We start from the raw sequence: 57,671 nt of genomic DNA, 5'->3' as shown, positions 1-57,671 counted from the left end.
ACGATGTTCCCGAATGAGCAGGGGATTGTCTCCCTGTGGGATTACCGGCGGATCGTAGACCCGGCAATTTGGACGGAGCCGCTGAATGACGGAGAAGTCACTCTGCTAAACTGGGCTCTGAACGATTACTATGCCGGGCCAATTATCGGCGTATCGCCGGAGGAGCGGAAGCGGCATCTGGAGGGAGCACGGCAGCTCACCCTCGCACTTGTGTACTGGCTTCAGACCGAAGCGCCCCGCCTGGACGGAGGGAAGGGCTACCCGGGTGTACGGCTGCGCGGGGATGTGCTCGGCACGGAGGACGGGCTGGCCAAGGCCCCGTATATCCGGGAATCCCGGCGTATTCGCGGGCTGTACACGATAGCGGAGCAGGATGTAAGCAAGGAGCTGCGCGGACCGGCCGGGCCTAAGCGCTATGAGGACAGCGTCGGGGTAGGCAGCTATCATCTGGATCTTCATCCCACGACAGTGAGCCAGCGTACCTTTTATATCCCGAATCATCCTTATGAGATTCCTCTTGGAGCATTAATCCCGGTAAGGGTCAAGAACCTGCTCCCGGCCTGCAAGAACATATCCATGACCCAGATTGCGAATGGCTGCTACCGCCTGCACCCCACGGAATGGAACATCGGCGAAGCGGCGGGAGCCCTTGCGGCTTATGCCATCAGGCAACAGGTCGAACCATCGGCGGTCAGGGGAAATACGGAGCATCTGGAGGCTTATCAGCAGCAATTGATTGCACTCGGCGTCCAGCTGCACTGGACCACAGAGGAGTTGGAGGCCTAAGCGCATGCTCCTGCAATCCACCCTAACTTAACCGGCTATAATCACATATTCAAGATAAGGTGCCCCGTCAGCGGGGTGCCTTTTTGGTATGGTCTACCTAGTTGTCGAAGTTACTTGGCAGCAAGTAGGTGGATAAACGTATCTTCTTTTATTGATTTTAGCAGAAACGGAGGAAGCAAGTGGAAATTGTACAACTAAATAGCTTCAGTCTCGCTCCTTAGCAGCAAATATGCAAAATTAAGTGCCTTTTTTCCAACTCCTATCCTACTATGGCCTAATCGTCCATCTGCAAGTGTAGAAAATCCAACCATTTCCTCTTGCAAAAAATACTTTGCAGAGTACTCCCTTATGCTCCTTTAAAGGAAAAGGTAGATAAATGTCGAATCTAGTCACTATGACATTTCAAGGAGTGAATTTATTTTGTGTAAGACGATCAAACTTGCATCCACCGCTGTACTTGCTTTTCTGCTATGCTTCGTTTCTATTCCATCCGTATTTGCAGAAGCCGCTCTCATCTCAGACAAGAATCTGGAACAGGCAATTCGTATCGAGCTGAAGAAGCCGGCCGCGCCCCTTACCACAGAAGATCTGCAGAGCCTAACCTCCCTCTATCCTAAAGATCCTGAGCAGAAAATTAACAGTCTAAGCGGACTAGAGCTCGCTGTTAATATGAAAAGCTTAATGCTCCCTGGGCTGGGCATTACCAACATTGAGCCCCTTCAAAAGCTGCATAAAGTCACCTTCCTGGCTCTGAATGACAATCGGATCACTGCGCTTGAGCCTTTGCAGGAGTTGTCCCGGCTGGAGCAGCTTAATCTTGATTCGAACAACATAGAGAAGCTTGATGCACTAGCAGGATTAACGCAATTAACCGATCTGTTAATCGGCAATAATCAGCTTAAAGATCTGACGCCAATTCAACCATTAGTCAATCTGAACTGGTTAATCATCAGAGATAACCACATCCAGTCTCTTGAACCGCTAAGAAATCACCCGGAGCTGGAGCATGTCTACTTTGAGAATAATCTGGTCGAGGATATTAGCGTCTTAACTACTCTTCCGAAGCTTAAGGAGGTTGCCATCAGCCATAATCCTCTGAATGCAGGTGCACAGAAAATCCTGACCGCGCTCGCTGCCAAAGGCGTCGAAGTGCTTGATGAAGATACTACAGAACCTGCACCGCCTTCAAATCCCGACGAAATCATGGTGCATTTGAATGGTGAGCGTATGACATTCCAAGCTCCGCCCATCCGGCAAAATGGATCGGTCATGGTTCCGTTCCGTGCTATTTTTGAAGCATTGGGACTGAAGGTTGAGTGGGATTCCACAACGCAAACGATTAAAGGAAGCAAACCGGGTACGCTGATCAAGCTTAAACTGGGTTCAACAACTGCTGAGATTAATGGCAATCAGAAGAAACTGACAGTAGCCCCTGCTAACATCAAGGGAAGTACTTACGTGCCATTACGTTTCATCGGCGAGGCCGTGGACGCGAAGGTGAGCTGGCTCGCGGAGATTCAGACCGCCACAATATCTACGAAGCAGCCTTTTACAACCAAGGATAAAAAAATAAAGGTCACAGGCTACAGTGATTGGAGTGATGTAACTTCTTCTGTAGAGAATGCAGCAGATCGCCAGTTGTTCTTGATCTCACCCGAGAAGAGCATGCTGATTATTAGTCATTATAGTAAGACTGAATTAGGTATGAACCTTGAAGAATATATTAGCTTGGTCAAAAAAGATATAACGGACAAGAATGCCTCGAAAATCACAGAACAGTCCGTAAAAGCAGGGAAAATTAATGCGAAACAGTTGACCTATACTTTGAGCGATACAGATGAAAAGCTGACTTATCAAATGGTTTTATTCGAAAAAGATAATGAAATCTATACCCTGGTGTCAGCTTTTCCAGCGAAGATTAGCCAACAAGCCAAGGCAGAATTCAATGAAATTTTAAAAAGTATACAAGTGAACTAACTTAACCGAGATAACGGATAGGATATTGTGATGTTGTTCTTGAATTCTTTAATCAAACATACTGTTTGTAATGAGGGAAGAGGGATAACATGCAATTACTTATTGATTGGCTAAACCGCAATCGGATGTGTAAATGTGAAGCCTGTAAAACTGAGCTTAATGTTTATGCATACGTCTCTGATAAATCGCTGATTTTGTACTGTGTTGCATGTAATGAGTATTTTTTTAGAGCAGATCTTAACTCACCTGTAAATAAGTATGATGTTCCTGAAGGACTTTTAAAGCTCTGGGCAATGGACCCTTATAATATTTATTATAAAGGGCTTCCAATTAGCCAAGCATACGAGCCCAAGTGGATTAGATTTCTCCGGAAATTTTTAAAATAACGCTATACGTTAGTCAAATAACAGCGGCAGTCTGAGACTTTTTGTCAAGTCTTATTCTGCCGCTGTTTTATATTAAATTTTAAATATAAATTTATATATTAAATCTCATGTGTGTTATATACTCATTCTAGCCTTCCCGATGCATTTGACACCACTAGATGAGGAGAAATGAAATTATATGTCTATTCTGAACAAATTCAAAGGAATCACACCCGCAGGTGCGCCGCCCCAAACAGACCCTCAGCTGATCGGCCTATTACGAAACTATGTGGAGCGGGCTGAACGAAATGAAGAGCAAGCCGATACATATTCTGCCGCAGTTCCTGATGAACTGCAGGCAATGTTAACGCGACTAACGTCCGTGATACATAAACGCGAGGACTATTACAAGGTTCGGTTGGAGATGATCACTGAAGCGATTGAGATCTCCCTATGGGAAATGGATGTGTACGAGGGTGATCCGGTGAATCCGAATAATGAGTTCAGGTGGACCGATGAGCTGCGCCGGATGATCGGCTATACGGATGAGCATGACTTCCCCAATGTGCTGGAGAGCTGGTCCAACTGCCTTCATCCCGAGGATAAAGAGGGCGTACTGCAGCTGTTCGCGGATCATATGCTGGACCGGACGGGCACGATCAAGTACGATATCGGATACCGGCTCAAGACGAAAGCGGGTGAGTACAAATGGTTCCAGGCGACGGGCACAACCATACGTTCCGCTGACGGATCACCTATTATGGTAGCTGGAGCTTTGCTGGATATTCATGACAAAAAAATCAAGCAGGACGAGCTGAGTGCCCTGGTAGTCCGCTACGATCTGGTGAACCGCGCCTTGGTTGAAGCCCCTTGGGATATGGTGGTTATAGCAGGCGATCCGGTCAACCCGGATAATGAGTTCTGGTGGTCAGAGCAGTTCCGCAGAACAATTGGTTTTGAAGGCGAGCATGATTTCCCGAACCTGTTAAGCAGCTGGAGCAACCAGCTACACCCCGAGGATCTTCAGCCCACGCTGGATGCCTTCGCCAATCATCTGAATGATTACACCGGGCAAACGGATTATAAAGTGAACTACCGGCTGCGCTCCAAAAATGGCGAGTACCGCTGGTACCATGCAGGCGGCGAAACCGTTCGCGATGTGCAGGGCATCCCACTGAGAGTTGCCGGTACGATCCGGGATGTTACCCACGAAGTCACCAAAGAGGAAATTGTACGGCAGGTCAATGTACAGATGGAGGGCTTGCTGGCAGCGATTAATGAGATCGTCCGCGGCATTGTGTCGGTTACCGAGCAGGCTCAGGACATGGCCGAGGTCCAGGAACAATCGCACAAGGCAGCCATGGAAGTCAAGGTCAAGACAGGGGAGACCAAGGAGATCACCCAATTCATCAGCGAGATCTCGAACCAGACAGGCCTGCTAGGGCTGAATGCTGCGATTGAAGCTGCCCATGCGGGCGAATACGGCCGGGGATTCTCCATAGTGGCTGGTGAAGTGAGGAAGCTCGCGGAGCACAGCAAGACGGCATCGGGCAACATTGAAACCACCATGCAGCAGATGAATGATAAGGTTGACGACATCATTACACGGATTAACAGCATGTCCAGCCTCACCGAAGCCCAGGCCGCTCTGACTGAGGAGGTCAATGCGTCGATTGAAGATGTGAGCCGGATGTCGGAGGAATTGTTAAATATTCTGCGTACTTTATAATGGCTAACCGGAATGGAACACTATAGTTAAGATCAAAGAGCGAAACGAAGCTTCAAGCGTTTCGCTTTTTTGTGTTGCAAATTTCGGAACGCGATTGGACCTTCAGGGACATTACTATCAGATGTTTAAGATACAGGCGGATGCTTATTGACAAAGTGTTAGAATCCGGATATATTGAATTTTGGTAAATTATATTACGCACAATTAATAGGAGGAGCATACTGATGTCCGAATCCAATCATGCTTTTGGACAAGCACTGGTGAAATCTCTGGTAGGGGAACGCGGACATATTCCGATTGCCCGGGCCTTGCCGGATCTGACACTTGAGCTTGCAGGTTATACAATAGAAGGAATTCCCTACTCCATCTACCAGTTGGTGAAGCATATGGGCTACTGGCAGGACTTCATGCTGACCCATCTGGAGGGGGGCCGCCCACAGCCGCCTGCAAGTGTACAGGAGAGCTGGCCTGCGGAGAAGGCCCCGGCAGAAGAGTCCCAGCTTCAAGAGGCGATTATGCATCTGCTGGAAGGGGTCGATAAGGCAGTTGCCATTGCCCAGACCGTCCAGCTAGACGAGCCATTAGCCCATTTTCCAGGAGAAACCAAGGGCGGGCTTCTACGTAACATTGCCTCTCATAACTCCTATCATCTGGGGGAGATTGTTCTGCTCCGCCGTCTGCAGGGAGCGTGGCCGCCGCCGGGGGGCGGGTATCCTGCTTAAGGCTCAAAAGACGCAAATGCATTCGACATATTTTGCAAAATAAATGAAATATATGTTTTTCTATGGAAAAGTCTGCGATGTTAGGTTGCAGGCTTTTTAATTATTTCAATTCTGTGAAATTTAGCAGATTTAAGAATAAAACAGCAGGGATTTATTAAAAAAAAGTAACAAATTTAATAGTAACACTATATTATTGACTATATCCTATTAACAAGTATAAAGTCCTATAAATGTTAATTGCATGAATTAGTATTTTGGGGTGTATGAGGCCGCGCTTTTCTGTTAAATGAGATGGACGAGAGGACGATCTGATGAAAGCTCTAATGATGGGTAATGAGGCAATTGCCAGAGGCGCTTATGAAGCAAATTGTAAAATCATTTCATCGTACCCCGGAACACCGAGCACAGAGATTGTCGAGAGCATCAGTGTCTATGAAGGCGTATATGCCGAGTGGGCACCCAACGAGAAGGTGGCGCTGGAAGTGGCGGCAGGCGCATGTATCGCCGGTATCCGCAGTCTGACCACCATGAAGCATGTAGGGGTCAATGTGGCGGCTGATCCGCTATTCAATATGACCTATGAGGGTGTGAATGCGGGCCTTGTCATTGTCTCGGCAGATGATCCGGGCATCCATTCCTCCCAGAACGAGCAGGACAACCGTATTTACGCCAGTCATGCCAAGATGCCATTAATAGAACCCTCAAGCTCCCAGGAATGCAAAGATATGATGCTTGAAGCCTATGAGATCAGTGAGCGCTTCAATACACCGGTCCTGTTCAGGACGACTACCCGGGTCTCCCATTCCAAAGGAATAGTAGAATTCCAGGAAGGGCTGGCTGTGGAAGAGAGGTATAAGACCTATAAGAAGAACAAGCTGGACCGGCTGCTGCTTCCGGCCATCTCCAGGCGACGTCATCTCGAAATTGAAGCAAATCTCCTGGAAATTCAAGCCTATTCCAACTCCTCCCCTCTAAATGTACTGGAATTCAGCTCCCCGGATATCGGCATTGTCACCAGCGGAATATCCTATCAATATGTTAAGGAAGTATTCGGAAATACAGTATCTGTGCTGAAGCTGGGTATGAGCTACCCGTTCCCGGATGAGAAGGCCCGCGCATTCGCTGCACAGGTCAACAGGATCTATGTAGTCGAGGAAGGCGAACCGTTCATCGAGACCTCCCTGAAGGCCATGGGCATTGCCTGCACCGGCAAGGAGATCATTCCCGTCTGCGGTGAGCTGAATCCGGAGATTATCCGGAAAGCCATCACCCGCGAAGAAATGGACTGCTACGAAGCTGTCCAAGTACCGCCGCGACCGCCGCGGCTGTGTGCAGGCTGCGGATATCTGGGACTGTACAGCGCGGTCAAGCAGCACAGGGATATTCTGGCCGCCGGAGATATCGGCTGTTACACCTTAGGTGGAACGGAGCCGATCAAAGCCCTGGATACGGTGCTCTGTATGGGAGCATCCATCTCCATGGCCACAGGCATGCAGCGGACCCAGGATTTCAAGCCGCTGGGCAAGAAGGTATTTGCCTTCATTGGCGACTCCACCTTTTTTCACTCAGGCATGACCGGGCTGCTGAACGCCGTTTACAACAAGACCCCTATCGTCGTTTGCATTCTGGACAACCGCTCCACCTCCATGACCGGCAATCAAGAGAATCCGGGCACCGGACGCACGCTGCAAGGCAGTACTTCGGAGCCTATACGGATTGAAGATATTGTGCTCGCACTGGGCATCAAACCGGATAACCTCATCATACTCGACCCCACTAACCTCCAAGAAACGCAGCAGTGTGTGGAGACCGCCAAGCTCAGCACTGAACCATTCGTCATCATCTCCAGGCATCCTTGCGAACTTCTCAAAAACAAAACCGAAACCAAAAGAAAATATGTTAATGACAACGCCAGCTGTGTAAACTGCAAAAAATGTACCATGCTGGGCTGCTCGGCGATCAAAATTGTGGACCGCCAAATCATTATTGATCCGCTCGAATGCAAGGGCTGCAGCATCTGCCAGCAGGTATGTCCCTATGACAGCATTAAGGAGGCTTAAGCGACCGATGAACACAGCTACAAGCATTATTTTGGCCGGTGTAGGCGGAAAAGGTGTCATTACTGTAACCAATGTGTTGTCACAGGGACTGGTGGCACTCGGGTATGACGTTAAGGTCTCCGAGGTGCACGGCATGTCGCAAAGAGGCGGAAGCGTGCATGCACAGGTCAGGTTCGGCGACAAAATATATTCCCCGCTGATTGAGATGGGTACTGCGGACTATATCGTCGGCTTCGACCAGATTGAAGCCCTGCGCTGGGGAAGCTTTCTGAAGAAGGACGGGCGGATGCTCGTGAATCTTGCGGAGTTGAATGAGGATATTTACAAGGGGAAATACGATGACAGCTTCAGCCGCTACATGCATGTCTCTTTTGTTGAAGGACGGGCCATCGCCAAGGAAACGGGAAATGTGCGGAATGAGAATTTTGTCATGCTGGGCGCGCTCCTGCAGCTGCTCGGATTCGAATTCGCCGCCTGGAAGAGCACGATGGAGAAGTATATCAAGAAGCAATACCAAGAGGACAGCATTCTCGCCCTGCTGAGAGGGATGAGGGACCAGGCTGCTATGGAAGAAAAGGAGACTGTGTATGAGCTCTAAGGCTTCGGCAAGCAGGCTTAAGCCCCGCGGAGGGGCAGCGGGACCGGATGTGGCTATCGTCGGCATCGGCTGCAGGTTTCCGGATGCCGGTCACTACACCCGTTACTGGGATAACATGGTGAACCATGTGAATTCTATCCGCCCCATCAGTCTTGAACGCTGGGAGAACGGAAGATACGGGCTGAAGAAGGGTGCGGAGCTAGGCTGGGACAATGAGCAAATCGTGAAATTCAGTGCTCCGCTGCAGGGAATAGATAGATTCGATCATACCTTTTTTAACCTGTCGCCCAGAGAGGTAACCAGCATGGACCCACAGCAGCGCATTCTGCTGGAGGAGACCTGGCACTGCCTTGAAGATTCGGGCATTCCGCTGGAGTCGCTTCAGCAGGAAGGGACCTCGGTCTATGTCGGCGTAACCGGCAATGATTATGCGCTTCTCGCCCTGTCCGGCGGCGAACAGGTGGATCATTACGCAGGTCTGGGCAACTTCGAGTGCATTGCGGCGAACCGTATCTCCCATTATCTGGGTCTAACTGGAGAGAGCCTCTCCCTGGATACCGCCTGCTCCTCCTCACTGGTTGCGGTGCATAAGGCAAGACAGAACCTCCAGTCGGGCGAAGCGAAATACGCTATCGCAGCTGGAGTGTGCCTCGCTTACCATCCTTGGCGGTATGTGAGCTTCTCCAAGTCGAATATGATGAGCCGGGACGGGCAATGCAAGGCTTTTGACGAGAATGCAGACGGATTCGTGCAGGGGGAGGGCGTTGGTGTTCTGCTGCTGCAGAAGCTGGAGGATGCGATCCGGGACGGCAACCATATCTATGGTGTCATCCGGGGCAGTGCCGTGAACCACTGTGGTCCGTCGCAGACGATCGCCGCACCAAGCATGACCGCACAGAAGCAAGTGATTGAAGCAGCCCTGCGTCAATCCGGAGTCGATGCTTCAACAGTCAATTATATCGAAGCACATGGTACCGGTACCGCTCTTGGCGATCCAATTGAGGTTGAAGCGCTGACACAGGTATTCAGACAGTACACCGAACAGAATCAGTTCTGCACCATCGGCTCTGTCAAGACGAATATCGGCCATCTGGCAAGTGCCGCCGGGATGGCCGGAATCATCCGGGTGCTGCTGATGATGAAGCATAAGACGATTCCTAAGCTGCTTAATCTGACCCGGCTGAATCCGCTGCTGGACTGGGAGCATACTCCGTTCAAGGTGGCAACGGATAATACCGGCTGGGTGCAAGTAGATGCACAGACTCCACTGCGGGCAGGCATAAGCGGTTTTGGCTTCGGGGGAGTCAATGCCCATGTCATTCTGGAAGCCTATGAGCCGCCGAAGCCCGCCAGGGTAAGCAAGGAACCGGCTCCGGGGCCGCAGATCTTCGCCCTGTCTGCCTTGAATTCCGGCAGTCTGAACGAGGGGATCTCCGCCTGGAAGTCGTACTTGAACGCTGCGGAGATCAACGGGTCTGCCATCGGCGGTCTATGCAGAACGCTGCTGGCAGGCAGACGGCATTGCCGGGAATACAGAATCGGCGCGGTTGTAAGAAACAAGGAGGAGCTGGCAGAATTCCTTGAGGGGGCTGCAACCAGCGCTGAACGGTTAGAGCCGGGCTGCAAGGCATGGTCGGTTCAATTCACCAATGTGATTTATAAAGGGTACCCGGAGATTAAAAGCATCCTGCAAGAACCGTATATCCGCCGGACTTTTGAAGAGGTTATCGCTGAGATTGCGCTGACTGAAGGGCTGTCCTCTGTCCGCAGCGGCATCACAGTTGCCAAATGGAGCAAGGAGAAGCTGGCTGCACACTCCTTCATAGTGAATTATACACTCGCTAAGGTGCTGACCGGCCTCGGGGCCGAGATTGCTGCCGTGAGCGGCGAACAGCAAGGAACGCTGCTCGCTATGGCCGTCTGCGGCATGATAACACCCGCTCAGGCATACAGCATTCTTAGCGGCAGGACCACGTTTGAAGAGACTGTCCTGAGAAGCCCGGAACGGACGTTCATTGATCCGGTTCATCATGTGAAGCTTCAGCCCGTGAACATCAGCACTTCATATATTGCTGACCTGCGCAGTATGCGTATCGGCGAAGCTGATGCGGCAGCGTTCAGGCACTATGTGGAGAAGGCCCGGATTCTGAGCCGGACCCAGTTCACTTACAAGAAGTACTTACGGGACTGGGATCAGGTTCCGGCCCTACAAGAGGCGGGGCTGACTGTAGACTCCATACTCAATCAGGAAGAGCTGCTGGTTGCCGGAAATGATAGCCCGGAGGCGGGGTGGCAGTGCGTTCTGCTGCTGTTGATCACCTACGGCTCGCTGCTGAAGCTGAATCAGAAATGGGACTTGTCGGAGCGGATCACTCTAAGGGATGAACGTCTGAATGAATGGGTTCAGCTTGTCCTGGGAGAGGTGATTTCCAAGGAAATGGCAGTGCGGCTGTTAGCTTCTCCCGAAGCGGAAGCAGCCGGGGTTATTGAAGCGGTGCGGGAACAGCTGAATGCACGGCAGAGTCCATTAAGCTTGAACAGGGCTTACACACATCTGCATGAAGCGAACACTCTGCTGCCGGAAATCGCTGACATGGCGGGCTGGAAGCATCAGCTGCAGGAACACAGCGACGGACAGAGTATTCTGCAGACCGAGATGATCCGGCTGTCAGCGTCAGACAAGGACTCTGAAGTATATTCACTGTCGATCCAGAATGACGGAATCTCCGGGTTCCAAGAGATCCTGCTTCAGTTATGGCTGGCCGGGGCAGATCTGGACTGGAGCCGGTTGTATCCCGGGGGAAGCTTCAGGAAGCAGCCGTTGCCCGGATATGCTTTTAACCGTTCTAGACACTGGATGCCTGCTCCGCCGCCTGCTGCGGTTCCGGGCCATCCGATGCTTGATCTGGCGAAGTCCAGTCCAAGGCAGCTGCTGTTCGTGAAGACACTTCAGGCGAGCGATTTCTACGTTGGTGAGCATGTTGTCGATGGACGGGTGATTCTGCCGGGAGTAGCTTATCTGGAGATGGTCAGAGCCGCTGGTGAGCTGGCTTTCGGTGATCAGGTGCATGCCATTAAGGATGTACTGTGGGTGAACCGGCTGGAAGTGGCCGATACGCGGGATGTCTCCATTCAGCTTACCCGGGATTCAGGGTATTTGAGGTTCCAGGTGTATACCGGGGATATGGACCATCCGGTGATTCATTGTACGGGTAAGCTCTATGCGGCCAAACCGCAGCAGGCGGTACCGCGCAGATTCATGCTTGACGAGATACGGGCAAGGGGCGGAGCCATTGTAGGGAAGGATTTCTGTTACAACGAAGTATTCGCCGGATTCATCGGCTTTCAGTATGGGCCAAGCTTTCAGGCAACGGCTGAAGCGCTCTGCGGTGACAGGGAATCCTTGGAAAAGCTTGAGCTGCCGCCGCATCTGCAGCCCGGCTTCAACGACTACCTGCTGCACCCGTCTCTCTTAGATGCGGCGCTGCGGGCCGTAACCTGGATCGGCGGAGCTGAGGCTTACAAACAGCTCAAACTACATATTCCTTTTGCGCTAGGGGAAGTGATCATTCACGGCAGGCTCACACCAAGCTGCTATTCCTATGCAGAGATTGTTCCTGAGACAGCGGATAAGGCAGCAGGCATGAAGCGGTTCAATATCTATATTCTGAATGAGCAGGGTGAAGTGCTGGTGGAAGCCAGAGACTTCACGATCCGGGCTATTCCGGGCAACTCTCCGCTGAATCCGGCAAGCCGCATTCAATTGTATACCGAACGCTGGCAGAATGCTGAGATCCCCGCTCATTCCGGGCATTCTCCTGTGATGACAAATGTGCTCTATCTGACCCGTGACCACGGAAGGAGGCATCTGCTCGCAGACGCCTTCAACCAAGGGCAAGCGGCACCGGACCACATCATCAGTGTGACTCAGGCGACGGATTACAGCACTTCAGACGAGGTGGCAGAGTTCACCATCCGGCCCGGATGTGAAGCGGATATTCACAAGCTGCTGGGCGGGCTGCTGTCGAGGGGTATAAGAATTGACGCAGTTATAGATGAATGGGACGGGGCACAGACAGGGCTCCTTACCGGTTACTACACGATTCTGTACCTGTTCAAGACGGTTACATTGCTCTACAAAGACCATCCGGTCCGCTATCTGCTGGGTGCAGTCTGTGGAGGCCAGCCGGAAGCGGGGATGCTGCAAGGGTTGTCCAAAGCATTACAGTCCATTAACCGCAGCTTCAATCCGTCCGTGATGTACTGCAGTACCGTTGAAGAAATTCCATTCTATGCGGCGCAGGAGCTGCTCTATCCGCAGCGGTCTTCTTATATAGAAGTCGCCTATACTGGCAGTGCCCGGACCAGTCTTGCTATTCTGCCGCTGGCATCCTTACCGGAGGCTGCATTCAGCGGGTTCCGCAGACATGGAACTTACCTCATTACCGGCGGCATGGGCAAGCTGGGACTTGCGGTGGCCGAATATGTCCTCCGGCATTACGAGGCCAATCTGGTGCTGACCGGAAGAGCCGCGCTGGACGCTTCAAGAAGCGCTGAGCTGCAGCGGCTGCAGCAGTGTCCGGGGCAGGTCATCTATCTGCCCGGCGATATCGCGCAGCGGGATACTGCCATACAGATTGTTGCGCAGGCCAAAGAGGTGTTTCATTCTATGGATGGCATCGTTCACTGTGCCGGAGTACTGGGTGAAATGGCGCTGATGGAGACCACTCCGGAACAGATGGCGGAGGTGCTCCTGCCCAAGATTCAAGGAGCCTTGAATCTGGATGAAGCTACACGGCAGGAGAAGCTGGATTTCTTCGTCCTGTTCTCCTCTCTTTCATCCATTATCGGTGATTTCGGCAGGGGAGCCTATGCCGCAGCCAACAGCTATCTGGACCGGTTCGCCGTGCTGCGCGCGGAGCAGGTTAAGGCAGGATATCGCTCGGGAGCTTCACTGTCGGTCAATTGGCCTGTGTGGAATGAAGGCGCGATGCAGTTGACCGGAGAAGAAGCTGTGCAGTACAGCCGCCAGGCCGGAATGGGTCAGCTGGACACCCGGGCAGGTCTTGAGCTGCTGGAGCAGCTGATCCGCACAGGGGAATCACGCATCATCGTAGCCTGCGGGGAAGCGCAGCAATTGAACCGGGTGCTGGGCACAGCGGCTGAGAAGGCGGGAGAGGAGCAGGTGCTGAGTGCTTCCGTTAAGGCTGCCGGAAAGCGTCCGCAGCTTCAACCTGGTGCTGCCGGGACTGTGCTGGTAGAGGCAGCAGTTCAGCAATATTTAAAAAAAGTCGTGTCTCAGGCAACCGGAGTTCCGGCAGTGCAGATTGAGGCGGACGGCAATTTCTCCAAATACGGCATCGATTCCATCATGATCATGGAGCTGAATGGAATTCTCGATAAGGACTTCTCTGATCTGCCCAGCACCTTGTTCTTTGAATACAGCTCGATCGCGGGCCTGACCGGCTTCTTCATGGAGCATCATGCCGGATTCTTTCAGCAGTCAGCTGGAGAAGCGGAACGGGAGATGGCTACGGGGGATGGAGAGCTATTGAACGGGCCGGCACCGCAGATCATTGCAGATCAAGCGGCAAGTGAAGTGTTCCATGCCCCCCTGTATGCAGCTCATCCCGCTGATCCCCGGTTCCGGGCTGCGGAAGCAGCTGGCGGAGACATTGCGATAATCGGCTTAAGCGGACAGTATCCGATGGCGGAGACGCTGGAGGAATTCTGGGAGGTGCTGTGCCGGGGACAAGACTGTGTCACCGAGATTCCGCCGGAGCGCTGGGATTACCGTAAGGATTACCACCCGGAGAAGGGGAAGCAGGGCAAGGTCTATACCAAATGGGGAGCGTTCATGAAGGATGTGGAAATGTTCGATGCCGGATTCTTCCATATCTCCCCGAGGGAAGCGGAGCTGATGGACCCGCAGGAGCGGCTCATGCTCCAGACCGCGTACCACACGCTGGAGGATGCCGGAGCGGCGCCGGATACACTCTCCGGGAAGAAGGTTGGCGTATTCATTGGCGTGATGAACTCCCATTATCAGCTCCTTGGCGCGGAAGCATACACTAACGGCCGGCTGGTGGATGTGCGTTCATCGTTCGCGTCCATTGCCAACCGGATCTCCTATCATTTCAACTTCAAGGGGCCGAGTCTGGCGGTGGATACGATGTGCTCCTCAGCACTGGTAGCCCTGCATATGGCCTGTGAGAGTATCCGGCACGGCGAGAGCGAGCTGGCGGTAGTCGGGAGTGTCAATACCATTGTGCATCCGGCAAAATACATCTTCCTGGCCGATCAGCGCTTCGGCTCCACGGAAGGCAAGTGCAGGGCATTCGGCCAGGGTGGAGACGGTTATGTTCCCGGCGAGGGCGTAGGCGCAGTCCTGCTGAAGCCGCTGGCGGCGGCGCTCAGGGACGGGGACTCGATCTATGGCCTGATCAAAGGAACGGCGGTGAATCACGGCGGCAAGGTCAGCTCATATACAGTGCCTAACCCGAACGCCCAAGCCGAGCTGATCGAAGAGGCGCTGATGAAGTCGGGCGTGCACCCCAGACAGATCAGTTATATTGAAGCCCATGGCACCGGTACGGCGCTGGGAGATCCTATTGAGGTGGCCGGCTTAACGAAAGCCTTCAAGAAATCCACTTCGGATACCCAGTTCTGCGCCCTGGGTTCCGTCAAGAGCAATATCGGCCATCTGGAATCGGCTGCCGGTATGGCTTCCTTGACCAAGGTACTGCTGCAAATGAAGTATAAACAGCTGGTTCCCTCTATTCTGGCCGAGCAGCTTAACGAGAATATCGATTTCGCAAGAACGCCGTTCTTCGTGCAGCGCTCGCTTGAGCGGTGGGAACCGCTGGCGGAGGAGACGCCGGAAGGGATGAAGCTCCAGCCGCTAAGGGCTGGCATCAGCTCCTTCGGGGCAGGCGGCACGAACGCTCATATGATCATCGAGCAATATGTGCCGGAAGTCATTCCTGCTGCGCAGCAGGGAGAGCAGTTAATCCTGCTGTCCGCCAAGAGCAGGGAGAAGCTGCGGGAACAGGCCAGACAGCTTGCTGCATTCATTGCCCGGCAGCGGAAGGGTGGCTGTGTTACTTCGGGCACTGGAGAATATATTGCCGCCAGAGTGCAGGCTGTTCAGGAGCAATGTCTGAATATGGTGGCTGAGGTGCTTGGCATGAATCCCGGACAGATCGACTTCGATGAAGACTTGGCCGGACTGTGTACGGATGCTGTGCATCAGGTCAGATTAGCCGGTGCGATTAAGGATTTACTTCATGACCCTGCCGCTCAGCACGCACCGTGGACCAACTGGTCCCTGCGGGAGCTGATGGCCGAGATAAGCCGGAGCCTTAGCGGCGAATTATCCGGCGGACGGGCGGATACGGGTGAGTATACACTGCGGCTGGAGGATGTCGCCTATACGCTGCAAGCGGGACGGGAAGCTTTTGACGAGCGGGTGGCTATTGTAGTGCGTAATCTCAGTGAGCTTGAGGGCCTATTGAGCCGCTTCGCTGACGGAGAGCATAATCTGCCGGATGTCTACACAGCCAGCCTGGACCCTCAGCGCGATATCGCGGCTATCCTGTTCCAGAACGGGCCCGGGCACGAGTTCATCCGCAGCGCCATTACCCATAGACAATTGCCGCAGCTTGCCCAGCTCTGGCTGCTGAAGGCGAAGATTGACTGGAAGCTCCTGCATGATGAGCCGAGCTGTGCAAGGGTGATTCCGCTGCCTAATTATATTTTTGACAAGCAAAGATACTGGATCGGCAATAGCTTCTCAGCAGCCCAAGCCGCAGGCCCTTCCGAAGCCAGCCGTTTCGTCATTGAACCGCCGCAGATCTCTGGTGATCCCCGCCGGATGAAACGCTCCCGTCCAGTGTCGCCGGTAGTACCGGCTGAAGCTGAACAGCCCAGTGCGTCTAGTGCCTATGAGGTGAAGCAATGTCTGGAACAGACACTGGAGGAAGTCATTTATAGGGAAGCGGGGACTATCAACCCCGACCTTCCATTCTCGGAGCTGGGTGTGAACTCTGTGCTGACGCTGGAGCTGGTGGACAAGCTGAATGACAGACTTGGCCTGAGCCTGCACTCCAATGATCTGTTCAACTACAATACGCTGCGGCTGCTGACTGCCCATATTCTTAATATGCCAGGTCACACGGCAGTCCTGTCCGGGGATGCTGAACCGGCGGCGGATGATCCGGTTGATCTGAATGAACTTGAACTTCTATTGGAGGGAAGATAAGCGCCTATGTTAAGCAGAACGTATACAGCTGACCCTTCGCCAAGTCAAGGGAATGTTCGCCGGGAGGACATCGCCATTATCGGAATCTCCGGCAGATTCTCCGGCGCGGAGAATGTAGAGGAGTATTGGAACAACCTGATTGAGGAATCGGACTGCGTGCAGGAAGCACCTGCTGAACGCAGGGAGCTCTCCAAGCTAAGCCCGGAGCAGAAGACGCATATCCGTTACGGAGGATTCATCCCCGGGGCGGATCAGTTCGATCCGTTGTTCTTCCGCCTCTCGCCGAAGGAGGCAGAGCATATGGACCCCAGGCAGCGGTTGTTCCTGGAAGAATCCTGGAAGGCCATAGAGGACGCGGGATATTCGCTGGAGGAGATGTCAGGAAGCAAATGCGGCATATTCGTTGGCCTTCAGCAGGGGGAGTACCTGGAACGGTTCGCCGGTGAGCCGAACGAGTATGTTCCTACCGGCAACAGCCTGTCGGTCATTCCGGCGAGGATATCCTATCTGCTGAATCTAAAGGGGCCAAGCATCGCCCTTGATACCGCCTGCTCCTCCTCTCTGGTGGCATTGTCGCTTGCTTGTGAGAGCCTGCACAGCGGCGGGAGCGATCTGGCCATTGCCGGAGGCGTGCAGATTATGCTCGAACCCTGGATCTATATGTCACTGGGCAAGCTGGGGATGCTGAACACCGACGGTATCTGTAAGCCGTTTGCCGAGGAGGCAGACGGTATTGGACTGGGCGAAGGCGCCGGGGCAGTGTTGCTCAAGAGGTATGCAGATGCCAGGCGGGACGGAGACCATATCTATGGCATTATCGCAGGTATCGGGGTGAATCAGGACGGCAAAACCAATGGCATCACCGCTCCGAACGGCCTCTCACAGACAGCCTTGGAACGGGAGATTTACCAGAAATACCAGATCAACCCGGAGCATATCACCTACGTGGAGGCGCATGGCACAGGTACCCGCCTGGGTGATCCGATTGAAGTCGCCGCCCTTACCGAGAGCTTTCAAACCTTCACGGACCGGAAGCAATACTGTCATCTGGGTTCAGTCAAAGGCAACATAGGACATACCTTGTCCGCTTCAGGGATTGCAGGGCTGATCAAGGTGCTGCTGAGCCTGAAGCACGGAAGAATCCCTGCCACTCTCCATACTGGCACGGAGAACAAGCTGATCGATTTCCAAAACAGCCCGTTCTACGTAGGCAAGCAGACAGAGGAGTGGCGCCGGGAAGAAGGGCGCCCGAGGATGGCGGCGGTCAGCTCTTTTGGAATGAGCGGCACCAATGCCCATGTGGTTATTGCCGAGTATATCGAAGACATCCTTAGCGGGACAGACGGAGAGCAGGACGGCAGCATTCTTCTGTTCCCCTTGTCTGCCCAAAGTGACCGTGCGCTGGAGGCCAAGGCCCGGGATCTGCTGGACGCACTGCGCAACGATCCAAGCTTAACGGAACTGGCCAACGTATCTTATACGCTGCTGGCAGGCAGAGATCATTACGCATACCGCAGCATGTTCGTCGCTTCAAGCAGAAAGGAGCTTGTCCTGGAGCTGGAGGCGTACCTGCTCAGGCAGCCTGGCTCCGGCTGGTACAGCGGCGGCGGATCGGGCAGCAGCACAGAGGTGAATCCTGCGCTCAAGGCTAAGATGGAGCGGTTGCTGATACAATTTCATCAGGACCGGCTCCCTCCGCAGGAGCGGGCAAAGGCAGCTCAATTAATCGCCAATTATTACATTAAAGGCTATGCTATTAGCTTCATAAGCCTGCCCCTGCCAAGGAGCTTCCGCAGAGTATCGCTGCCAGGCTATCCCTTCGACTATATGCGCTGCTGGATTGATGCAGAGGAGGAGAAGGCAAGGACTGTCCAGAGCGGAGGTGCCGCAAGCCCCATTACTGTGGATATGGGACTGCTCCATCCGCTGGTACACCGCAATATATCCACAGTTCAGGGAATCTGCTTCATCAGTGAGCCGAGGGCAGCCAGGCAAGCCATGCCCGGCAAGACGGTATACGGGACGGCAGTCTTCAGCGAAGCTGTACTGCTCGCTATGGGCGTACAGGCTGCTGTTCTTGGAGGCAGCACATCGGAGATTACGGCTCTGGAGCGGGTGCAATTCTCCCATCCGGTTGCCGGCAGGCAGCCGGGTAAGCTGCATATCCGGCTCCAGAACGAAGAGGGCTCCCTCAGGTTCGCTGTTCTGTGTGAAGGAGCAGAGCAGGATATTCTGGCAGCAGGCACAGCCAGAACAGACCTGATCCCTTCGCTGGAGGAACGGGCAATCGTGGACATCTGCAAGCTCCAGCAGGAAGCGGCGCAGGTGCGGACCGGGGAGGATGTCTACCGTATATTGGAGAACCAAGGCATGGCTTATGAAGATCAGGCCCTGGTCATTACCTGTATGTACAGCAGCTTAAGCGGACAGCTGGTAGAGATCTCCCAAGCGGCGTTAGAGCAGGCGGACGATAGTCTGTCAGCCCGGCTGACCGAAGCTGTGCTGCAAAGTCTGAACGCGGACATGATCGCTTGCGGCGGCACGGCCGCAGCCGTCTATGAAATCGGTGAAATCCGGCTGGTGTCACCGGCAGCCTCAGCCAGATTTCTCTATTTTCAATCTGGAGGAATAGGCAACAGTCACAATAACAGCGGGCTTCATTATGACGTTCATGTGCTGAATGAGTACGGTGAAGAAGTGTTGCTCTATAAGGACATTCACATGGTTCCGCTCCGGACTGACGGGATTATCTACGGGGGGCAATATGGATTGCTGAAGAAGGAATGGGTTAAGTCAGAGCGGATTCAGCAACAGCAAAAACGGCTGGACGGTCAATATCTTGTGATCATCAACGAAGAGATGGACGAAGCCGCACTGGCAGCGGTGAAGGCTGCACTTGATCCGCCGCTGATCCTGTGTGACGGAATACGGCAGCAAGCCCGTGACTCTGTACTGGATGTTGATTTCACTGATACCGCAGGCACTCAGCCATTTATTGATGCTCTGCTTGGCATGAAGCTGACCCTTCACGGAATCATCGATTTCTCAGATCTTCATGTCCGGCCGAAGTCTTGCTCCAAGCAGAGCTACGGCAAAATCATGCTGTTGCAGACCCTAGTCAAGCAGGCGGGCAAGAATTTCCGGATCATACATTTAACCGGCGGTGTTCAGGGCCCCGGAGGCACGCATACACTGGCGGGTGCTGATGTTGCCGGTCTAATCCGCACCATCGGTGCCGAGTACAGGCAGATTACCGCCCGTACAGTGGATATCGGAGCCGAGGCCATGGATATTCAGGCTCAGCTTCAAATGGTGCAGGCAGAATTATGCCAGGAATCCGCAGTAGCGGAGGCAGCTTACAAGGACGGCTGCCGCCATGAGCCGGTACTAGCCGTCCTGAAGCAGGAGAATAAATGGATTGGCCGAAGACCGGACAACCGGCTATCGCTGGACCCGGAGAAGGTCTATGTCATTACCGGGGGGACGCGGGGAATCGGAGCCGAGTTGGCCCGTCTGCTGGTCAGAAAAGGGGCGCGGAAGCTGGTGCTAATGGGAATCCAGGCGTATCCTGCACGGGCAGAGTGGTCCGGAATCTTGTCTGACGCGGGTCACAGCCCCGGGAATCAAGCGCGGATCAAGCGGATCATGGAGCTGGAAGCGTCCGGTGCCTGCATTGACATCTACTCCGGATCGTTGACCGATACCACGCGGCTCCAGTCCTTTATGGGGAATATCCGTCAGCAACGGGGAGAAATAGGCGGCGTGATCCACTGCGCTGGCTCAAGCCTGAATGAGCATCCGGCTTTTGTTCATAAAAGCATCAGCGAGATTAAGCAGGTATTCGAGCCAAAGGTGGAAGCGATGTCTTCCCTCCAGCAGGTGTTCGCCGGGGATGAACTGGAATTCTTCGTTCTGTTCTCCTCCATTTCAGCCTTGGCCCCACTGCTGGCTGCGGGTCTTAGTGATTACAGTGCCGCCAACTATTATCTGGACCTGTATGCACATTACCAGCACACCCTGGGCAACACGCATTATCAGTCGATTCTCTGGCCGAGCTGGTCGGAGGTAGGGATGCTGGCGGACTCAGGGTTCCTGCTCAGTCCGCTCTATACAGAAACTGGCCTCACCGCACACAGTCTGGCCGACGGTCTCTCCATGCTGGAGGATATCCTCTGCGGCAAGGAGGAGCCAAGCGTCATTCCGGCCATTCTCAACATGGACCTGTATAGACCGGAATTATGGCTAAGGACGAGCGCGGAGCGGTCCAGGGCGGGAGCTTCACCGAAGACATCCCAGCCGGATCAGACGGGCAGCTCCGGCACTGCGGCTCCAGGAATCCCGAATATAGCGGTTCCCTTAGCGGAACTGCAGCAGGCATCCAATCTGATACTGGATCTGTTCTGCACAGAGCTGAAGCTGCCGAGGGAACGTATACGTGAGGATGTACCTTTTGCCGAGATTGGCGTAGATTCCATTCTGTTGATTGAAGTCATTAAGAAGCTGGACATTGTCTTCAAGACCCGTATAGATCCTGCGCTGTTCTTCGAGCTTAGGGATATACGTGCACTGGCGGAGCATCTCTGCCCGAACCGTGCCGAGCTTGCAGAGAAACCGGAACACCTTGATCACGGCGGACAGCCGGGACGCGAAGAGCAGCTCTTACAGACTGGTAATGAGATTAGATTCGCCGGGCAGTACAGCCGGGTACCGGAATTCCGAACCTCCCGCAGCCATGAAGGCAAGGCAATAATACAGAGCACGCACCTGTTGCCGGACGATATGCACGCTTCCCCGGGGAATGCGGATGAGCGGATTGCCGTCATTGGCATGGGCTGTCATTTTCCGGGAGCGGGCGGCAAGGAGGCCTTCTGGAATAACCTGCGGGAAGGGATAGACAGTATTACCGAGGTTCCGGCCAGCCGCTGGGACAAGGATGAATGGTATGCCCCGCAGCATGCCGCAGGAAAAAGCATCAGCAAATGGGGAGGCTTCCTGGAGGATATCGAGAGCTTTGACGGCGGATATTTCGGGATTAAGGAGAATATGGAGCAGATCAGCCCGCTGATGCGGCAGTGTCTGGAGGTAACGGCAGAGACCCTGCTGGATGCAGGGTATGAGCAGGCGGAAATCAGCGGGAAAAAGGTCGGTGTATTCATCGGTGCCCATCCCGGCTCCTATCCCGGCTGGGTGCAGGAGATTAATAAGAATACGATCATCGGCATCGGGCAGAACTTCATTGCGGCCTATGCCTCGCATTTCTTCAATCTCAAGGGTCCCAGCTTCACAGTGGACAGCGCCTGCTCTTCCTCGCTCCTGAGTCTGCATCTGGCCTGCCAGAGCATCCGGTTGGGTGAATCGGAGATGGCGGTAGCGGGAGGAGTTGACCTGCTGCTCGATGAGCGCCCTCACCTCGTGTTCAGTGCCTCCAGAGCGATGTCGCCGGACGGCAAATGCCATACCTTCGATGAGGAGGCGAACGGCATTGTGCCCGGGGAAGGCTGCGGGATGGTACTGCTCAAGCCGCTTAACCGGGCCCTTGCCGACGGAGACAGCATCTATGCGGTAATCGAAGCTTCGGCAGCGGGCAATGACGGACGGACCATGGGAGTGACTACTCCAAGCATGCAGGGACAGGAGGAGGTTATCGCTGAAGCCATCCGGCGTGCCGGGATCGACCCGGGGACAATTGGTTATGTGGAGACCCATGGCACAGGGACGATGATTGGCGATCCGATTGAGCTGAAGGCCCTGACTTCCGTATTCAAAAAATACACCGCTGCCACCGGCTACTGCGGGGTAGGCAGCGTGAAGACCAATATCGGCCATTGCCTTAGTGCGGCGGGCATAGCCAGCTTCATCAAGACCGTACTCTGTGTACATCACAAGATGCTTGTACCCACGCTGAATTGCAGCCGGCCGAATCCGCGCTTTGACTTTGCGCATTCGCCTTTTTATCCGGTGCTTGCAGCTTCAGCCTGGGACAATCACGGACAGAAACGCCGGGCAGCCGTCAGTTCCTTCGGCTTCGGCGGCACCAATGTGCACATGATTATCGGGGAATGCGGGGAGGCTGCACGAAGTGGCTATATCCCCCGCAGGCAGCCGTTGCCGGTGGCGGTGTTCGACAAGCAAAGGGCTTGGGTGGACCGCAGGCAACAGGCGCGAGAGCAGACTCAGGAGGAGCTGGACCAGCTGTCCTTCCTGCAATTCATTGAAGAGTGAGCTTGAATACGGAAGAGCGGAGAGGTGCGGGGATGGACACATTACATGGCACTAGGTTCAGTACAGTAATCACCAACAGTAATTACATTGTCAGAGATCATCGGGTCCATGGTGTGCGGATGATGCCGGGAGTCACACTGCTGGACATGATCTGCCGGTTCCTGCAGACCAAGGGCGTGAATCTGCGTGACATCGAGCTGCGCAAGGTTCTGTTCAGCGAGCCGGTCACAACCAGCGAACAGTACGATAAGAAGATCCGGATCACTTTCACAAGGGCAGCAGACGGGTACGAGATTGTGGCACAGTCCCGGAAGGTCAAGGGGCACCGCGAGCTGGACAGTGTCTGGGATGAGAATCTGCGCTGCGGGCTGCATTTGTCTCCTCCGCACAGCGGCGAACGGAAGTCGATTGACATCGGGCAGATTAAAAGCCAGAGCCGGCGTGTGGAAGACCTGGACCATGCCTACAGCTATGTGCGGCGAATTGATATCCGCCACCTTGAATTCATGAAGGGTCTAGGGAAGCTGTACTATGGCGACCAGCGGATTCTCGCGGAGATCCGTCTGGGAGAACTGGCCAGGGAGTATATGGATCACTTCTGCATGCATCCTTGTTATCTGGATGCGGCCACGCTGGTGCAGGGCTTCGTCGTCCTGCAGGAGCTGGATTTCTCCCGCGGAATTCAGGCCTCCATTCCGATGTTCATCGAATCCTTCCGTGCGTATGAACCAATGAAGGAGCAGATCTACGTCTACATTAAGGATGAGGGTTACCCGGATGGCGACATCCGTGACCTGATGTATTTCGATATTGAGGTATATAACGCACAGGGGGAAGAGATTGCCTGCTTCAAGCGCTGGGGCCTCAAAAAGATCCGCTCCAAGGAGCTGATCCGCAATCCCCGGAAGCTCCAGAATCCGGTTGGTCCCGCAGCGGAGCCGGAGCCTGGGACGAAGACGGTACAGGCTAATCCTATCTTGCCGCTGAACCTGGCGGGGAATCCGGCCGGAGAACGTGCACGCCAGGACGCGGTTACCTCTTATCTGAAGCATCTGGTAGGCGGTTTGTCCGGAAGGGACGAGGCCGGGCTTCAGACAGAGGAGGGCTTTTATAATCTGGGGCTCAATTCACAGCATCTGCTGGACATCGTGAAGAGGCTGGAGGAGAGACTTGGATGCCCCTTGTATCCGACGCTGCTCTTCGAATATGCCACACTGGATGAGCTGAGCCGCTATATTCTCCGGGAGCACGCAGAGTCGTTCTTTCATTCCGGTACGGTTGTTCACGCCTATACCCCCGCTTGGACAGAACGTCCGTTAAGACATTCGGGAGGGCCGGGATATCCGGGGCAACAGGAGCAGGTGCTGGTCTTATGCCGGGAACAGGATACGCTGCTAGATCTGACTGGAGCTGCGGCTGGCAACCGGTACACCTTCGTACATCCGGGAGAAGAATTCGCTGTAGAAGGGCCTGGCTTGTACCGCATCAATCTGGCCCGTGAGCAGGATTACAAGCAGCTCGCGGATGCATTATCCGCGTCAAGACGGTTGCCAACGGTTCTAATCAACAGCCTGAACTGCGGCGGGGAGAGCCGGAGTGATCTGACGGAGCCGTCCGGTCAGCGGGTAATGCCTATGTTCTGCATTCTTAGAGAGCTGCTGCGCAGCAGAATAGAATCGGCTGTAAAAGTATTGTATCTGTACAATCGGACAGGCTCTGCGGCTCATCCGGGTGATTCAGCCATGGAAGGATTTCTGGCCTGTCTTCAATCGGAGACAGATAAAGTAACTTATAAATGCATCGGACTAGACGCGGAGAACATACAACACTTACATACCTTTGTCCGTAACGAGCTTCATGAGGGCTGGGAAAATGGCCGAAGCATCGAATATACACAGGGGACACGTAGAATACGGACTTACCGCAAGGCCGGTCAAACCGCTGGCGGTGGGGCGGCAGCGATCCGCAGACACCATATTTATTTGATCACCGGCGGGGCCGGCGGGATTGGACAGCAGCTGGCGGCGTATGTTCTGGAGCAAGGCGGGACAGCTCTCCTCTGCGGCAGAGCAGCAAAGCTGCCGGAACAGATCCTGGCTGCGTTAGGCGCGCATCCGCAGCTGGACTATATGGCTTGTGATGTAACCGACAGGTCATCGGTGGAGCGGCTGCATGCTTATGTGAAGGAGAAGTACGGCAGGCTGGACGGGATTTTTCACGGTGCGGGAATGACCAGGGATTCGCTGCTGGTTCATAAGGACAGTGCAGATTTCCTTGACGTACTGCGGGCCAAGACAGAAGGGACGGCGAATCTGGATGAAGTATTTCAGGAGGAGCCGCTGGCGTTCTTCGCCGGGTTCTCTTCTGTCGCAGGGGTCCTGGGCAATCCGGCTCAAAGCGATTATGCGTATGCGAACTTGTACATGGACGGCTATATGCAGCATAGGGAAATATGGAGAACGCAGGGACGGAGGAGCGGTAAATCCCTGTCTGTTAACTGGCCGCTCTGGCGCGACGGGGGTATGAAGGGCGGCGAGCACACAGAGCTTGCGCTAAAAAATAAATTCGGCATTGCGGTGCTGGATACCTCCGCAGCAATCGCGGCGCTGGAGTGGGCCTTGCAGCGCGAAGAAGCCGTACTGCTCATGGCACCGGGGGAAGAACTCCGAATCGATGAATTCCTGATTAGAGAAGGAAGTCCAGCAAGTGAGCCTGCGGCTGCTCCGCAGCCCGAGTTCATCCAGAGCCTGTCCGGAGCCGCCGGAAGCGAAGACGGGGATCTCGCAATTATCGGCATCAGCGGAAGATTCCCGGGGGCGGACAATCTGGAAGAATATTGGGAGCTGCTCAAGTCAGGCCGGGATGCGGTGACTGAGATCGATCCGCAGCGGTGGAACCATGAAGAACAGCAGCGTACGGCACAGGAGAGCTGGGGCAAGGATAGCTCCAGATGGGGCGGCTTCCTGCGCGATGTGGACAAGTTCGATTCCCTCCTGTTCAATATCGCCCCTTTTCAAGCCGCGCTGATGGACCCGCATGAGCGGATATTCCTGGAGCTGGCCTGGGAGACATTCGAGGATGGGGGATATAACCGCTTAGCACTAAAAGGCAAGAAGGTGGGCGTATTCACCGGAGCGATGTGGATGCAATACCAGCTTTACAATACCGGCCGGCAGGTTTCCACTTCTACGATCTCCTCCATTGCTAACCGGGTATCCTACTATTTTGGACTGACCGGACCTTCTCTGGGCATTGATACGATGTGCTCTTCCTCCATGACGGCACTGCATCTGGCCTGCCAGAGCGTGAAGAATCAGGATTGTGCCATGGCGCTGGTCGGAGGCGTTAACCTCTCCGTACACCCGGATAAATATCTTCTGTTGTCCCAGGGCAACTTCGCTTCTTCGGACGGCAGATGCCGCAGCTTCGGTGAAGGCGGGGATGGGTATGTACCGGCAGAGGCGGCGGGGGCCATCCTGATTAAGCCGCTGCGGCAGGCAGAGCGGGATCATGACCGCATCTATGCGGTCATCAAAGGCAGCGCCATTAACCATGGCGGCGAAGCCAGCGGGTTCACCGTACCTAATCAGCGCGCACAGGAAGAAGCGGTATCGGAAGCGATCCGCAGAAGCGGTGTCGATGCTGGCACGATCAATTATATTGAAGCACACGGGACAGGTACCCCGCTTGGTGATCCTGTTGAGATGCAGGCGCTAATGAACGCTTTTGCCCCCTATAAGGATGCTGGCTTCAGCTGTTCCATAGGCTCAGTCAAGTCCAATATCGGCCATGCTGAAGCGGCAGCCGGAATATCGGCCATCGCGAAGGTAATCCTTCAGATGCAGCACGGGCAGCTTGTACCTTCATTACATTCGGAGCCCCTTAACCCGCATCTGCGGCTTGAGGATTCGGGCTTCTATATTCAGCGGAAGCTTGAGACATGGTTACCTGTCACACGTATGGGCCAGGAACGGACAACCGTATACCCTAGACGCGCTGGCATCAGTGCCTTCGGTGCAGGCGGTTCCAACGCTCATGTCATTCTGGAGCAATACACAGGCAGTCTAGAGGACAGCAATCAGGAACAGGAAGAGACGGATACACACGGCCCTTATGTCTTTGTATTGTCCGCCCAGACTCCTGAGCGGCTGCAAGCCTATGTCCGGCGGATGAGGGACTTCATCGGACATGAGCAGGCCGAGGACTGGGGCCATATGAAGGGAGTGCTCTCATATCTGAAGCAGCAGATGGCTCAGATGCTGGATCTTAAGATTACCGGGATTACGGAGGATCACACCCTCTCTGAGCTAGGCCTTGGTCCTGTCGAAACGATCCGGTTAAAGGAGATGCTCCGGGCAGAATTCGGCCTTGCGGCTGATGCTATCGCTGTTAGCGGTGACTTGACGCTGCTGGAGCTGGGAAATCGGCTTATACCCGAAAGAGCAAGTACGGAATTACGCGGGGCTGGCGATGAAGCGAAGACTGGTGCTGTACACGAGCTATCTCTACTGGGGCTAAGCTATACCCTTCAGGTTGCCAGAGAACCTATGAAGCACCGGGTAGCCATCGTATACAGCACTCGAAACGAGCTTCTGGCTTTGCTTACGGATTACTTGGATGAGCGGGCTTCCGGCCAGTGCTTCGCTTCGCAGGTACATGGCCAATCATTACCGGAGGTCCCGGCATACAAGCTGCATGAAGCCGGGAGCCTGGCCCGGGCCTGGGCGCAAGGCGCTGTGATAGACTGGCGGGCGCTGTACGGGAATTACACACCTGAGCTTGTGTCGCTGCCTCATTACCCTTTTGCCCGCAAAAGCTATTGGATAGAGCCGGCGAATTCCTTACATCCAACGACAAGTACACAAGAGCCTGTAAAAACGGCTCAGGCTTCGGAACCCGCAGTGCCCATTGCAGCCGGGGCGGCGTATACCGGAGACGAAGTTGTGCTTGAACGGCTGGAAGGCGGCGTAGCATTGATCCGCATGCAGGATATCAGACATAACAACACATTCACCCATGAGGTCATACAGGGACTAACCCATTGCTTCAACCTTGCACAGCAGGACGAACAGATCAAGGCAATTGTCGTTGCCGGGGATGAGCGGATCTTCTCCATGGGCGGCACCCAGGAGCAGCTGCTGGATATTTCCGACTCGAAGCTGAGCTTCACGGACGCTCCGATCCTCTATAGGGGGATGCTGGAATGCCCTATTCCGGTGATCTCCGCGATGGAAGGCCATGCTTCCGGCGGCGGTATGCTGTTCGGATTGTACGCGGATATCGTGGTGATGGCTGAAGAGAGCGTGTATTCTGCTGCTTTTGCCAAATATGGCTTCACCCCGGGAATGGGCGCCACCTTCATCCTGGAGGACAAGCTGGGCAAAAATCTCGCCATGGAGATGATGTTCACGGCCAGCATGTACACAGGAGAACAGCTCAAAGACAGAGCTGCACCGGTTCTCTTCAGGGCTAAGAACAAGGTATTGCAGGAAGCCGTGTCGATTGCCCGGCAAATTGCCGGGAAGCCCCGGACGACTGTCAGCGTGCTGAAGCAGGAGCTGGCCAGCCGGGTGCTGGAAGAGCTGCTGCACTGTGTAGAACGGGAGAATGAAATGCACCGGATTACCTTCACCACGCCAGAGGTCAAGGCGAAGATCCGCCAGCTGTACCGGCCTTGGACGCCGGAAGCAGATGAACAGGAAAGCGGCAAGCGGGCAGCCGGAACAGCACCAAACGGAGCAAGGGATATAAATTACCCGGATACAAAGGAGGAAGCGGCGGCTGATACAAATGCCGAAGCCGCGCTGAGCATCAGGAGCGAACTCACCCGGATCGTTGCCGGGCGGATTCGACTGGATGAAGAGAAGCTGGATGCGGAGATGAATTTCAAGGAGATGGGGGTGGACTCCATCAGCGGTGTGGAGATTGTCCGCGATCTGAACGAGTGCTTCGGCCTCCGGCTGGATACCATCGATATTTATGATTACTACTCCATTAACCTGCTTGCAGAGCACATCGGACGTATACAGGGTGTGTTGCAGCAGCCCGAGACAGCGGAGGGATCTGTGCAAGCCGTTGACGCTTCGCTTAACCCGGAGGATCACGACCTGCTGGAGCTTTTGTCCAGACTGGACGGGGATGAGCTGGATGTGGATGAGGTTGCCCAGTTCTTGGAGGTGTACTATGAGTAACGGCGGGATGATCAGAGATATTCTGCAGCAGATCAAGGAGCATAGGCTGGAGGCCCGCGAAGGCCTGAGACGTATCAATGAACTGAAGAAGCAGGAGCGGACAGCCGCTGCCGCGCAGCTGGAGCCTACTCAAGAATCGGTGGAGGAGCTGGTCAAGGAGGTGCTGTGCCGGGTGGTCAAGCTTCAGCCGGAGGAGATAAGCGATGAGCTGTCTTTTAAGGAGATGGGGATTGATTCGATCAGCAGTGTGGAGATTGTCCGCGACCTGAATGAAGCGCTGCGGCTCCAGCTCGACGGAATTCTGCTGTATGACTATCCGACGATTCCGGAGCTGGCCCGGTATATGGTTCACGAGGTTCAGAAGAATAGCATTCCTGATATTCCGGGTCCGCTCAGTAGAGTGCAGGCGGCTGCGGAGAAGGTACCGGAGAGCAGCTCTGAAGCCGAAGCGGCACGATCTCTGCGGCTGAACCACAGATATGAATATATGAACGATCTGATCGACCAGTTCTCACAGCACAAACCGGCTGCCGCACCATCCGCACCGATTACAGTGACTCCAGTCAAGCATGAGGCTGGACCATCCCGTGAACCGGTAAAAGCACCGGCGGTGCAGGCTTCTCTGCCCGCAATACCACAAGTCTCCGGGGCGCCCAAGCTTCGGCTTCAGACCGGCGCGAATTCAATGGCACCCGCAGCTCCTGCTGCGGAAGCGGAAGCAGCCGGCAAAATCAAGCTGGGCTTCTCCACCGCCGCCCGCAATGCGAAAGAACCGGCTGCAGCTGCGCCAAAAGCTGCATTCAGCAGTCCGCCGGCAGCCGCACCCGCCACAGCATCCGCCGCTGTGCCGGAAGGCATTGCCATCGTCGGATTATCAGGCCGGTTTCCCGGCGCAGCTACAGCAAGAGAGCTGTGGCGTAACCTGCGGGACGGCGTCTCCAGCACAGGTGAGGTTCCCGGCAGCAGGTTCGATATCCGTGCCTGGTATGACGAAGACCGCAAGGCCGACCAGAAGACCTACTGTACCGTTGCCGGTCTGCTTGAGCAGGTGGATGAATTCGATCCGTTATTCTTCAATATCTCACCTAAAGAGGCGGAGATTATGGACCCGCAGCAGCGGATTTTTCTGCAGGAGGCCTGGAACGCGCTGGAGGATGCCGGATATTCCGACCAGGCGGTGCAGAACACACGCTGCGGCGTATTTGTCGGATGTGCTCCAAGCGACTATACCAAGCATCTGGAAGCGAATCACTTGAGCAATACCTCAGAGGCTTTTACAGGAACCTCTTCCTCTATCCTGGCCGCCCGGATCTCGTATTTCCTGAACCTGAAGGGACCGAGTATTTCGCTGGATACCGCCTGCTCCTCCTCGCTGGTAGCTGTACATCAGGCGTGTGCCAGCCTCTGGAATGGGGAATGCGACATGGCGCTTGCCGGAGGCATCCGGCTGATGATTACGCCAGACAGTATGGTGCAGAGCAGCCAGATGGAGATTTTGTCGGCAGAGGGGGTATGCAGACCCTTCGATCAGGCCGCAGACGGGACCTTACTGAGTGAGGGGGCCGGGGTTGTAGTCCTGAAGCCGCTGAAGCAGGCGATTGAGAACAGGGACCATATCTACGGTTTGATACGGGGAAGCGGCGTGAATCAGGACGGCCGGACAAACGGCATTACGGCGCCGAGTGTGAATTCGCAGATTCAGCTGGAGAGAACGGTCTATGAGCGGTTCGGGATCGATCCGGCTGAGATCAATTATGTGGAAGCGCATGGAACCGGCACCTCACTCGGTGATCCGATTGAAGTCAAGGCACTGACAGAGGCCTTCCGGTCCTTTACACAGGACAGCCAGTACTGCGCGCTTGGTTCCGTCAAAGCCAATATCGGACATGCCACGATGGCCGCCGGAGTTGCCGGAATGATTAAGATTCTGCTGTCTCTGAAGCACAGGCAGATTCCGCCGCTGATCCACCATACCCGGCTTAACGAGAAGATCCGGCTGGAGGGAAGCCCCTTCTATATCAACCGTGAGCTGGTGGACTGGCCGGAGAACAAACGCGGCTCCCGGATGGCTGCCATCAGCGGCTTCGGCTTCAGCGGAACGAACTGCCATCTTGTCATTGAAGAATACCGCAGCAGTGCTATTTAGGGGTAGACGCTATATCTATATATGCATTCATTAGGAAGAGAAGTGGAGGCTACACGGATGAGCAATAATGCCATACCCGGCGGCGAACGCCCATTATATCTGTTTCTCTTGTCAGCCAAGACCCGTAAGGGCCTGATCAGGAAGCTCACGGAGCTGCAGGTGTGGATCAGGGAAGAAGCGGACAACCGGACAGATGCCGGGAATATCGCGTACACATTATCCATCGGCAGAAGCCATTTCAGCCAGCGGGCGGCACTGATTGCCGCCGATCTGCAGGAGCTGGAGAGGGAGCTGCTGCTCACCCTGGAGAAGCTCACCTTAAAGAGTGGCGAGGCCTCCCGCGAGCTGCTGCGCAAGCAGACTGCCCGGGAGGATCAGCTCAGGCTGGACGCCATCGCTCTACTCGGGTCTGCTCAAGGGAATACCCCTGCATTATTCTCCCGGCAGACCCTGGAGCAATGCGCAGCGCTGTATCTGGAGGGCGGTGTATGCGATTGGAAGAGCCTCTACACCAACCGTTCTTACTTCAAAATACCTCTGCCCGCCTACCCGTTCGAGAAGCAAAGGTATTGGCTTGAGCTGAACACAGGCCGGACATCCCCATCTTCGGCACCGGGGCAAGCTCATATACAGGCAATAGGTCCGGTGCTGGACTGCAACCGGTCTACGGTGCATGAGCAGTGCTTCGAGAAGAGGCTGACGGGCGAAGAATTCTATCTGAAGGATCATATCGTGTCCGGCCGTAAGCTGCTGCCGGGTGTGGTTCAGCTGGAGATGGCTTTGTCCGCTGCTGCTGCTTCACTGCCGGGAGCTTCAATACGCAGCATCACAGATGTGGTATGGGCTTATCCGGTTCAACTGAGTGACGGCGAAGAGTCCAAGCTGCTGCAGGTACGTCTGTATCCGGGCAGGAGCCAGGACGAGCTGGATTATGAGATTATCAGCCAATCTGACGGAGCTGAAGTTGTTCACAGCCAGGGAAGTATCGGATATACACAGGAAGCACCATGCGGCCCCACGGAATCGATGGATATTGCCCGGCTGTGCCAGGGAAAGACGGACGTAAGCGGAAGCCTGATCTATGACAGATTCAGAGAACATCAGCTGGAGCTGGGCCCGTCCTTTCAGTCCATTACCCGGATGTCCGCCGGAGCGGCAGACGCAGTAGCCTTCATTGAGCTGCCTGCCCATTTGCATGAGGGCTTCGGGGCATTTACGCTGCATCCTACGGTGACTGACGGAGTGCTGGAAGCTGTCATCGGGCTGATCAGCGGCCACGGGGAACTGGAGGGCGCGGTGGCACTGCCGTATTCTTTTGACAAGCTGGAGATCTTCGGAAGCCTGCCGCCTAACTGCGTCTCTTACGTGACAAGGCTTGCTGCCGGGTCAGATGACGGGGATCTGGCCTTCGATGTGGCGGTCGCCGACGTCCAGGGCCGGGTGCTGCTGAAGTTCACCAGATTTGTACTGAGAGTATTCCAGCAGGGAAGAACGCAGAGCATGGAAGAGATGTGCTTTGTGTATGAGTGGAAGGAGCGGAAGACGCTTCTTCCTGCACCTGACAGTGTGTCTGGCGATATCGTATGGTTCGCCGCTGAACCCGAAATGATCAAGTCGCTTGCCCAAGACAGTGACCGGCCAGCCGTCCATCCAGGCGTGTTATATATAGTAGAAGCTGCTGCAGAATATCAACAGGCAGGGGGAGCGAATTACCGGATGAACCCGGAGCACCCTGAAGATTATGTTCGCTTGCTTCGTGATCTGGCAAATAGAGGCTGCAGTCTGGAGACTCTCGTCTATGAGCAGCAGGAGCACTCAGAAGAGACAGCCCCAAATGCTGCTGAAGGAGTGTATCTGCACCAGCTGTATCTGGCCCAGGCGCTGATGGCTGTCCGGGGGAACCGCCATAGCCGGGTGATTCAGCTATGCAGGAGCGGGGAGGAATTCGCTGTGCCTCCCGGACAGGGGGCCTTAAGAGGCTTCAACAAAACGCTGAAGCTGGAGTATTCCAAGCTGCATTTCAGCATGCTGTACACAGGATCTGCGGGCAGGGATGACATCTACCGGATGATTGCGGCTGAGATCCGCTCTACGGACGATGAAGTATTATACCGGCAGGGTACAAGATATGTTCATGCCCTGAAGGAAATCGCTCCCCCTGCGAAGGAAGCCGCTGAAGCCTCTAAAAATATTCTCCGTCCACACGGCGTGTATCTCCTAACAGGCGGACTGGGCAAGCTGGGGCTGATTGTGGCCGGGCATCTGGCCCGCCACTATCAGGCTAAGCTTGCGCTGGTTGGCAGGTCGGCACTCCTGCCGGAGCAGGAACGGGAAATCGCCCGGCTTCAGAAGCTGGGTGCAGAAGTAGTGTATGTGCAGGCGGATCTGTCGCAGGCGGAGGCAGCGGCGGCAGCCGTGGCCGATGCGCGGAGCAGGCTGGGCAGCCTGAACGGCATTATTCATGCGGCAGGAGTTACCCGTGACGCGCTTATCCAGGTGAAGGATGAGGGTCAGGCAAGCGGGGTACTAGGGGTCAAAATCCAAGGGCTGGCGCAGCTTGACCGGGCTACCCGAGAAGATAAGCTTGATTTCATAGCGGGCTTCTCCTCGATTGCGGCGGTCACAGGCAATGTCGGGCAGAGCGATTATGCCTATGCCAATGCCTGGATGGATGAATATCTGCTGTACCGGAAGACCCTGGTCCAGTCGGGGCACAGACATGGCAGATCCATCTCCATTAACTGGCCGTTCTGGCAGGAAGGCGGGCTGTCGGTTGAGGAGCAGACCCTGCTGTTCTTCAAGAATACCGTAGGGCTGAAGCCGCTGGAGACCTCCGCAGGACTAAAACTTCTGGAGGCGATTCTTAACGGGTCTGAAGCGCAGATCCTGCCCCTCTTGGCGAACCGCAGGAAAATATACGGCATTCTGGGGCTGGAATCGGCAGCTTCAGGCACAACAACAACCATCATCCAACCTGGAACCGGTGCCGAGCCTGCCGAGAGCCGGGCTGCCGGGCAGCTGGAGCCAGTACAGCAGATCCTCACTGATACAATTAGCCGTCTGATGAAGCTGGATGCCGCCGCTATTCATCCTGATCAGGATTTGGGCGAATACGGCATGAGCTCTTTAACGTTCACTGATGCCGCAAATGCGGTCAATGCTGCCTTCCAGGTACGGATGACACCGGCAGTGTTCTTTGAATATCCTACAATTCGTGCATTAGCAGCCTATCTGTTAGAGAGCTATGCGGACGAGTTAGTTACATATTTCAGCCGGGGAGCTGCACAGGCACCGGAAGCCGCCGTTGATTACGGCTCCGTTCAAGCGTCCGCTCCCGGCCAGAAGGCCCGCCAGAGCTGGAAGCCGCTCCGGCCGGAGACTGCCGGGGCCGGTAAGCCGGAGCCGGTTGCAATTATCGGCATCAGTGGAGCGATGCCGCAATCAGAGAACCTGGATGCCTTCTGGGAGCATCTGCAGGACCAGCAGGATCTGATCACGGAGATTCCCGCAGACCGCTGGGATGCGAAAGAGCTGAACCGGCTGAAGGGCAGCGGGTCGGATAAGCCCGTCTCCGGCTGGGGCGGCTTCATGCAATCTGCCGATAAGTTCGATCCGGGCTTCTTCAGCATCAATCCGCGTGAAGCGGATCTGATGGACCCGCAGCAGCGGATATTCCTGGAGACTGTGTGGTCCACACTAGAGAACGCCGGGTACAAGCCCTCTGAGCTGTCCGGCCGGAAGGTCGGGCTGTTCGTCGGCGTCTCGACGAATGATTACAGCACGCTTTTACAGGATAACGACATTGAGATTGAAGCCTATTCTTCCACCGGCAGCTCCCACTGCGTGTTAGCCAACCGGATCTCTTATCTCTTCAATTTCCGCGGCCCCAGTGAACCGGTGGATACCGCCTGCTCCAGTTCACTGGTAGCTGTACACCGGGCAGTGGAGAGTATCCGCAGCGGGGACTGCGAGCAGGCGATTGCAGGGGGAGTGAATGTGATTGCCGCGCCGACCCTGCATATCTCTTTCAGCCGGGCCGGGATGCTGTCGCCGGACGGACGCTGCAAGACCTTCGATCAAAGTGCGGACGGTTATGTGCGCGGAGAAGGTACGGGGGCCGTTCTGCTCAAGCCGTTAAGCCAGGCGGAGGCAGATGGGGATTATATCTATGCAGTGATCCGGGGAACCGCGGTCAACCACGGCGGCAAGGTCAGCTCGCTGACGGTGCCGAATCCGAAGGCGCAGGCCGAGGTGCTGGTCGAAGCCTATGAGAAGGCGGACATCCCGCCCGATACCATTAGTTATATCGAAGCTCACGGCACAGGCACCTCCCTGGGGGACCCGGTGGAGATCAACGCGCTCAAAAATGCTTTTAAAGAGCTGCATCACCGGCGGGGGATACCGCTGACCCGGGAGCAGTACTGCGGAATCGGTGCGGTGAAGTCTAATATCGGCCATCTGGAGGCCGCCGCAGGCATTGCCGGCATTCTCAAGGTTGTGCTGGCGATGAAGCACAGGACCTTACCGGGGAATGTTCATTTCAAGCAGCTGAATCCTTATATTGAGCTTGCTCAGTCGCCCTTTTATATTGTGGAGCAGACGCAGGAATGGACGCCGCCTGACGGCCTGCCAAGACGGGCAGGGATCAGCTCCTTCGGCTTCGGCGGGGTGAATGCCCATGTGGTCATGGAGGATTATCCATCCCGTGACACCGTTAGCTCCGGGACCCGTTCCATGTTGTCCGGGCAGGGCAACGTGATCGTCCTGTCTGCCAAAACGGCAGACCGGCTGCAGGAAAAAGCGCGGCAGCTTCTAAATTACTTGATGCTTCATGCAGCTGACGAAGAGCTTACGCTGCATAACATTGCGTATACGCTCCAGACCGGACGGGAGGAGATGGCGGAGCGGATAGCTTTTACCGCTGTCAGCAAAGAGGAGTTAATAGATATTCTGCGCAGCTATGCTGCCATGCCGGAACAAGCCCATAAGGTACATTATGGACGGGTACCCGTGCAGCTTCCGCCACCTTCTTCTTCCACCGCCAATTCCGGGAAGCCGGTTGGAACTCTGAAGATAACGGAGCTGTCTGAGCTGGCGGAGCAGTGGATCGCCGGGAAGGCAGTCGATTGGAGCCGTCTGTATGCGGACCGGGAGTGCAGACGCATTCCGTTGCCTGCGTACCCTTTTGCCAGAGAGACCTGCTGGGTCCGTAAAAATTCACGCCGTATCGCTCCCAAGCTGTCTTCTTCGGCAGAAGCTTCTACGGTGCTGCATCCGATGGTTGACAGCAATGTCTCCACCATGGAAGAGGAGAAATTCCGCACTGTGCTGCGGCCGGAACAGTTCTATGTCAAGGATCATGTGGTCGGCGGCAAGATGTTGCTGCCCGGCGTAGCCTATCTGGAGCTGGTAAGGGCCGCTGCCGTCCTGGCCGGAATCAACCCGGTAACGGGACTGAGGAATGTCAAATGGATCAAGGCAGTAGAAATGGAAGAGAAGGAGAAGGAGATCTTCACCACATTCGCGCATGTGGATCAAGGCGAAGTGGAGTACAAGGTGTTCAGTGAAGCAGAGGGACAGCGCACTCTGCATTCAACGGGGAGAATTATGCAAGAGACACCTGCACCTGCACAGACGCTTGAGATTGCGAAGATCAAGGAGCGAAGCACCTCCAGCCTCACTCAGGCAGAGTGCTACGATCATATATTCAAGGAGGTCGGCTTCGGCTATGGCCCCGCTTTCCGGGTGACGAAGACAGCGTATTGCTCGCCAGAGGAGGGTTTATCCGAAATCTCCTTGCCAGAGCATCTTAACGAGAGGTATGCGGAGTATGTGCTCCATCCCTCGATCATTGACGGTGCGGTAAGATCGCTATCATGGACGGGAAACCGCAGTGAAGAGGACTTGACGCTCAGGGTGCCTTACGCCCTGGACCGGATAGAGCTGATCGGCAAGGTTCCGCCGCAATGCTATGCCTACGCGAAGCCTGCAGAGGGAGCTTCCGGCACAGATGATGAGGGAACAAGGAAGTACGATATCCATATTACGGACCGGCAAGGTCTGGAGGCGGCACGGCTGTTCGGCTTCTCTATTAAGCAGTATGCTGCGGCCGCAGTCCCTGCTTCCGCACTAACCCTGTATTCGCCAGAATGGATCGAGACAGAACTGCCGCAGGTGACCGCGCCATTGTCGTCTATTGTAGTGTTCGGCTCGGCTGCCCTGGCGGAGGCTGTCCGCAGGCAAGCGGTGCAGCATGGGCTGGCAGCAGAATGCTGCATTCAGGTTGAGGCCGGAGCAGCGTATGCCCGGCTGAGCCAGGCAGCTTATGTGATCCGGCCGGAGCAGGCGGCAGATTACCTCCGGCTGCTGGAATCCCTAAGGGATCAAGGCATGCAATTGCAGCATATCGTGCACGGCTGGAACTGGAAGGAGCAGGCCGGAGCGGAAGGACCGGCTCTGGAGGAGCAGCAGGAAAGCCTGGGGAAGCAGATGGATCAGGGGCTATACTCGCTGCTGTACCTCTTGCAAGCGGCAGCTGTGGTGAAGCCCCGCTCAAGGATCAGATGCTTATATGCTTACAGCAGAGCTGCGGACATGCTGGAGCCGCTGCATGAGATGAATGCCGGATTCGCGCATTCACTGGCTGCCGATCATCCGCTGTTCCAGTTGAGTCTTGTGAACTTAGAGGCTTCGCCGCCCGTACAGGCCGCCGGGAGGCTGATCCGTGAGTTACTGCCGCCGCAGCTGGCGGGCGGAACTGAAATCAGGTATCACGGTGAGGTCCGTTCTGTGCGGAAGCTTCTTCCGCAGCCGCTGCTGCACCAGTCCGAGGCTTCGAGGTTCATCCAGGGCGGGGTGTATGTGCTCACTGGCGGGACTGGGGCGCTGGGCATGCGGGTGGCGGCAGAGCTGGCCTCAGCTTGGCAAGCAAGACTGGTGCTGGCCGGAAGGCAGGCTCAGGATTCAGCCGTTCAGGCGAAGCTGGAGCAGCTGACGGGGCTTGGCGCGGAAGCGGTCTATGTACAGGCTGATGTCGCTGACCCGGAAGACGCAGCAAGGATCATCGGAGCAGCCAAATCACACTTCGGCAGAATCAACGGCATTCTTCATTGCGCCGGAACCGGAACGGTAACGAAGGCCGCCGGGAGCAGTAAAGCGGACTTTGCCGGAATCCTTGCCCCGAAGGTTGACGGGACGCTCAATCTGGACCATGCCAGCAAGAATGAGGCATTGGACCTGTTCATTCTGTTCTCGTCCACCTCTGCGCAGATCGGCGATATGGGTGCAGGCAGTTACGCTGCCGCCAATGCCTTTATGGACCGCTATGCCGTATACCGTGACTGGCTCACGGTGCAGGGCCGGCGCCAGGGTAAGACAGTATCCGTTAACTGGCCGCTCTGGAAGGACGGAAGCTACCTGCTTCCGGCAGCCCAGCAGCAGGTGCTGGCCGGGTATTACGGCATGCAACCGCTGGACACCAGAACAGGCCTCCATATCCTGGAGACGGTGCTGAAGGAGGATGCTGTGCAAGCCTTCGTCGGTTACGGAGATTCGCGTAAGATCAGCCGGGCACTTGGTGTGGCGGAAGCCCCGCTGGCAAATCAGGCAGGCGAAGCCTTACAGCCTACAGGTATCAGCGCCAATAACAAGGATAGCAGGGCGCTGCTGGAGGGGACACAGACTTATCTCGTCAGCCTGCTGGCCAGAACATTGGGCGTTGCGAGAGAGCGGATCGGTCCAACTTCACCGCTGGATGCCTTTGGCCTGGATTCGATTATGATTCTGGAGCTGAATGAGTCGCTGGAGCGTGAATTCAGCGGGTTGCCGACGACACTTTTCTACGAATATAACACGGTTGAAGCACTTGCCGGTTATTTCACCGGTCATTACGGTGCACAGCTTGTAACGTTATTGAAGCTGGAGCAGCCGCATGGTAACGAAGCGCCGATTACGGCAGTGCAGATGCCGGGTGATCTGCAAGAGGCAGATATTACAGCATCACAGAGCAGGCGGTTCATCCCGAAGGCAGGGGAGGATATGTCCCCTGTAAAGAACGCCGGGAATCCCGGTGTGATGGATATTGCTGTAATTGGCATGGATGGCCGGTTCCCGATGGCCGGCACTATTGCAGAGCTGTGGGACAACCTCAAGGAAGGCAAGGACTGCATTACCGAGATTCCAGAGAACCGCTGGGACTACATGCGCGACTACGATACGGAGAAAGGCAAGAAGGGCAAAATTTATACCAAATACGGCGGCTTCATTGATGATGTGGACAAATTCGATCCGTTATTCTTCCAAATGACGCCGCGGGATGCCCAGCTGACAGACCCGCAGGAGCGGCTGTTTCTGGAATGCGCCTATCATACCGTGGAGGATGCCGGATATACCCGCGAGCGGCTGGCACGCTCCAAAGTCGGTGTTTTTGTCGGCGTCATGTACGGTCATTACCAGCTTCTCGGAACGGAAGGCTACACTTCCGGACAACTGGCAGCGCCGAATTCTTCATTCGCGTCCATTGCCAACCGGGTATCCTGGCTGTTCAACTTTCAGGGGCCGAGCATGGCAGTAGATACGATGTGTTCGTCTTCACTGACGGCGATTCATCTGGCCTGTGAGAGTATCCGCAGCGGAGAGAGTGAGGCCGCACTTGCCGGGGGGGTTAACGTGACGATCCACCGCAACAAATATGTGTTCCTGTGCAGTCAGCGCTTCGCCTCCAGTGAGGGCAAATGCCGGGCCTTCGGCGAGGGCGGAGACGGGTATGTTGCCAGTGAAGGCGTAGGCGCGGTGCTGCTCAAGCCGCTCAGCAAGGCCATTGAGGACGGAGATCATATCTATGGGGTCATCAAAGGCACTGCGGTGAACTCCGGCGGCAAAACCAGCGGCTACACTGTGCCGAATCCGGGTGCCCAGGCCGCAGCAATTGCCGAAGCCCTCCGTAAGTCGGGCGTTCATCCCAGAACCATCACCAGTCTTGAAGCCCATGGCACTGGCACCCCATTAGGTGATCCGATTGAAATTGCCGGGTTGTCCAGAGCCTTCAGCCAGTACACGGACGACAAGCAGTTCTGCTCGATCAGCTCGGTTAAATCCAATATCGGACACCTGGAATCGGCCGCCGGAATTGCCTCGCTGGCCAAGGTCATGCTCCAGATGAAGCACCGGATGCTGGTGCCGTCCATCCATACGGAGGAGCTGAACAGCGGCATTACATTCGAGGATACGCCATTCTATGTACAGCGCAGCCTGGAGCACTGGGAGCATGACTCCGGCAGCAGAAGTATGCGCCGGGCAGGCGTCAGCTCCTTCGGGGCAGGCGGGTCCAATGTGCATCTGATCGCCGAGGAATATGTACCGGTGCAGGTTGCGGCGGAATCCGCCGGGCGCAGGCTAATCGTATTATCCGCGAAGAACCGGGACCGGCTGAGCGGCAAAATCCGGGAGCTGCACCGCTTCCTTGATACGCCGCTGGCCGCAGAATATACGCTGGCGAATATCGCCTACACGCTGAGTACAGGCAGGGAAGAAATGGAGGAACGGCTGGCCGTTGCCGTCCAGACGCTCGATGAACTGAAGCGGGTTATGAAGTCCCTGGCAACCGGTGCAGTATGCGAAGGGGTATACCGGGGCAATACAACCGCTGCCGCAGAGAACGGCACGGCCATTCTCGGGAATGATCCCGAGGATACCGCATATATCACTGCGCTGGCCCGCAGGAATCAGCTGGACCGGATCGGGAAGCTGTGGGTCCTTGGAACAGCGGTGGATTGGAGACTGTTCTTCGCAGATACACAGCTGCAGAAGGTATCCCTGCCTCTGTATCCTTTTGCCAGAGAGAGCTATTGGCTGGAGAACACAGGCGGCGGCTTCTCTGGAGGAGCCGGGCACAAGGAGGCGTCAGGAACAGCATACGGAATGGGACCTGCTGCGGCGGGCGGGCAACTGCCCGGAACGATGAATTCACTCCAGCCTCTGCATCCGCTGGTGGATATCAATATTTCCACACTGCGTGAGCAGCGGTTCCGCAAGCGGCTGTCTGTCGACCAGTTCTATCTGCGGGATCACATTGTTGCGGACCAGATCCTGCTGCCCGGTGTCGCTTACATTGAGATGGCCAGAGCAGCGGGTGAGATTGCCGGAGAAGCCGGGGTCCGGGCAGTGCGTGATGTGGTATGGCTGAAGCCAGTAGTGATGACAGAGGAATTCAAGGAACTTGATATCGTGCTGGAGCCTGAAGGCGAGGCCGTCCATTATGAGATCTTCAGTCAGGTCATGAGTGAGCGGGTTGTACATTCTCGGGGGATTCTGGAGTTCGCGGAAGGACCAGCGGCGGCGGTAAGCCTAAGCTTCGACCTCAAGGAAATCCGGAACCGGTGCCCCGGCCGCAAAGACAAACAGGAATGCTATCAGCAGATCTTCAAAGCCATCGGCTTCAGCTATGGTCCGTCCTTCCAGGTGACGGAAGAAGTGCTGACCGGGAAGGAAGAAACCTTGGCCCGTTTATCCCTGAATGAAGCCTACAGATCTGGATTGCCAGAATATGTTCTTCACCCGGCTCTACTGGACGGAGCGGTACGCTCGGTGGCAGCAGGCAGAGAGGAAGAAGGCCGGGCTACGCATATTCCATTCTCACTCGGGAGTATCGAGATCTTCGCGCCTATTCCTGCGGACTGCTATGTGTACACCCGGGTGAAGGAGCAGCCTGGAGAGAACAATCTGGGGCTGAATATATTTGATATTTCCATTCTTGACCTGCACGGGCAGGAAGTGGTCCGGATTGGGGATTTCATCGTCCGGCCCTATACCGTTAAGCCGGAAGGCAATCCGGCGGCGGAGCTTCACTACTATACTCCAGTCTATGAGCACGAGGCGCTGGTCCCGGTAACGGGAGCAATGCAGCGGAAGGTGCTTATCCTGGGGGACGGTGAGATGAACAGCGGCCGGAATACCGCAGCTTCACCGTCCGGCAGCCTGCCGGGCGGAGCCGGTGCCTGTATCTGGATTAGGCCGGATACGGAGTACCGTTCAGGCCCGGGAGATCAAATATCCATCCATCCGCACAGGGAAGCAGATTATGTGCGGCTGCTGGAGGAATTGCGGGAGAGGGACTTCCATCCCACCTATGTTCTGCATCAGTGGGCAGGAACAGCAGAGCCGCTGTCACTGGCCGCGCTGCAAGCGGAGAGGGTCCAGCCAATACTGACGCAGATGCTGGAGGACGGCATTTTCTCTGTTATCTCCCTGTTCAAGGCCTTCGTCCAGGTGTTCGGACAGCAGCCGCTGAAGCTGTTGTTCGCTTACCCGCAGGAGCAGGGAGGGTTCTCGGTTCCCCATGAGCTGCTGGCCAGCTTCGCCAAATCCATTGTAACCCTGCATCACAAGTTCCTGATTACCAGCGTGGCAGCGGATTACAGCGCGATTCATGCTGCGGATTATCAGGAGAGGCTGTATCAGGAATTGTTCTCCCAGCAGAATCCGGGCCATTTGGATGTCCGCTATGCCGGAGAACTGAGAACGGTGCGGAGAATCCGGCCGCTTACGCCTGGAGAAGGTAACACAGCGGCATCCGTACCTCTGGTTATCAAAGAGAAAGGCATTTACCTGATTCCAGGCGGCACCGGCGCACTGGGAATGATTGTGGGCGGATACTTGGCACGCACCTGCGGAGCAACGCTGATCTGTACCGGCCGGCAGCCTGCAAGTGAGCGGACAGACGCTTGCATGGCCGAGCTGAGACGGCTTGGCGGAGATGGACGTTATATTCAGGGCGATATCGCAAGTGCCGGGGATGTGCTGCGGATGATGGACAGTATCAGGAACGAATTCGGCCTGCTTAACGGAATTATTCACTGTGCCGGCCAGGGAAGCACCCTGCCTGTAACTGAATCCGCTGGGGTCTCCGGCCGCGAGCTGATGAGCTCCAAGGTCGAAGGTCTGATCTATCTTGATCTGTTCAGCACTGCCTTTGAGCTGGATTTCCTGATGCTCTTCTCTTCCATTGCGGTGGAGCTGGGAGATCTGGGAGTTGGGTATTATGCCATGGCCAACAGCTTCATGGACCGTTATGCCAGGCTGAGGAATGAAGCCGTAACGCTTGGGCAGCGCAAAGGCCGGACGATATCGGTCAACTGGCCGCTATGGAAGGACGGGGGCTTCAGCATTCCCGAGAGTGAGGCAGTGTACTATTCCACTTATCTGGGCATGAGCATGTTGGAGGAAGAGAGCGGTATCCGGGCTCTGGAAGCTATTTTCCAGACGGACTGCGGCAATATCATTGTGGCGGCGGGGAACAAGTCCAAGATTGATCAGGCGCTCAAGCTGAACCACAGCATTCCGGTTCAAGAAGTACCGCTAGAAGATAAGGAAGCCATTGTTGACCTGCTGACCCGGCTGCAGACCGGTGAGATGAGTGAAGCAGATGTGAAGCGGTGGATGGGAGGCCTATGATGAGTGACGCCAATCTGGAGATGGGCAGGATTCTGGAGCAGATTAAGCGGGGAACGCTGGACCCGGAGCAGGGCTACACGCTGATCAAGCAGTTCAAGAGTCAGCCCGCAGAACAAGCAGATACCGGCACCAGACAGACAGGTGAAGGAGCTGGGCCCGGCTCAGGCGGAGACAGGAGTCTCCAGGACTACACTATGCAGTATTTGAAAGGGCTGCTCTCACAGGTCACCGGCCTTGAGATCGAGCGGATCAATGCGGGTCAGAGTCTGGAGGAGTACGGAGTAGACTCGGTTGCGATTATGGAGATTAACGGTCTGCTGGACAAGGATTTCCCGAATCTTCCGAAGACGCTTATGTTTGAATACGGCAATCTGGCTGAGCTGGCCGGGTATTTCGTTCAGCATCAGCGCGGGCTGCTGGAGGCGCACGCCGGATACCGGCATATTAGACAGAACCTGGAGCAGACGGAGAAGCCCGCTGTTCCGGCAGCAGCATCTGCAAGAGTACAGGACAAGCCTGTAGAGACAGTAGCGCCGAAGAAATACAGATCCTTCTCCGCACCCGGCAAGGACCGGAGTAACGAAGAGAAGCGAATACCTTCGCGTATCGAGCCGCAGGCCGTTCAGCAGGAACATCCGGCCAAGGACGGGGGGATTGCGGTCATCGGCATCAGCGGCGCTTTTCCCGGGGCCCGGAATCTGGATGAATTCTGGAGTAACCTGAAGCACGGGGTGGACAGCATCTCCGAGATTCCGCCGCAGCGGTGGGATCACAGCCGCTATTACGACCCCGAGAAGGGCAAGAAAGGCAAGGTGTACAGCAAGTGGGGCGGGTTCATTGACGAATACAATTGCTTTGATCCGCTGTTCTTCCAATTAACGCCAAGAGATGCGGAGCAGCTTGACCCGCAGGAGCGTCTCTTCCTGGAGTGTGCACACAGCGCGATTGAAGATGGCGGATATACCCGCCAATCCTTGTGGAACAGCAAGACCGGTGTCTTCGTCGGTGTCATGTACGGCCATTATCAAATGTATGGAGCGGAGGAGACCGTCAAAGGCAATACGCTGGCACTCAGCTCGTCGTATGCGTCCATCGCCAACCGGGTGTCCTATTTCTTCAACTGGAGCGGTCCCAGCATTGCACTGGATACGATGTGCTCCTCGTCGCTGACTGCACTGCATCTTGCCTGTGAGAGCATTTACCGGGGGGATAGCGAGATTGCGGTTGCCGGAGGAGTGAACGTAACCATTCACCCGGATAAATACCTGTTCCTGTGCAATCAGCGGTTCGCTTCGAGCGAGGGGAAATGCCGGGCCTTCGGCAGCGGCGGAGACGGCTATGTGCCGGGCGAAGGTGTCGGTGCGCTGCTGCTGAAGCCGCTGGCCAAGGCGGTGGAGGACGGAGACCATATCTACGGAGTGATCCGGGCGAGCTCCATCAATCATGGCGGCAAAACGAACGGTTATACGGTTCCGAATCCGAATGCACAGTCGGATATTATTGCCGAGGCGCTGCACAAATCAGGCATCCATCCACGGGCGATCAGCTATATAGAAGCCCATGGAACAGGTACTGCACTCGGCGATCCGATTGAAATCAGCGGCCTGACGAAGGCCTTCCGCTTGCAGACAACAGAGAACCAGTACTGCGCCATCGGCTCGGTCAAAAGCAATGTAGGCCATCTGGAGTCCGCAGCCGGAGTGGTATCCATCATTAAGGTGCTGCTGCAAATGAAGCATAAGCAGCTCGTGCCCTCGCTCCATTCCGAGGTACTGAATCCGAATATTAACTTTGCAGAGACCCCTTTCTATGTTCAGCGGAGCCTGGGAGAGTGGAAGCCTGTAGTGTTGGAAGAGGAGGGCCAGACCAGAGAATATCCGCGTTATGCTGCGGTCAGCTCATTCGGCGCAGGCGGCACGAACGTGCATGTGATCCTGGAGGAACACCGGAAGCAGGGAAGCCTTGTATCCGCGCATTACAGCGATAACACTGGCGGACCACACATTTTTATTCTTTCCGCCAAAAGCAAAGACCGGCTGAATGCGTACGCCAAGCACATCCTGGATTACCTGGACCGTACGATCCGGCCGGAGAGTGCGCCTGAAGAAGCAGACAGCAGCACGCTGAAGCGATACGTAGTCGCCGATATCACTGCCGCTCTCCTGCAATCGGCCCTGCTGCCCGCACAGATCAGCGCCCAGGAGGCCATTGATGAATACGGCCTGTCTAAAGAAGAGCTGATAACGGCCGCGGACACACTGTATGAAGCCTATCCGGTCCGGCTCCCAATCAGCCTCTGGACAGGCAGCACCACCATTGATGAGATTGCCGCTTATCTGCTGGAGCAGCTAGGTTCATCCGCCATTGCAGCCAGACACGAACGGAGCGCAGATTCTTCAGAAGCGCCTGAGCCTGAAGGAGGAATAACCAGCGCTGACGGTGCTGCCTCAGCCGATGGCTTCCGCCTGGAGGATCTGATCTACACGCTCCAGACCGGCCGGGAGAGCATGGAGGAACGGCTGGCAATCGTGGTATCCGGTACGCAGGAGCTGCGGGAGAAGCTGGGCCGGTTCCTGGCCGGCGACCGTAAAGTCTCCGGGGTCTATGCAGGCAACGTCAGCTCCGGCAGTGAAATCCGCGATGTCTTCACAGAGAGCGAGGAAGGAGAAGCATTCCTGTTGTCCCTGGTGCAGTCCGGCAGACTGAGCCAGCTCAGCAGATTGTGGACAAGCGGGGTGAACTTCAACTGGCAGCTGCTGTATCCGCAGCAGAGCAAGCCTTGCAGAATCTCCTTACCCACCTATCCGTTTGACCGGACGCGCTATTGGTACAGCTCTGCGCAAGACGCAACCGCTGTATACAACAGCAGCAAGCCTGCTGTCTTGGCTGCGGTGATTGATTCCAATGAATCCGTCTTTGAGGAGCAATGCTACAAAAAAAGCTTAAGCGCAGCCGACGCCTATCTGCATGATCATGTTATCCGGGGCCGGATGGTTCTGCCGGGGGTAGTCTATCTCGAAATGGCCTGGAGAGCCGGGCTGCTCGCCAGCCGGGAGTGGCGGGTGCAGTCATTAACAGATGTGAAATGGCGCAGAACACTGGAGCTGCCGGAGAATGCAGCCAGCTTGGACGTCTATGTCGGGCTAGCAGCTCAGGAAGAGGCAATCGAAGCCAGCATCTATTCCCTGAACGGGAACGGGCTTAGAGTACTGTATTGCACCTGTACTGTGAATTATTCGGAGCTTGAAGTGGCTGAATCGTTTGCCCCGGATACGGAGGCGGAGGCGGAAACGGCGGATATCGCACGTATGGTCCAGACCGCCAGCCGTACCACAGAAGGCGAAGACTGTTATGCGCTGTTCGCTGACCATGGAATGAACTACGGCATGAATCTGCGGCCGATTGAAGCCGTGTATACCGGAGTGTATGGTACCCTGGCGAAGCTGGTGCTGCCCGCAAGTACGCAAATGCCGCTCCATGAATATATTCTTCATCCGGCGTTTGCCGACGGAGCGATGCAGACCGCGCTGTATTCGGTGCTTAGCGGCCAGCAACAGACGGGAACCTTCGTTCCTTCGGTCTTGCAGGCTGTAGAGGTCTACAGGCCACTGACCCTTGTAAGCTATTGTCTGGCAGCGCCAGCACCAGCTTCTGGGCAGGAGCAGGGGATGCAGTTCGATCTGCTGCTGCTGAACAGCTCGGGCCTGCCGGCGGTGCGCTTCTCCTGCCTTTCGGGCCGGGATTTGACCCCGGGGATGCAGAGCAATATCGCAGCTCCGGCTGAAATAACCTCTTCAGCGGCAAGTGTGCTGCTGGACGAGATGCTGAATAAGCTGCTGGCCGGAGAAGCCGGAATAGATGAAGTTGAGAGAATGCTGGAGGGAAGCTAAATGAGATCAATTATTGAAAGGATCGCCAGCGGAGCCGTCTCCAAGGAGGAAGGCCTCCGGCAGATCGCCGCGCTGAAGCATTCGGATAAGCAAGTGCTCCTGACCTACACTAAAAGCTTGGCGGAACAGCCGCTTTCAGCCGGATCAGGTGATTCTTCCGGGCATCTGCTGGTGCTGGCGGCTGACGCAAGCCTGGAACCCATGCTGCGCAGCCAGTTAGCTTCCCGCTTCCAGTCGCTTACTTTTGCCGTGGCGGAGGAAGCAGGCGAGACCGAAAACACTGGACAAGAGCGGTATTCACTGAGCACTCAGGAGGATTACACGCGCCTGTTGTCCGGGCTGGAGCAGCAGGGGCGTTATCCCGGCAGCATTCTTCATCTTCTGTCGCAGGAGGAAGGGAGCGGGACGGAAGCAGCCATGGAGAGCGGCATCTATTCAATGTTCGCACTCACCAGGTCACTGCTTACCTTCAAGATACGTACCGGTATCAAGATCCTGTTCCAGTACAGACAATCGGATAATGATGCAGTACATGCCGCGCTGGACGGCTTCGTGAGAAGTGTCATGATCGAGAACCCCGGCCTGCTGTTCAAGACGGTGTCTACCGATCTGTGCCGTGCGGACTATGCCCCGTTCATGCTGGAGCAGCTGCGGCTGGAGCTGGGCTCCATGTCGAACGATCACCGTGAGATTCACTACCGGGAATCCCGCCGTTATGTGCCTCACTTTGAGCAGTATACAGCTCCGGCCGTTCCCTTCATTGAGCATATGCCTGCAGACTCCCCGGTCTACATCATCACAGGGGGGCTGGGGGCAATCGGCTATACACTGGCCCGGCATTTAGCGGATACCCGGTCCGCCAGTCTGCTGATCACCGGGCGAACGGCGCTAAACCGTACACTCGAAGACAAGCTGAAAACGCTGAGCAGTAACGGTAATAAGGTGATGTATATCCAGTCTGACGTTGCCAGCTCTGCGGATGTGCAGCGGCTGCATGCCACAGCCAGAGCAAGCTTCCCCAGGGTGAACGGAATCCTGCACTGTGCCGGAATGACCAGTGATTCCTTCCTCCTGCTTAAGGAGAGGGAGCAACTGGAGCAGGTGCTGGCTGCCAAAGTGTATGGAACGCAGTATTTATATGAAGCATTCGGCCGTGAGCCGCTGGACTTCATGCTGCTGTTCTCTTCCATCTCTGCCGTAACCGGCAATCTGGGGCAGAGCGATTATGCCTACGCCAACAGCTTCATGGACCATTATGCCAATAGCAAAAGCACATCTGATGGCACCAACGTCCTCTCGGTCAACTGGCCATTGTGGCAAGAGGGCGGGATGACAACGACGGCGGACAGTCTGGACTTCATGCGCAAAAATCTGGGCCTCTCTGTCCTGCCTACGGCTGAAGGATTGAAGGCCTTCGATAGAATCTGCCGCGATAGGCCGGGAAATGCCGTGGTGCTCTATGGGGACGCTGCGCGGATCGGGCAGACGGTGGAGTCGATCAATGACCCTCAGCGCGGGAACCGGCACAAGCCAGTCCAGGCAGGAGCAAACAGCGAAGCAGCACCCTTGCCGGAAGAAGCAACTCCTGAGGTAGTTGATACGGAGGTGCTTAAGCTAGGCGCGGAGCGGCTTTTAAAGGATATTTTCATCAAAGTAACCAAGATTCCGCCGCATGCCCTGGGCCTGGACGACTCCTTCGAGAAAATCGGCTTCGATTCCATCATGGCGATGAGCATCAATGAGGAGCTGGAGGCAAGCTTCGGCGGACTGTCCAAGACGCTGCTGTTTGAATACCAGACGCTGCGGGAGTTGAGTGAATATTTCACCGGACAGCATAGCGGTGTGCTGGCACGGCTCATTGAGCCTCAGATCAGTCCAATCCCTCCGAAGGCGGCGGTGCCGCAGCTTCATCGTCCTGCTGTGCGCCATCAGCCTTCCGGCAAAAGCCCCGTCACACCCAAAGCGGGCCGGCCTTCCGCTACTGCCGGGCAAGGGCAGAACAACCCTGGACGCAGCCGGGGCACGGAGGATATTGCCATCGTCGGAGTCAGCGGGAAGTTCCCGATGTCTCCGGATCTGGAGACCTTTTGGCAGAATCTGCTTCAAGCGCAGGACTGCATTACAGAGATTCCCGCAGACCGCTGGAGCATTGACGAATTCTATACCACAGACAAGAACCAGCTTGGCAAAATGTACTGCAAATGGGGCGGCTTCCTGGATGATGTCGACCGCTTCGACGCCTTGTTCTTCAATATCTCCCCCCGCGAAGCAGAGATTATGGACCCGCAGGAGCGGCTGTTCCTGGAATGCGCCTACAGCGCCATTGAGGATGCCGGATATACCCGCGATACGCTCGGCAGCCGCAAGGTTGGTGTCTTCGCAGGTGTCATGTACGGGCAATATCAGCTACTGGACGCGGAGGTGGACGGCAGCAAAATCGCCTTATCCTCAGTCTACGCGTCCATTGCCAACCGGGTATCCTATCATCTCAATCTGAACGGACCCAGCATTGCCCTGGATACGATGTGCTCCTCATCGCTTACTTCCATCCATCTGGCTTGTGACAGCATCCGGCGGGGGGAGAGTGACCTCGCGATTGCAGGGGGGGTGAATGTGTCGATTCATCCCGATAAATACATATTCTTAAGCCAGCAGAAGTTCGCGGCCAGCGATGGACGATGCAGAAGCTTCGGCGAGGGCGGTGACGGATATGTGCCCGGGGAGGGCGTAGGCGCCCTGCTGCTGAAAACGGTGGACCGGGCGGTTCAGGATGGAGACCATATCTATGCTGTGATCAAGGCCAGCTCCATCAACCATGGCGGGAAAACAACCGGCTATACGGTGCCAAATCCGTCTATGCAAGGCGCAGCGATTCAGGAAGCCATGCAGGCTGCGGGCATACACCCGCGTACAGTCAATTACATCGAAGCCCATGGTACAGGCACCTCACTCGGTGATCCGATTGAAGTCAGCGGACTGGTCAAAGCCTTCAAGGACGGGTCAGCCGACAAGCAGTTCTGTGCCATCGGCTCGGTGAAATCCAACATCGGGCACTGCGAATCGGCAGCGGGGATCGCAGCCATCACCAAGGTGCTGCTGCAAATGAAATACGGTGTGTTAGTGCCTTCGCTGCATGCGGAGGAGCTGAACAGCCACATTCATTTCGAGGATACGCCGTTTGTGGTTCAGCGGCAGGCGGGCCCATGGAATCGTGTAACGTTGCCGGAAGGCGAAGGACAGAAGGAATATCCGCGCCGTGCGGGAGTCAGCTCCTTCGGGGCAGGCGGAGCCAACGCGCATATTATTCTGGAGGAATACATTCCGCCAGAGCGCGGGGGGAAGGACGGAGACGGCAAAGAAGGCGGTAATATCCAAGGAACTAATGTCTACCAAGAACCGCATATCATCGTCTTGTCCGCCAGAACAGAGGACCGGCTGAAGGCCTATGCGCTGAAGCTTGCGCATTACCTGGAGCTCCCGGAGGCTGAGACAGCCAGTCTAAGGGACATAGCCTACACTCTCCAGCTGGGACGGGAAGCCTTCGCAGAGCGGATGGCGATTACAGCGGGTTCTGTCCCGGAGCTTAAGGGGCTGCTGGACGAATTCAATCAGGGCAGACTGCCGGATGGCAAGGTGTTCCGGGGGAATATCAAAGGCTTCAAGGATTACATTGAGCTGTTCAATGCCCAGCAGACGGGAATCTCTTATGTCGACATGCTGCTGGGCGGTGGAAATACCAGTACCATTGCCCGGCTATGGTCCCTCGGACTGGATGTGGACTGGCAGAAGCTATACGAAGCAGGGCGTTGCAGGCGGGTGCCGCTGCCTACGTATCCCTTCGCCAGGAACCGCTACTGGATCAATGAGGTGAAACGGCGGGATAACCGCCTGCCGGCTGCCGTCCCTGAGCATACTGGACTTGGAGAGCTGGTGGAGTACAATCTCTCAACGATTGGCGGCTTCCGGTTCTCCTCCCGGCCGGCGGTAATCAGCGGATTCTATGAACCGGTAAGCTGGCAGGGACAGGAGTATATGAACGGGTTGGGACTGCTCGCATTCGCGCGGGAGGCTCTGGAGCTGGCCGGATATGCCCGGGAGGAGCTGCAGCTGGAGAATATGGAGTGGTCGGGTCTTCTGAACCGGCAGCAGCTCCATCCTGCCCTGGATGTTCATATCTTCCCGGATCTTGAACCCGCTGCAGCAGAGATCAGGGCCGGGGAGCAGGTTGTCTTTCAGTGTACCCTGGCGGTTAAGGCTGACGGGACCGGGCCAGCCCGTTTAACAGCCGAAGAGATCCCGCTGGCAGGACAAGGGGGACTGCTCCTGAAGCAGAGCCGGAAGCTGCTCCGTTCGCTATATGGTATGGAGTCCGCACTGAGGCATGTCACAGGCTTGCACCAAGATCAGAACCGCCTGCTGGCCTTCGTGGATCTCGGTGAAGCCGCGCCTGCGGATTCTCTCAGCGCCGCAGCAGTGAATTCAGCCGTGCATACGCTGCTGGCCCTTGCAGCGCTGGAGCAGCCGCTGTGTCCAATGGTGCTGCATTCCATCCGTCAAATGTCTTACTCACATAAGCATTTGCAGCAATTTGCAGTTCAGGCCCGGCGTACTGCCGGTGATGAATATACACTGGCAGTGTTCACCGGGGATGGAGCAGCAGTCTGGGAGCTGCAAGGCGTGCGGCTTGCCGGACTTCAGACGGGGAAACGGGAAGCCCCCCTGTATTACACCACAGAATGGACTCCCAGCCCGCTGGAAGCGGCAGGGGCACTGACCGGTGATGTGGTGCTGTTCCTGGACGATCTGGAGGCTCTGCCCCAGTTCAAACGCAGCTTCGCAGCAGGGGCAAGGCTGATCTTCGTCACTGCGGCGGAGCAATTCGCCCATACCGGCGATAATCATTACAGCTTGCGCTTCGATGACAAGCAGCAGCTCCAGACACTGCTGGATTCCTTGCGGGCAAGACGCGTAAGCCTTACACAGCTGATCTATGCCGCATCGTCTGCTGCAATGGAGCCGCAGGACAAGCTGAACCACAGCATATATCCGCTACTGCTGCTGACCCAGGCGCTGATGCAGAGCAAGGCTGCGGCTGATATCCGTCTGGTCTATGCCTTCAAGGACACAGAAGACATGGGAAGTGTGCTGGATGCCTCGCTGGGCGGGTTCATCAAGACGCTGCGCCTGGAGAATCCCGGGTATTGCTTTAAGACCGTCTCCCTGGCCGCATCGTTGCGGCAGGAGGAGCTCCCAGCGATTCTCGGACAGGAGCTGCAGCTTCGCCCTGAGGAGCAAGAGGTGCAGTACCGCGCCGCAGGCCGGTTCGTCAAGCGGCTCGTTCCAGTCCGAAATGAAGTGGAGGTTGGCATTCCGGTCAGTATTAGAACAAACGGCGTGTATATTATCACCGGGGGACTTGGCGGTCTGGGGCGTGTATTCGCCGCTTATCTGGCAGGCACGGCACAGGCGCAGCTCATCCTGACCGGCCGTTCCCGGCTTGATCAGAATAAAGAGGCGCACCTGGCAACCGTTCGGGCGTATGGAGGCTCGGCAGAATACCTGGTCTCAGATGCTTCAGACAGTCAGGCTGCGCAGGAGCTGATCCGGTATGCGAAGCAGAAATACGGCAGAATTGACGGTATCCTGCATTGTGCAGGGACACACAGTGATGCCTATATTCTGAACAAGGACCGCTCTGACCTGGACGGAATCATCTCCTCGAAGATGATCAGCACACTGAATCTGGATCAGGCTGCGCAGGAGGAGAGCCTGGACTTCATCCTGCTGTTCTCTTCCATTACAGCAGAGACAGGCAATCCCGGACAGGCGGATTATGCTTACGCGAACAGCTTCATGAACGAATTCGCCCTGTACCGTGAACGGCTGGTTGCAGCAGGCAGACGCACCGGGCGCACCTTCTCGGCGGGTTGGCCGCTATGGGAAGCGGACGGCATGCAGCTGACCCCCGGGCAGCGAAGAATTCTTGAGCTTCAGACAGGGCTGACGCCGCTTCCGGTAGAGCAGGGGATCGAAGCCTTTGAATGGCTGCTCCGGCAGAGCAGTCATCCTGCGCTGCTTGTCGGATATGGACAGCCGGAGCGCGTGAGCAGCCTGCTGGACCGGATGAACCGCATGGAACAGGCAGAACGGAAGAATATCACTGAGGAAGCGGAGGAAGAGGCTGTGCCGGCCGTGCCGGGCACTGCCCTGCTGGACAGTACTCTGCAATACCTGACAGGACTATTCAGCGGGCTGCTTAAGCTGCAGCCGGAAGAGATTGATATCACTGCGGAATTCGAAGAGTACGGTATCGAATCGGTCATGGTCGGTTACTTCAACGGCAAGCTGGAAGAGGACCTGGGCGAGCTGTCCAAAACCCTGCTGTTTGAATACCAGACCCTGGAGAGTCTAGCTGCCCATATGGTCAGCCAATATTCCGGTCCGCTGAACAAGCTGTTCCATAGTAACGGGACAGGGAAGAACCTTCCGGAGCAGGCGCAGACTGACAGGGAGATAGACCTGCAATCAGAGCCGGGGCGCCGTCTGCCGGAATATGAAGCGGGAACTGCACCAGCCGCCGGGTACGCAGAACCGCCAGTCTTCCCGGTAGCCGGAGCTGCGGGATGGCCGGAGCTTATATCCTTTGCAGCACAGAGCGGACAAGGAAGCAGCAACAGCGGTGCGAACGGAGGCAATGACGAGATCGCAATCATCGGGCTCAGCGGCAAATATCCGCTGGCTGCAGATCTTGATGAATTCTGGAACAATATCGCAGCCGGAAAAGACTGTATCTCCGAGATTCCGGCAGACCGCTGGGATTACAAGAAATTCCTGGGCGGAAGCTTCGAGCAGGTACAGGAAGGTAAGATGTACAGCCGCTGGGGCGGCTTCCTTGAGGATGTGGACAAGTTTGATCCGGCATTCTTCCATATTGCGCCACGCGAGGCGGTAATCATGGACCCGCAGGAACGGATATTTGCCGAGACGGTCTGGTCCGCGCTGGAGGATGCAGGCTATACCAAGCAGAAGCTCCAGCGTCCCGGGGAAGAGCATGGCGCGAATGTCGGTGTATTCGCAGGGACAACTACCTATTCGTATCAGCTATGGGGCCCGGAGGAATGGGCACGGGGCAATCTGTCGGCCATGCCCAATGTGTCGCCTTGGTCCATCGCCAACCGTATCTCTTACTTGTTCAACTTCAGCGGTCCGAGCCTTGCGGTGGACACCGCCTGCTCCTCATCGCTTGCGGCCATTCATGCTGCATGTGAGAGCCTGAAGAACAAAGAATGCCGCCTTGCGGTAGCGGGCGGAGTGAACCTGTATCTGCATCCTTATAAATATGTGCTGATGTGCCAGACCAAAATGCTGTCGCCGACCGGCAAATGCCACAGCTTCGGCGAAGCAGCCGACGGGTTCGTCCCGGGCGAAGGAGTAGGGGCGGTTCTGCTCAAGCCTCTGTCCGAAGCCATTCGGGATCACGACCATATCTATGGCGTGATTAAAGGGACCGGCATCAACCATGGCGGCAAGGTCAGCGGCTACACCGTTCCCAATCCCGCTGCCCAGGTCAGTCTGATCTCCAGAGTGCTCGAGCAGGCGGGAGTGCCTGCGGACAGCATCTCCTATGTTGAAGCGCACGGCACAGGAACCAAGCTGGGCGATCCCATTGAGCTTAATGCGCTGAATCAGGTGTTCAGCGAAGCGAACCCGCCCAAGCAATCCTGTGCCATCGGATCGGTGAAGTCCAACATCGGCCATCTGGAAGCGGCGGCAGGCATCGCCTCCCTTACGAAGGTGCTGCTGCAGATGAAGCACCGCCGGCTTGCTCCTTCTCTTCATGCAGAGAAGACCAACAGCAATATTGATTTTGCGAATTCATATTTCCGTGTGCAGCATGAGGAGGGGCCTTGGACGGTTAATGGACCGGCCGGTCAGGCTGTCCGCAGGGCCGGTATCAGCTCCTTCGGGGCCGGCGGCACCAATGCCTATGTACTGGTTGAGGAATACAATGCTGAAGTTCAGCAGGGATTAGCGGCTGGGCAGTCGATCTCTGGCAACAGCGGCATAACCGGCAATGACATCAGCAGTAATGAGCAGGTTATCGTGCTATCCGCCAAAACTCCCTATTCCCTGAAGCAAATGGCAGTCAAGCTGCATGCTTTCCTGGGCAAGAACCGGGATGTCAGACTTGCAGATGCCGCCTACACCCTGCAGACCGGGCGGGAAGAAATGGCCTGCCGCCTGGCCTTCGCCTGCTCCAGTCTCCAGGAATTGCTGGAGAAGCTGAACAATTACATCGCCGGAGCGGGCTTGGAAGAGCACTATTCCGGTGTAGTATCCAAGCGGACCAGAAGGGAACTATCAACGGCTGGAGAGGCTTCACAGCTGGCGGCGGAATGGGTGCAGGGGGCCGGAATCGACTGGCCGAAGCTGCATTGGGGTGAGCAGGTGCGGATTGTGCCACTGCCGACCTATGCTTTTGAGAGAGAACGTTATTGGATTACACGAACCGAAGCTGCCGTTCCCGCTAATCACGGGGGAGAGGAGAAGCTGCATCCGCTGGTGGACCGCAACCGTTCCAGCTTCAGCAAGCAGCAGTACGAGACGGTCCTTAAGGAATCAGATCCGGCTTGCGGCCTGCCTCCTTCAGGATTCATCGAGCTGTTCCGTATCACCGCAGAGCTGTCGCTGGAAGCATCCAGCCGGGTGATTGAAGATGTGGTCTGGGGACAACAGCCGCAGCCCGGAGCTGCGGACAGCCTGCTGACTTCCCTGTATGAAGCAGGGACGCATGTTGAATGTGAGAGCGGCTACCAGAGCGGACAAGACGGATATGTCATCTGCGCCCAGGGCAAGGTGGCCGTCCCTGCTGGAAGTAAGTCCGCTGATCCGGTACCGCTGCGTATGAGCGGGCTGGGTGCGCCAATTCTTTTGCCGGAGGCTGATTCTGCTCTATACCGTCATCTGGAGACCGTTCAAGAACTGCAGACCGGCACTGGTCAGGCACTGGTCCGTATTCGCCTTAAGGAAGCACAGGAACCTGCGCAGCATCAGAATCAGGCACTATTCCATTATGCGGCGGTTGATGACATGCTGAATTCCCTGGTGCGGCTGACCGCAAAGGCAACCCGGCTTGAATACCGCAGGCTGGGCAGATGTACAGTGCATCATCCTTTGACCCGGGATGTCCAGCTGCTCGCTAAGTGGAGTACGGGAACTGACGGGCTGACAACCTATGACCTCTGTATCTTGGATACGCAGCAACGGGTACTGGTGAGTATGGAGAAGCTGACACTGAAGCTCAGTGAAGTATACACCCCGCAAACGGTCAATTCAGGAATGCACGCACCGGTCTGACCGGTCAGATACCGGAACTCAGTATATCAAACATAGGTTGGTGGTCAGTACAATGGGCATGGATAACTTGGATGAACGCAAAGAATTGATCTATTTCCGGGAGCAGTGGACGGAATCCGTCCCTGCTCCAGAGCCTTCAGCTGCCCCCTCCGGGGCAGAGGCTCTGCTGGTGTACATGGCAGCAGGGGACATAGAGGCCCGTGAGGCTGCGAGAGAATTAAGCCGTAATTTCACTGTGATAACCATCGCAGCAGGCGGTTCCTTCCACAAACAGGCAGAACATGATTACATGATTAATCCCGGGGCTGAGCAGGACTATACCGCTGTGCTGACGGATGTGATAGGAGAGAAGCTGAACGTTACCCATGCTGTGATGCTTTGGAAGCAATCCTCTTCCACAGAGGGGCCGCTTACACCGGATACCGGTGCGATGCTCACCGTATTCCACTGGATTCAAGCCTTCCATACCCTGAAGCTGCGGTTGAACCTCCGCTGGTTATCCATAGCCAGAAGCGGTGCTGAAGCAGACCCGGCTACGGAAGCCCTGGGAGCGTACGGCAGCTCGTTACAGCGGGTATATCCGCGCCTGCGTTTCACTCACATCCGGCTTGCCGACGGGGAGTACAATCTGGCACAGCTTATCCGCCAGGAGAGTCTGCTGGACCGCTTTGCTTTTACACATGAGGCGGAATACAGGCAGGGCCGCAGATTAGAGCGGGAGTTCAGCGAGCTTGACTTGAAGGCAGGCGGCGGACCCGTTCAGCTGAAGCAAGGCGGTGTGTATATCATCTCCGGCGGAGCCGGGGCGCTGGGCAAGATCCTGAGTACACATCTCGCACAGAAACGGCAGGCGAAGCTGATTCTGCTGGGCAGGCGTCCGCTTACTGCTTCCTTAGAGCATCAGCTTGACGCATTGCG

At 55.8% G+C, this 57,671-nt stretch carries 13 protein-coding genes and 1 pseudogene (2 of these 14 only partly in view); all 14 read left to right on the top strand.

From position 1 onward, the window contains the following. Window positions 1-786, top strand: partial view of an FAD-dependent oxidoreductase gene (locus NSU18_RS03525; protein ID WP_341148236.1) — the final stretch only. The gene continues 801 nt to the left of window position 1, outside the view; the window shows 786 of its 1,587 coding nt (coding positions 802-1,587); its start codon lies off the left edge, out of view; the stop codon is at window positions 784-786. Window positions 787-1,206: 420 nt separating this feature from the next. After that, window positions 1,207-2,763 carry a stalk domain-containing protein gene (locus NSU18_RS03520; protein ID WP_341148235.1) on the top strand — a complete coding sequence of 519 codons (1,557 nt, stop codon included), beginning with the start codon at window positions 1,207-1,209 and terminating at the stop codon, window positions 2,761-2,763. 564 nt (window positions 2,764-3,327) lie between these two features. Next, a complete protein-coding gene (locus tag NSU18_RS03515) occupies window positions 3,328-4,857 on the top strand; it encodes a methyl-accepting chemotaxis protein (protein WP_341148234.1) in 1,530 nt (509 codons plus the stop codon). A gap of 224 nt (window positions 4,858-5,081) precedes the next feature. Further along, on the top strand, window positions 5,082-5,579 hold the full coding sequence (locus tag NSU18_RS03510; RefSeq protein WP_341021916.1) for a DinB family protein: 498 nt from the start codon (window positions 5,082-5,084) through the stop codon (window positions 5,577-5,579). Window positions 5,580-5,890: 311 nt separating this feature from the next. Beyond that, on the top strand, window positions 5,891-7,639 hold the full coding sequence (iorA, locus tag NSU18_RS03505; protein ID WP_341148233.1) for an indolepyruvate ferredoxin oxidoreductase subunit alpha: 1,749 nt from the start codon (window positions 5,891-5,893) through the stop codon (window positions 7,637-7,639). 7 nt (window positions 7,640-7,646) lie between these two features. Next, a complete protein-coding gene (locus tag NSU18_RS03500) occupies window positions 7,647-8,237 on the top strand; it encodes an indolepyruvate oxidoreductase subunit beta (RefSeq protein ID WP_341148232.1) in 591 nt (196 codons plus the stop codon). Next, window positions 8,227-16,497 (top strand): SDR family NAD(P)-dependent oxidoreductase, encoded by an 8,271-nt coding sequence (locus tag NSU18_RS03495; RefSeq protein ID WP_341148231.1) that lies wholly within the window; start codon window positions 8,227-8,229, stop codon window positions 16,495-16,497. The genes NSU18_RS03500 and NSU18_RS03495 overlap by 11 nt, the downstream gene beginning before the upstream one ends. Before the next feature lie 6 nt (window positions 16,498-16,503). Further along, a complete protein-coding gene (locus NSU18_RS03490; protein WP_341148230.1) occupies window positions 16,504-22,719 on the top strand; it encodes a beta-ketoacyl synthase N-terminal-like domain-containing protein in 6,216 nt (2,071 codons plus the stop codon). A 32-nt stretch (window positions 22,720-22,751) separates the two neighbouring features. Then, window positions 22,752-28,910, top strand: coding sequence for an SDR family NAD(P)-dependent oxidoreductase (locus NSU18_RS03485; RefSeq protein WP_341148229.1), 6,159 nt, complete (start codon window positions 22,752-22,754; stop codon window positions 28,908-28,910). Continuing rightward, entirely contained in the window at window positions 28,903-31,056 is a 2,154-nt protein-coding gene (locus NSU18_RS03480; protein WP_341148228.1) for a beta-ketoacyl synthase N-terminal-like domain-containing protein, read from the top strand. Before NSU18_RS03485 ends, NSU18_RS03480 begins: the two co-directional genes overlap by 8 nt. Window positions 31,057-31,113: 57 nt before the next feature. After that, entirely contained in the window at window positions 31,114-43,506 is a 12,393-nt protein-coding gene (locus NSU18_RS03475; protein WP_341148227.1) for an SDR family NAD(P)-dependent oxidoreductase, read from the top strand. A gap of 209 nt (window positions 43,507-43,715) precedes the next feature. Then, window positions 43,716-47,243, top strand: a pseudogene (locus NSU18_RS03470) (beta-ketoacyl synthase N-terminal-like domain-containing protein); the annotation flags it as partial. Between the two features lie 153 nt (window positions 47,244-47,396). Beyond that, window positions 47,397-56,753 carry an SDR family NAD(P)-dependent oxidoreductase gene (locus tag NSU18_RS03465; RefSeq protein WP_341148225.1) on the top strand — a complete coding sequence of 3,119 codons (9,357 nt, stop codon included), beginning with the start codon at window positions 47,397-47,399 and terminating at the stop codon, window positions 56,751-56,753. Between the two features lie 52 nt (window positions 56,754-56,805). Continuing rightward, window positions 56,806-57,671 carry the 5' end (the start) of an SDR family NAD(P)-dependent oxidoreductase gene (locus tag NSU18_RS03460; RefSeq protein ID WP_341148224.1) on the top strand. Its footprint extends 8,074 nt past the window's final position, so only the first 866 of its 8,940 coding nucleotides appear in the window; the start codon lies at window positions 56,806-56,808; its stop codon lies off the right edge, out of view.

Origin of the sequence: Paenibacillus sp. FSL H8-0048 (genome assembly GCF_038002825.1) — a bacterium.
GTDB lineage: Bacteria > Bacillota > Bacilli > Paenibacillales > Paenibacillaceae > Paenibacillus_AQ.
The sequence above is the reverse complement of the archived record's forward strand: the minus strand, read 5'-3'. Positions and strand labels throughout refer to the sequence as shown.

Coding starts and splice junctions, on each gene's coding strand:
- NSU18_RS03515 (WP_341148234.1), top strand. CDS start 3,328: ATGTCTATTCTGAACAAATTCAAAGGAATCACACCCGCAGGTGCGCCG.
- NSU18_RS03510 (WP_341021916.1), top strand. CDS start 5,082: ATGTCCGAATCCAATCATGCTTTTGGACAAGCACTGGTGAAATCTCTG.
- iorA (WP_341148233.1), top strand. CDS start 5,891: ATGAAAGCTCTAATGATGGGTAATGAGGCAATTGCCAGAGGCGCTTAT.
- NSU18_RS03500 (WP_341148232.1), top strand. CDS start 7,647: ATGAACACAGCTACAAGCATTATTTTGGCCGGTGTAGGCGGAAAAGGT.
- NSU18_RS03495 (WP_341148231.1), top strand. CDS start 8,227: ATGAGCTCTAAGGCTTCGGCAAGCAGGCTTAAGCCCCGCGGAGGGGCA.
- NSU18_RS03490 (WP_341148230.1), top strand. CDS start 16,504: ATGTTAAGCAGAACGTATACAGCTGACCCTTCGCCAAGTCAAGGGAAT.
- NSU18_RS03485 (WP_341148229.1), top strand. CDS start 22,752: ATGGACACATTACATGGCACTAGGTTCAGTACAGTAATCACCAACAGT.
- NSU18_RS03480 (WP_341148228.1), top strand. CDS start 28,903: ATGAGTAACGGCGGGATGATCAGAGATATTCTGCAGCAGATCAAGGAG.
- NSU18_RS03475 (WP_341148227.1), top strand. CDS start 31,114: ATGAGCAATAATGCCATACCCGGCGGCGAACGCCCATTATATCTGTTT.
- NSU18_RS03465 (WP_341148225.1), top strand. CDS start 47,397: ATGAGATCAATTATTGAAAGGATCGCCAGCGGAGCCGTCTCCAAGGAG.